The following is a 57,537-nucleotide window of genomic DNA, read 5'->3' on the forward strand; positions in this document are numbered from 1 at the left end:
CTCCACGCCCGGCCCCACGGCCGGGCGCCGTCTCCGTCGGGGCGGAGGCCTAGGTGTTGGGCTGCTCGGCCGAGATGTCGGCGAGCACGGAGCTCGGGTCACGGTCGACCGCGAGGTCTCCGATCGAGACGATCCCGGCCAGCGCGCCGGCCGTCAGCACCGGCACCCGACGCACGGCCTCGGTGCGCATGACCTCGAGCACCGCGGAGACGGGGGCGTCGGAGGTGACGGTCACCGGGTTGGGGCTGCACGCCTGGCGCACGGGATCCTCAGGGCTGCCGCCCGCACCGATGACGCGCACGACGATGTCCCGGTCGGTGACGATGCCGACCACCTCGCTGTCGTCGACGACGATGACGTCGCCGATGTCTCCTGCGCGCATGAGCTCAGCGGCCTCACGGACGCTCCGGTTCGCCTCGATGGTCGTGGGGTTCGGGGTCATGTACTTCGCGACGGTGTCAGTCACGGTGTCCTCCAGCGTGTCGTGGTGGTCTGCCCGGTCCTCCCACCTTGCGCCGGGCAGGCCGTGCGCGCATCCCCGGAGGTCTCCCCGCGTGCGCGTCACGCCGGGGGCGGCGACCCTTGGTCCGTAGCCCGTCGCCGCACACCACGGAGGACGCATGACCAGGCCGTCACCAGCCGCCGCCGCCGTCACCGGGCTCGACGGGCTTCCCGTCCTCCACAGCCTGGGGGACGTCGTCCGGCTCCAGCGCGCCGTCGGGCCGGTCTACCTGCGCTACAGCCTCGGCCCGTGCGCCGACGCGAGCGAGGAGAGCCGCGACGAGCAGAGCGGCGCACTGCTGCCCGGCCTGAGCGCGAGGCCCGCGCACCCCGAGCCGTGGTGGGACCGGCCCGCGGAGGAGTGGGTGGCACGCCAGCTGTGCCAGTACGCCGAGGCCGCCGCGCGTGGGGACGACCGCCACGGGTGGATCCTCACCGGCACGGAGTCCGGCCGCGGAGCCGACTGCGAGCCGCTGCTCGCGGAGACGACGGGCCTGGCCGTCCTCCACCCGGCCTGCCTCGCGGAGGCGAGGGCGCTCTGCGCCCGGTCCTTCGCGTCGGACCGGGTGTAGGCAGCGGCGCGTCGGCGGTGCCGGCGGCCCCTCCGGGGGCGCGCGTCGCCTCCACGCGGTAGGACTGAACCATGAGCGAGAACGACGCGACCCTGCGCCCGAACGTCCCCGTCGACGACGCCCCCGCCGAGAGCCTCGTCGAGCCCGAGGGCGTCAACGCCGTCGAGCCGGAGGCCCGCACCGCGGACGTCCGCTCCGGTGGCAACCCGGAGGACGCCCCCGAGCGGGACGACGACCGCTGGGCCGAGGTCGACCAGCTCGTCGGCGCCGGGCCCGAGACGTCGGAGGAGGTCGCACACGGCGACTCCGGCCAGGACGCCGGCTACATCCCCGGGGACTGAGGACCCACCCCGCGGCGGCGGGAGCCCCCGAGCGGCGCTCGGCGGGCGGGGCGGGGCGCGCCGGGCGGGGCACGCCCGGTCTTCCATCCGCCGCTCGTTCCTCGCGGCTCCCGCCAGACCCGCCACGACCCGGCGCTGCGCGCCCCGCCCGGCTGGTCCCGGCACCGTCGGCCAGGCGACCAGGGAAGGGCGCCCGGGCATGACTGCCGCGGGGACCGATGGCCTACGGCGTCTCGTGCGTCTCGGCGGCGACGTGACCGGCGCCTGCACCGGTGCGTCCGGGGCTCGGGGCGAGGGCCTGGATGACGACGGCCGCGCCGACGAGCGCCGCGCCGAGCGGCATGAAGGCCTCCCGGGTGACGTTGAGAAGGACGGAGAGCACCCACAGGCCGGGCTCGGCGTTGGCACCGGCCACGTTCGCCGCCCAGTAGTAGACGTCCGGGCCGAAGGCCAGGAGCAGCCCCCCGACGACGAGCATCGAGACGCCGATCGTCGCCCACTTCTTCGCTGCTGGATGCACGTCCCCCACCTCTCTGTGCCTCTCCCACCGTAGACGAGCGGGGAGCGCTGAGGGGCTGGACGGGATGACCGCTCGAACGGACCTCGCGGGAGGCGACGAGGGGTGGACGCGCCGGCCGGTCGTCCGGCGCCCGGTCGCCGGGTGTTCGCTGAGCCGCCTGTCGGGATTGAACCGACGACCGTCCGCTTACAAGGCGGGTGCTCTACCACTGAGCTAAGGCGGCGGGGCCGCGGGGCCGGGGCCCCGCGGCTCGGGTGCGGGGCCGGAGCCCCGCACCCGAGTCTGCCAGAGGATCAGGCGGCGTCCGCGACCGCCTGCTCGAGGGCGCCAGGCTCCTGCCAGTTGCCCTGCCACGGCTCGCCGTCGATGTGGATGGTCGGCGTCGCCTGGACGCCGTCCTCGGCGGCCTGCGTCGTCGCGCCGCGCACCCAGTCGCGGAACGTCGACCCGCCGAAGGAGTCGATGACGTCCTGCGGGACGCCGACGCTCTCGGCGGCCTGGGCGATCTGGTCGTCGCTCAGCGCGACACCGCCCGCCGGGCCCTGCGCGTCGAACAGCGCCGTGTTGAAGTCGACGAAGAGCTCCGGCGCCTGGTCCGCGACGACGGCGGCCGCCTGCGCGCCGCGCGTGGAGAACCCGGTGTTGTTGCCGGAGTTGTCGAGGATGGAGATCGGGTGGTACTCGATCGTGGCGTCCCCGCTGGACGCCAGCTCGACGAGGAGCTCGGCGTTGGTCTGCTCGAAGGTCGCGCAGTGGGGGCACTGGTAGTCGTAGTAGACGTCCACCACGGGGGCGTCCTCGTTCACCGTGCCGGCGGCGCCGTCGGCGCCGACGGGGATCGCGCCGGCCTCGGTCGCCGTGGACGGGCGCTCGGCGCCGTCGAGGGACGGCCCCCCGCTCTGCGAGAGGATCGAGACGAGGGCGACGGCGACGATCGCGACGAAGGCGATGACGCCCCCGATGATGAAGAGGCGGTTGCGCTTCTCGCGGCGCTGCTGCGCCTCCCGCAGCTTGCGGGCCTGCTCGCGGGCGGCGTCGCGCCGCTCCTGCTTGTTCTGCTGCTTGATGTTGCTCGGCGTTGACATGAGTGCTCCTGGGGTGGTCCTGGGTGGGACGAGCGCCGCGCCCCGCACCGGTGCGGGGTCCATGGGGCGCTCAGGGGTCGTGTGGTCCGGGCACCGGCATCGCCCGCGCGGGGCGGGCGGTGCGGTCCTCAGGCCGGGGCGAGCATGGGCGGACCGCGCAGCCGCTGGGTCCGCACCGGCGCGAGGCCGCGCACCACCCGGCGGACGACGGCGTTCGTGTGCAACCGCGGCACGACGAGGCGCGGCGCCGCTCCGGGCACCCGCCCCCACGGGGCGAGACCGGCCAGGCGGCTCAGCACCCGGCGCACCGCGGTGCCCGCTCCGAGCGCCCCGAGGAGGACGACGACGTGGGCAAGGAGCGCGGGGGCGGTGAGGACGAGCGCGACGGCGAGGACCTGCTCCTGCTCGCCGCCGAGCGCGAGGGTGCCCGTGGGGCACTCCGACGCGGGCCGGAGCAGCGCGAGGTGCACCCCGAGCTGGGCGACGCCGCCGGCGACCGGGACGCACCGGCTCACGTGGACGAGCCCACCGAGGAAGGCCGCGAGCGCGGGCAGGACGAGGCTGACGGCCAGGACGTGTCCCGGCCGCACCGTCGGTCGCTGCGCACGCACGCACCTAGCGTACGGCGCGACCGGCACGTGCCCGGCCGTTCGGCGCCGCGCCCGCCTCAGACCCAGGGCAGCGGCGGGGTAGGCCACGGGGCCCATGACGGCTCACCGCTGCCCTGCCCGAGGAGCAGGCCCGCGACGACGAGCGCGCAGACGAGCGCCGCGCCGGCGAGCGCGAGGCGCGGGCCGCGACCGATCACCCCGAGCACCGCGCGCGCCCCCTCGCGCGCGCCCCCCGCCGTCGGCATGCACCACGCGGTCAGGGTGGCCAGCGCGGCGCTGAACCACAGGAGCTGCGGCTGGGCGACGTGGTCGGGGTCGAGCACCGCCGTCGTCGTCCACCACGCGAGCGCCCCGACGATCCCGCCGAGGAGCACCCCGGGGAGCGCGGCGAGCACCGAGCGCAGAAGGTGCCACGGCGTGGCGACCGCGGCGCGGGCGGCGTCGCCCCGGCGGGGGCCTCGTCGCACGCGGGTCGCCCGCACGGTGCGGGTCATGAGCCCGAGGGTGCCGAGGAGGACGAGCAGCACGACCGTCACGAGCGCCCACGCACCCGGCCACGAGGCGGCGAGCGCGCTCAGCCCGGAACCGAGGAGGACGACCGTCCCCGTCCGCCGGCGGGGCGGCACCGCCCAGGCCGGCACGCTCTCCGGCCCGAGGGGACCAACGGGCCCCGGGTAGCCGACCTGCCCCGGGTAGCCGGGCTGCTCCGGGTAGCGGCCCTGCCCCGGGTAACCGGGCTGCGCCGGATAGCCGGGCTGCTCGGGGTAGCCGGGCGACGGGTAAGCGCGCTCGCCCTCGAAGGCGCCCGCCCCGGGGTGGCCGGGCTGGCCCGGGCCGGCCCCGCCATCGGGGAGCACCGCTGTGTCCCGGGCGCTGTGACTCTCCCCGATGTCCTCCGCGCCGGGCGCTCCGCCCACCGCCCCACCACCCGGCAGCACCCGCGTCGGGCGGGGACCGACCGCGTCCGGGAGGTACGTCGTCGGCGGGCCGGACGGCGGCAGCGCCGTCGTCGCGGCCTCGCCGCCGGCGGCACCGGGGAAGGTCACCGGCGCACCCCACGCACCCGCGCCGGTTGTGCCGGCCGACCCGCCCGCGCCCGCGTGCGCCCGGTCGGCACCGCCGTCGGCGGGGCCCTCGGCCGCGCCGCCGGCCGCGGCGTCGAGGAGCGTGAGGACCTGAGCGAGGGCGGGGAGGTCCCACGCGCCGTCGACGACCTGGAGGAGGTCCTCCGGCGGCAGGCGCCGGGCCGGTTCCGGGTCGAGGCTCGAGCGCAGCGCCTGGGCGAGGACGTCGGGCAGACCGGCGGTGTCGACGGCGCCCGTGCTCACCCGGCCGAGCACGACACCCATCGAGCCGCGGCCGAAGGGCGGTCGCCCCGTGGCCGCGTAGGTGAGCACGGCGGCCCACGCCCACCAGTCCCCCGCCGGCCCCGGGTCGGCGCCCTCGATGACCTCGGGGTCGAGGTAGCCGGGGGTCCCGGTGACGAGCCCGGTCTGGGTGAGCCGGACGTCGTCGGCGACCTGGGCGATGCCGAAGTCGATGATGACCGGCCCGTCCGCGGCGAGCATGACGTTGCCCGGCTTGAGGTCCCGGTGCGTCACCCCGCAGCGGTGGATCGCGGTGAGGCCGTCCGCGAGCCCGTGCGCGAGGTCCGCGAGCGCGTCGGCGTCGAACGGCCCGTGCTCCCGGACGTCCTCCTCGAGCGTGGGGCCGTCGATGAGCTCGGTGACGACGAAGGCGTCGACGTCCTCGACCTCGGCGTCGAGCACCCGCGCCACGCCGCTGCCGCGCACCCGGTGCAGGAGAGCGACCTCGCGGCGCAGGCGCTCGCGTGCGGCCGGGTCCGCGCTGATCGCGGGGTGGAGGACCTTGATCGCGACGTGGCGCCCCTCGGCGTCGACCGCCTCGTGGACGGTCCCCATCCCGCCGGCGCCGATGCGCCGCACGAGGCGGTACCCGCCGATGGCCTCCATGGGCACAACCTACCCAGCGGCCGCCCACGCCAGCGCCCTCCTGCCCCCACCCCCCGGCCCCCCGCCACCCCCTGGTGATCATGCAGACGCGCCGCTGCGCTCCTGCATGATCACAAGAGGTCCGCGCGGGGGCGGGCGGCCTCCGGCGGCACTTCTGCATGATCACGAGAGGGGGCCTGGCGGGGCGGAGGGCCGGCAGCGGGGGTGACGCGCCAGCATGATCACGAGGGTGGTCCGGCCGGGCGGGGGCGGGGGGACCCCGGTAGCCTCGAGGGAAGACCTGAGCAAGGAGCTGATACCCGCATGCCTGCCGGTGAGCATGACTTCGTCGTCGTCGCCAACCGCCTTCCCGTCGACATCACCGTCGCCGGGGACGGCTCGCTGAGCTGGACCCGCTCCCCCGGGGGGCTCGTCACCGCGCTGGCGCCGGTCATGCGCAAGAACGCCGGCGCGTGGGTGGGCTGGTCCGGCACGAGCGACGTCGACCACGAGCCGTTCGACGGCGACGGCATGCGCCTGTGGCCGGTCCGCCTGAGCGAGGACGAGGTCGGCAACTACTACGAGGGCTTCTCCAACGGTGCCCTGTGGCCGCTCTACCACGACGTCATCGTCCCGCCCGAGTTCCACCGGCACTGGTGGAACGCCTACGTCAGCGTCAACCGCCGCTTCGCCGCCGCGGCCGCCGAGGCGGTCTCCGAGGGCGGCACCGTGTGGATCCACGACTACCAGCTCCAGCTGGTCCCGGCCGTCCTGCGCCTCCTGCGCCCCGACGTCAAGATCGGCTTCTTCAACCACATCCCGTTCCCGCCGGTCGAGATCTTCTCCCAGCTGCCCTGGCGCCGTCAGGTGGTCGAGGGCCTGCTCGGCGCGGACCTCGTCGGCTTCCAGCGGGCCTCGGACGCCTCCAACTTCCTCCGCGCGGTGCGCCGGCTCACCGCCCTGCCCACCAAGGGCCGCGTCGTGACGATCGGCGAGCGCTGGGCCCGGCCGCAGCGGCAGGTCCGCGCCGGCGTCTTCCCCATCTCGATCGACGCCGCCGCGTTCGACGAGCTCGCGTCCTCCCCGGCCGTGCAGAAGCGGGCCGTCGAGATCCGCGAGGAGCTGGGGCACCCGGACGTCCTCCTCCTCGGCGTCGACCGCCTCGACTACACCAAGGGCATCCGTCACCGGCTCAAGGCGTTCGGCGAGCTCCTCGCCGACGGCCGGCTGGCCGCGCCGGAGGCCACGCTCGTCCAGGTGGCGAGCCCCTCACGCGAGCGGGTCGAGCAGTACCGCCAGCTGCGTGACGAGGTCGAGGTGACGGTCGGGCGCATCAACGGCGACTTCGGCGCCCTCGGCCGCGCCGCCGTCCACTACATGCACCACTCCTACCCGATGGAGGAGATGGCGGCGCTCTACCGGGCCGCCGACGTCATGCTCGTCACCTCCCTGCGCGACGGCATGAACCTCGTCGCGAAGGAGTACGTCGCCGCTCGGCGGGACCTCGGGGGCGCCCTCGTCCTCTCGGAGTTCACCGGCGCCGCCGACGAGCTCACCCAGGCGATCCTCATCAACCCGCACGACATCGACGGCGTCAAGGCGGCGATCATGCGCGCGATCGGCATGGAGCGCACCGAGGGCCGGCGCCGGATGCGGGTCCTGCGCCGCCGCGTCCTCGACTACGACGTGCAGCGCTGGGCCGACGACTTCCTCACCACCCTGAAGAACCTGCCCACCCGCCGGGAGGACTCATGAGCACCGACGACCCCACCGCGACCGGCCCCGACGAGCACGGCCAGAGCACCACCGTGCCCGGGCCGTCCGACGACGCCGGCGTGCCCGGCCCCGGCATCGGCGCCCCGTTGTTCGTCGGTCACCTCGACGAGGGCCTCGACGGCGCCCTGCGCGAGCTGGCGAGCCGGCCGACCATCCTCGTGGCCCTCGACTTCGACGGCGTCCTCGCCCCGCTCGTCCTCGACCCGACGCAGTCGCGGATCGTCCCGACGTCCGTCGCGGCGCTCGCGGACCTCGCCGACCTGCCCGGGGTCACCCTCGCGCTCGTCTCCGGCCGCGAGGCGCGGGTGCTCGTCTCCCTCGCCGAGGTACCGGCCGGCACGCGCGTCGTCGGCAGCCACGGCAGCGAGCACGGCCGCACCGGCCTCTCCCCCCTCGGCGAGGCCGCCCTCGAGGCCGAGCCGCTCCAGCTCACGGCCGAGGAGGCGGCGCTGCACGCCCGCGTCCTGCGGGACGCCGAGGCCCTCGTCGGACCCGTGCCGGACGCGTGGCTCGAGGCGAAGCCCGCCTCCGTCGTCGTCCACACCCGGCGGTGCGCGCCCGAGGACGGCGCGCGGCTCACACGGGCGATCCTCGACGGCCCGGGGAGCCTGCCGGGACTGCGCGTGCAGGAGGGCAAGGAGGTCGTCGAGATGGCGGTGCTCCACACGACGAAGGGCGACGCCGTCGTCGAGCTCCGCGCCGAGACGGGGGCGGACGCCGTCCTCTTCGCCGGGGACGACCGCACCGACGAGGACGCCTTCAGCATCCTTCTCCCCGGTGACGTCGGTATCAAGGTCGGTGACGGCAGCACCGCCGCCGGGTACCGCGTGGCCGACCCGGACGAGTTCTCCGCCGTCCTCCTGCGCCTCGTCCAGCTCCGCACCGAGGGCAGCGCGCGCGGCGAGGTCCCGGACCTGCCGTAGCGGTCGGGGCGCGTGGTGTGTCCTGCGTCACGAAACCGCGGACCGCCCGGGCGGTACGGTACAGCCCCTGCTGTGCAAGGATGACGGCAGCCAGACCACGGGGACGAGAATCCACCGGGGCCGGGCCGTGTCAGAGCAGACACCACCTGACACCTTTCACAACGGATCGTCCGGCACGTACCTGCCGGTGAAGGGACACATCATGGCTTCAGTGACGTTCGACGGCGCTACGCGCGTCTACCCGGGGACGGAGCGCCCAGCAGTCGACGCTCTCAACCTCGAGGTCGCCGACGGCGAGTTCCTCGTCCTCGTCGGCCCCTCCGGCTGCGGAAAGTCCACCTCCCTGCGCATGCTCGCCGGGCTCGAGGACGTCAACGCCGGCCGCATCCTCATCGGTGACCGTGACGTCACCGACGTCCAGCCCAAGGACCGGGACATCGCGATGGTGTTCCAGAACTACGCGCTGTACCCGCACATGTCGGTGGCGGACAACATGGGCTTCGCGCTCAAGATCGCCGGCACGAACAAGGCCGAGATCCGCCAGCGCGTCGAGGAGGCGGCGAAGATCCTCGACCTGTCCGAGTACCTCGACCGCAAGCCGAAGGCCCTCTCCGGCGGCCAGCGCCAGCGCGTGGCCATGGGCCGCGCCATCGTCCGTCAGCCCCAGGTATTCCTCATGGACGAGCCGCTCTCCAACCTCGACGCCAAGCTGCGCGTGCAGACCCGTACGCAGATCGCCTCGCTGCAGCGCCGCCTCGGCGTCACGACGGTCTACGTCACGCACGACCAGACCGAGGCGCTGACGATGGGTGACCGCATCGCCGTGCTCAAGGACGGCCTCCTCCAGCAGGTCGGCACCCCGCGCGACATGTACGACACCCCCGCGAACGTGTTCGTCGCCGGCTTCATCGGCTCCCCCGCGATGAACCTCGGCACGTTCCACGTCAACGGCGACCGCGCCGTCCTCGGCGAGGCCAACGTCCCGCTCTCCCGCGCGACGCTCGCCGCCCTGTCGAACCAGGACAACGGCGAGATCGTCATCGGGTTCCGCCCGGAGTCGCTCGACCGCGTCAGCGCCGGCGAGCCCGGCGCCATCCCGGTCGTCGTCGAGCTCGTCGAGGAGCTCGGCTCCGACGCGTTCGTCTACGGCCGCCTCGCGGGTGACCGCGAGCTGGCGGAGCACATCTCCTCCGGTGCCGGCGACGCGCAGATCATCGTCCGGATCGACCCGCGCGAGGTCCCCGCCAAGGGCGAGACGGTCTACGCGCGGATCCGCCCGAACGAGCAGCACAACTTCTCGGCCGCCACCGGCGAGCGTCTGCCCAGCTGACCGGCCCTCTACGCTGGCGGGGACGGGCCCAGTGGCCCGTCCCCGCCTGCGCGTGACAACCCCAGGGGACCACACCTGCTGTCCCCGTCCCTGCAGATCACCGCGGCGAGCCTCGACCCCGCGCTGCTCGACCTGCCCTGGGAGATCCCGCTCGAGGAGTGGCCCGCCTCCGTCCTCGCGGCGCTGCCCCGAGGCATCTCCCGCCACGTCGTGCGCTTCGTCAAGCTGTCGGGGCGCGTCATCGCCGTCAAGGAGATCGGCGAGAGCGTCGCCTATCACGAGTACGAGCAGCTCCGGTCGCTGAGCCGCATGGGCACGCCGTCCGTCCAGCCGCTCGCCGTCATCACCGGACGCTCGACGCCCGAGGGCGAGGAGCTCAACTCCGTCCTCGTCACCCAGCACCTCCAGTTCTCGTTGCCCTACCGCGCCCTCTTCAGCCAGTACCTGCGCCCGGACACCGCGACGCGCCTCATCGACGCGCTCGCCGTCCTCCTCGTGCGCCTGCACCTGCTGGGCTTCTACTGGGGCGACGTCTCGCTCTCGAACACCCTCTTCCGCCGCGACGCCGGCGCCTTCGCCGCCTACCTCGTCGACGCCGAGACGGGTGAGATCCACCCCGCCCTCTCCGACGGCCAGCGCGGCTACGACCTCGAGATCGCCCGGACGAACATCATCGGCGAGCTCATGGACCTCCAGGCCGGCGAGATGCTCGACGACGACGTCGACACGATCCAGATCGGCAACCGCATCGTCGAGCGCTACGACTCGCTGTGGACCGAGCTCACCCACGCCGAGTCCTTCGACACCGGCGAGCGGTGGCGCGTGGCCGCCCGCATCAACCGGCTCAACGAGCTCGGGTACGACGTCGGCGAGCTCTCGATCACCACCGACGTGGACGGCACGTCCGTGCAGATCCAGCCCAAGGTCGTCGACGCCGGGCACCACCACCGCCGCATGATGCGGCTCACCGGCCTCGACGTGCAGGAGAACCAGGCCCGGCGGATGCTCAACGACCTCGACGCCTACCGCGCCGCGCACGACCGCCAGGGCGAGGAGGAGGAGTTCGTCGCCCACGACTGGTTGAACGAGGTCTTCGAGCCGACCGTGCGCGCCATCCCGCGCGAGCTGCGCGGCAAGCTCGAGCCCGGGGAGATCTTCCACGAGGTGCTCGAGCACCGCTGGTACACCGCGGAGCGCCTGCGCCGCGACGTCCCCATGGCCGAGGCCGTGGACAGCTACGTCGAGAGCGTCCTGCGCCACCGGCCCGACGAGCAGGCCGTCCTCGGCATCACGATCGGGGACACCGTCGACATCCCCCGCTACCCGCAGGACTGAGGCCGCCGCCCCCGCTGGCCCCGCGCTGGCCCCGCGCGGGGCAGCCCCGGGTCTGTGCGCCTCGACACGCGCCCTGCGGGTGGTAGACCAGGGGCACAGCGCATGTCGAGGGGCACAGACCGGAGGGAGAGCGAGCAGCGCCCGCGGGCCTGGGAGGCCGGTGGGGCGCACACGGACGCGCCCCCGGCGGCGCACCTGCCACCCCTCCCGCCCAGCGGCGGGACCACCGGTCAGCTACGGCGGTGGCGGGCCACCTCGTACAGGCTGATCCCGGTCGCGACGGCGGCGTTGAGGGACTCCACCTGCGAGCCGATCGGGATCCGGGCGATGAGGTCGCACGTCTCCCGCACGAGTCGGGACAGGCCCTTGCCCTCGGACCCGACGACGAGCACGAGCGGCTCGCTCGCGAGCTCGAGCTCGGCGACGTCGCCCGCCCCCGCCCCGTCGAGGCCGACGACGAAGCACCCGGCCTTCTGGAGGTCCTGGAGGGCGCGCACGAGGTTCGTCGCCCGGGCGACGGGCACACGGGCCGCGGCGCCGGCAGAGACCTTCCACACCGTGCCGTTGACGCCGGCCGAGCGGCGCTCCGGCAGGAGGACGCCGTCGACGCCGAAGGCCCCGGCGGAGCGGAGGACCGCGCCGAGGTTGTGCGGGTCCGTCACGCCGTCGAGCGCGACGATGAGCGGCGGGTGCCCGGCGCGCTCGGCGCGCGCGAGCAGGTCCGCCGGCTCCGCGTACGTGTACGGAGGGACCTGGATCGCCAGGCCCTGGTGGACGGAGCCGTCGGTGAGGCGGTCGAGCTCGGGCTTGGTGACCTCGAGCAGCGGCAGGTGCTTCGCCGTGACGTAGCGCATGACCTCACGCACGCGGTCATCCATGTCGATGCGGGTAGCGACGTAGACGTGCTCGATCGGTACGCCCGCGCGCACCGCCTCGGCGACGGCGTTGCGCCCGGAGACGATCTCCGCCGACGCCTTCTCCGACGAGCCACCGCGCGGGCCGGCCACGCGGGACCCCTGGCGCTTCTGCGCGGGCTGCGCCTGGCGCTCGGCGGCCGCCTTGCGGGCGGCCGCGGGGTGATGGGGGCGGTCCGTCGCCTTGGGCGTGGGGCCGCGGCCCTCAAGGCCCTGGCGGCGCTGCCCGCCGGACCCGACGCGTGCCCCCTTCTTCGACCCGGGCTTGCGCACGGCTCCGCGGCGCGATGAGTTTCCTGCCATCAGCTCGTTCCCTTCAGCTGCCAGCGTGCGCCGTCGGGGGAGTCCTCGACGACGACGCCGGCGTTGGTCAGCTGGTCGCGCAACGCATCGGCGCGTGCCCAGTTCTTGGTGCGGCGGGCCTCGTCACGCTCGGCGAGCACCGCGCGGACGAGCGAGTCGAGGGCCTCGTTGGCCGCTCCCGCGGCACCGTCCCCGCTGCGCCACTGCGGCGCGAGCGGGTCGAGCCCGAGGACGTCGAGCATGGCGCGCACGAGGACCTGCGCGGTGCGGGCACCGTCGTCGTCGCCCTCGGCGAGGGCGGTGTTGCCCACCCGGAGCTGCTCGTGCACAGCCGCGAGCGCGGCCGAGACGTTGACGTCGTCATCCATCGCGGTGACGAACGCGGCGGGGAGCTCGCACGTGGCGAGCTCGGCCGCGCCGACCTCACCCACGCGCTCGGCGGAGCGAGCGACGAAGCCGCTCATCCGGTCCCAGTTCGCGGCCGCCTCGGCCACGGTCGCGTCGGAGAACTCGACCGTGGAGCGGTAGTGCACCGCGCCGAGCGCGAGCCGCAGGACCACCGCGGGCGTCCGCTCGAGGACGGCCGTGACCGTGAGGGAGTTGCCGAGCGACTTGCTCATCTTCTCCCCGCCCACGGTCACCCAGGCGTTGTGCATCCAGAGCCCGGCGAAGCCGTACCCGGCGGCGCGGGACTGGGCCTGCTCGTTCTCGTGGTGCGGGAAGCGCAGCTCGATGCCGCCGCCGTGGATGTCGAAGGCCTCGCCGAGGTAGCGGTGCGCCATCGCCGAGCACTCGAGGTGCCACCCGGGGCGGCCGGGGCCGAACGGCGTCGGCCAGGCCGCGCTGACGGGCTCCCCGGGCCGGGGGCGCTTCCACAGGGCGAAGTCGCGCGGGTCGCGCTTGTCGGTGGCCTCCTCCTCGCCGGTGGTGAGGTTGTCGAGGCGCTGGCGGGTCAGCTCGCCGTAGGCCGGGAAGGACCGGACGTCGAAGTAGACGTTGCCCGTCTCACCGACGTAGGCGTGGCCGCGCTCGATGAGGCGCTCCATGAGGGTGATCATCTCGGTGACGTGACCGGTGGCGCGGGGCTCGTACGCGGGGGCCCCGACGCCGAGCGCGTCGTAGGCGGCGCGGAACTCGCGCTCGAAGCGGTAGGCCCACGCCCACCAGGGCGACGAGGCCTCGGCGGACTTGACGAGGATCTTGTCGTCGATGTCCGTGACGTTGCGGACGAGGGTCACCTCGTGGCCCGTGCGACGCAGCCACCGGGCGAGGACGTCGAAGGCGATCGCCGAGCGGAGGTGACCCACGTGCGGCGCGCCCTGGACGGTCGCCCCGCACACGTAGATGCCCACCTTGCCAGGCTCCACGGGCGTGAAGTCGCGCACCGAGCGGGTGGCGGAGTCGTACAGTCGCAGGCTCACCTGCCCAGGCTACCGGCGCGTACCGGTTCACCGACCGCCCGCGCGGGCGCTAAGTTGCCCGAGTGAGCAACGACGCCCCGCAGAGTGCACCCCAGGATGCCGCGCACGCCACCGCGCCGGCACCGGCCCGCCGCGGCCGGTTCGGGTGGCCGGTCTACGCGTGGGGCCTGTGGGACTGGGGCTCGGCGGCCTTCAACGCCGTCATCACCACCTTCGTCTTCACCGTCTACATCACCTCGGACGCCTTCGGCCCCGGGGCCGACTCCAAGCTCGGCTGGGCGCTGGCAGCGGCGGGCGTGCTCGTCGCGCTCTTCGCGCCCGTCCTGGGGCAGCGGGCTGACCGCTCCGGCCGGCGCACGTTCTGGCTCGCGTTCAACACCGGCGCGGTCGTCGTCATCTCGGCCTCGCTCGCGTTCGTGGCGCCCTCCCCCGACTACCTGTGGCTAGGGCTCGTGCTCCTCGCGGCGGGCAACATCTTCTTCGAGTTCGCCTCGGTCAACTACAACGCGATGCTCAACGAGATCTCGACGCCGACGACGATCGGCCGCGTCTCCGGGCTCGGCTGGGGCCTGGGGTACATCGGCGGGATCGTCCTGCTCCTCATCGTCTACTTCGGCCTCATCAACCCCGACGTCGGACTCTTCGGGATCACGGGCGAGGACGGCATGGACGTGCGCGTGACGATGCTCGTCTGCGCGCTGTGGACGCTCATCTTCTCCATCCCCGTGCTGCGCACGATCCGCGACGACAAGGCTGCGCGCGTCAAGCGCGAGCGCGTCGGGCTCATCGCGTCCTACCGGCTGCTGTTCCGCTCGGTGCGCGACCTGTGGCGCAGCGAGCCCCACACCGTCTACTTCCTCGGCGCGAGCGCGATCTTCCGCGACGGGCTCGCGGGGGTGTTCACGTTCGGCGGCGTCATCGCCGCCGGGACGTTCGGGTTCAGCGCCGGGGACGTCATCATCTTCGGCGTCGCGGCCAACGTCGTCGCCGGCGTCGCGACCATCGCCTTCGGTGCGCTCGACGACCGCCTCGGTCCCAAGCGCGTCATCGTCCTCGCGCTCGTCTCCATGATCGTCGCGGGGACGGGTGTCTTCTTCCTCCACGACGCCGGGACGACGGCGTTCTGGACGCTCGGGCTCGTCCTGTGCATCTTCGTCGGGCCCGCCCAGTCGGCGTCCCGGACGTTCCTCGCCCGGCTCATCCCGGCCGGCAAGGAGGGCGAGGTGTTCGGCCTCTACGCGACGACGGGCCGGGCGGTCAGCTTCCTCGCCCCGGCGGCCTTCGCCACGTCGATCACCATCGGCGCCTCGGTCACCGGTGTCGCCGACTCCGACGACGCCCAGTACTGGGGGATCCTCGGGATCGTCGTCGTCCTCCTCGTCGGGCTGGCGCTGCTGCTCCCGGTCCGCACGCGCACCCGCAGCGACAGCGCTCTCACGAGCTCCCCGATCGTCTGAGCCTCACCGCCGGCGCAAGCGCGGCCCCGTCGCCCGCACCCCGGCCCGGCCTCCCGGCACACGTTCCCCAGGGCGCCGTCGGGGCCGGCGCTCAGGCGCCGTCGTCCGTCGCGGGCGGCTCCGCTCCCGGCCCGGCGGTGCCGGCGCCGGGGGACGCAGCGAGGAGCGGGTAGGCGTCGAAGTACGCGCGCACGCGGTCGGCGCCTGCGGGCGCCTTCGTCGCGCCGCTCGTGCGCTTCCGGCTCATCTCGGCGTAGCGGTCGAGGACCTCCTCGACCGCCGCGTTCATCGCCTCGAGCTCGTCGTGCGTGAGGAGGAGCGTCCTCTTGTCGTGCCGCGAGACGGCAGCCCACTGCGAAGGCCACGTGCCGGTGACCCAGGCGTGGAGCGACTCGGCGCGGTCCTGGACCATCGCCGAGAGGAGGGTCTTCGCAGCCATCTCGGTGGCCGGGTCCTCACGCATCGTCGCGGCGTCGACCGTGAACGAGCTTGCCTTCCACCAGCGCTCGCGTCCCGTGCCGCGACTGGGCTCGTCCTCGACGAGGCCGTGCTTGGCGAGCTGGCGCAGGTGGTAGCTCGTCTGCCCCGTGCTCTCCCCCAGGAAGCGTGCGAGCTCGGTGGCGGTCGCGGCCTCGTGGTCGCCGAGGTAGCGCAGCATCCGCACCCGCAGCGGGTGGGCGTACGCCTTGAGCGCCGAGGCGTCGAGCACCCGCCCGACCGCCGGCGCAGGACCGGTGTGGGCGTCGTCTCCCTCAGACCCCTTGCCAAGAGACATTTGCAGTCCTATCTTTGCAGAGCAACCTTTGCAGAGTTCCCTCTCTCGATCGTAGAGGACTGGTCATGTACCCGCTCGACGCCTTCTCCGCCCGCAACGTCGGGCTGTCTCTCACCGACTTCGTCTACCTGCAGCGCGCTCCCCGCCTCCGACTGGTGCGCCGCCGCCGACGCTGACCACCCGCCATGAGCACCTCGGGATCCCCGCACAGGCCCACGGCAACCGCGGCGGGCGTCGTGGCACCGCCCGCGGTACGACGGGTGGGCACCCCGCCCCCGGCCGCAGCGGACCCCAACGTGGGCGCCGACGCCGAGCCCCTCGGTCGACGGTTCTCGATCCTCCTCGCGTTCAGCGGCCTGTCGAACCTCGCCGACGGGATCCTCCTCGTGGCGGTCCCGCTGCTCGCTCTCACGCTCACGCAGTCCCCCGCCGAGATCTCGCTCGTGGCCGTGGCGGCACAGCTCCCGTGGCTGCTCTTCGCCCTCCACGTCGGGGTGCTCGTCGACCGGCTCGACCGGCGGCGGATGCTCGTGTGGGCGACCGCCGTCCGGGTCCTCGCCCTCGCGGCGGGCACGGCGGCGGCGCTGACCGGCGCCCTCACGCTGCCGCTCCTCCTCGCCCTCCTCCTGCTCTTCGGCACCGCGGAGGTGGTCGCGGACTCCAGCGCCACCGTGCTCGTGCCCTCCGTCGTGCCCCGCACCCGCCTCGGGGCCGCGAACAGCCGCCTCCTCGGCGTCCAGCAGGCCGCCAACGCGTTCGTCGGCGGCCCGCTCGGCGGTCTCCTCGTCACCGCCGGGGCCGGGTGGATCTTCGGGGTGCCGGCAGCGCTGTGCGTCGCGGGGCTCCTCCTCGTCCTCGGCGGTCTCCGCGGCCCGTACCGCGCCGCCGGGCACGTGCGCGCGCCTGTGCGGACCGAGCTCGGCGAGGGCGTGCGGTTCCTGCGCGGGCACCGCGTCGTACGCCCCCTCCTCGTCTCCGGGACGGTCCTCAACTTCGCGAGCGCGGCGTACATGGCCGTCTTCGTCCTCTGGGTCGTGGGACCCGGCTCCGCCGTCGGCCTCGACGCGGCGATGTACGGCCTGCTCCTCATGGCGTTCGCGGCCGGCGCGATCACCGGCGCGGTGCTCGCCGAGCGCCTCCTCGTCCGCGTGAGCGAGGCACGCCTCATCACGGGCTCGTGGCTCGTCAGCTCCCTCCTGCTCGCCGTCCCGGTGCTCGTGCCCGAGGTGTGGGCGGTCGCTGGGTCGCTCGCGCTCATCGGCGTGACGAACATGGTGGGCAACGTCGTCAACGCCTCGATGCGCCAGCGGCTCGTCCCGAACCGGCTCCTCGGCCGGGTCGGCGGAGTCTCCCGGATGGTCAGCTACGGGTCCATGCCGCTCGGGGCGGCGCTCGGCGGCGTCGTCGGGGAGCTCTTCGGGCTGCGCGCGGTGTTCCTCGGGGCCGTCGCGCTCAGCGTTGCCTTCGTCGTCAAGGCGATGGTCGCCGTGCCCCAGTGGCGCATCGACGCGGCCGACGCCGACCTCGACGGCGCCGCCCCCGCCGCGGGCGTGCCCGCCGTGCCCGCGCACTAGCCTGGCCGGATGCTGCCGCGCACAGGGATCGGGACGGACGTCCACGCCTTCGCCCCCGAGGGGTCGGGGCGCGCCATGCACCTTGCCTGCCTCGAGTGGCCGGGCGTCACGGGTCTCGCGGGTCACTCCGACGCCGACGTCGCCGCGCACGCGGCGTGCGACGCCCTCCTCTCGGCAGCCGGCCTCGGCGACCTCGGCTCGCACTTCGGGACCGCCGAGCCGCGATGGGCGGGGGCCTCCGGGGCCACCCTCCTCACCGAGACGGCCCGCCGCGTCCGCGCCGCCGGCTTCCAGATCGGCAACGTCGCCGTCCAGGTCGTCGGGCTGCGACCGAAGATCGGCCCGCGCCGGGAGGAGGCCCAGGCCGCCATGACCGCGGCGGTCGGGGCTCCGGTCGCGCTCAGCGCCACGACCACGGACGGCCTCGGCCTCACCGGCCGCGGCGAGGGCGTCGCCGCGCTCGCGACCGCGCTCGTCCAGCCGCGCGCCTGACCCGAGCCGCCCGATCGCGCACGCACACGGGCAATCGGCCCCTGCCCCGCCCGCGCATCAGTACGTTGGGAGTGACTCCCCCAACGAGAGGCCTCACCATGAGCGACCAGAACTGGCCCGCAGGCCCGGGGCCCGGCGGGCCGCCCCAGCACAACGGCCACCCGAACCCGCCGCCTCCTCCCGGCTACGGCCAGCAGCCGCCGCCCCCTCCCCAGGGCTACGGCCAGCAGCCGGGCTACGGCCAGCAGCCGTACGGCCAGCAGCCTCCCCACGCCCAGCCGGCACCCTTCGCCGGTGCGCAGGCCGGTCGCCCCGCCGACCTCATGCCGCGCTTCCTCGCACGCCTCATCGACTTCATCATCGTCGCGCTCGTCATCTGGCTCCTCGTCACCGTCGTTCTCCTCGGCCTCATCATGGGGACCGAGGGTGGCTTCGGTGTCGTCGTGACGGACAACTGGGGCGCCACTGCGGTCAGTGCCGTGCTGTCCGCGGTGCTCTACCTCGCCTACTTCTCGCTCATGGAGTCGAAGCAGGGCAAGACCATCGGCAAGATGGTCATGAACCTCGAGGTGCGCGGCGCCGCCGGCGGGCGGCCCACGATGCAGGAGGCGCTCCAGCGCAACGCGTGGACGGCGCTGGGCATCCTCAACGTCATCCCGTTCGTGGGCGGCTTCATCGGTGGCCTAGCCCAGCTAGCGGCAGGGATCTTCATCGCTGTGACCATCAACAACGACCCGGCGCGCCGCCAGGGCTGGCACGACCGGTTCGCCGGAGGCACGACGGTCGTCCGCACGTCCTGACCGACGACCGCGCAGACCGGCGAGGGCCTCCACGGGCGGTGGGGCCCTCCCCGGTCCGTGACGTCACTGCTCGCCCGTCGCGCACGGCGTCCGGCCCGGCGCCGCGCCTCGTCGCAGGAACCGCGCCCGGGCGCTCGGGCGCCCGGGTCAGCGCAGAAGGAGCTCGGCGAGCGCGAGGTCGAGCGGCGTCGTGATCTTCATGGCGACGACCTCGCCGGGGACGACCCACACCGGCTCCCCCATCGCCTCCACGAGCCCCGCGTCGTCGGAGGCGGCGAGCCCCTCGTCCGCCGCGCGTGCGAGGCCCGCCGCGTGGGCGGCCTCGAGCTGGGCGCGGTCGAACCCCTGGGGCGTCTGGACCGCCCGCAGGACGGCGCGGTCGAGGGTGCGGCGGACCGGCGCACCGCCACCGTCCGCGGAACCGACGTCGACCTCCTTGATCGTGTCGCTCACGGGCACGGCGGGCACGACGGCCCGGTGACCCGCGCGCACGGCGTCCACGACCCGCCGCACGAGCTCCGGGGTGGCGAGCGCCCGGGCCGCGTCGTGGACGAGGACGACGTCGACGTCGTCCGGGAGGGCGGTCAGCCCCGCGGCGACCGAGGCCTGGCGCGTCGAGCCGCCGACGACGACGGTGACCGGCACGTCCGTCCCCGGAACGGTCCCGGAGTGGATCACCCCGGGCGTCTCGGTACCGCGAACAGCACCGGCCGCCGCCGGGAAGAGGGCGGCGACGTCGCAGGCGTGGTCGACCGGTGCGGTGACGACGACGTGCGCCACGCAGCCGGAGGCCGCCAGCGCACGGGCGGCACGGAGGACGAGCGGCTCACCGTCGAGCTCGACCAGCGCCTTCGGCCGGGCATGGCCGAGCCGCGTGCCCGAGCCAGCCGCCGTGAGCACGGCGCCGCTGACCACGCGGACCGCCCGGTGGCCCTGGGGAGCGGTCAGGAGGCGAGGACGTTGTCGAGGATGGCCTCGGCCTTGTCCTCCTCCGTGTGCTCGGCGAGCGCCAGCTCGGAGACGAGGATCTGCCGGGCCTTGGCGAGCATGCGCTTCTCACCGGCGGACAGGCCGCGGTCGGCGTCGCGGCGGGAGAGGTCACGGACGACCTCGGCGACCTTGATGACGTCGCCGGAGGCGATCTTCTCGACGTTCGCCTTGTACCGGCGCGACCAGTTGGTCGGCTCCTCCGTGTACGGCGCACGGAGCACGTCGAAGACCTTCTCCAGGCCCTCACGGCCGACGACGTCGCGCACACCGACGAGGTCGACGTTGTCCGCCGGGACCTCGATCGTCAGGTCGCCCTGTGCCACACGGAGGCGGAGGTAGAGCTTCTCCTCACCTCTGATGACCTTCTTCGAGACGGCCTCGATAAGGGCTGCTCCGTGGTGCGGGTAGACGACAGTCTCACCGACATTGAAGGTCATGGTGGGGGTACTCCTTGGTCGGGAAGAGCCCAGTCTACCACGCCAAAATGGCGTCATTCTGCGGTTGTGAAGGTCATTGTCCCGCGCTGGGTGCCGCTGCGTCCACCCCCGCGCGGTGCCGGGGGAGGTATGTGCCCGGTCCCCGGCGACATCGGCGCTGCGCGCCGCGGGCCGGTACCCTGCACTCGACGCCCACCGGCTTCGACGAAGGAGACCCGCCTTGACCCGCACCGCCCGCCGCCCGCTCGCCGCGGCCGTCCTCGGCGCCGCGGCGCTCGTCACCACCGGGTGCGCGCTGGGCACCCCGGTCCAGACGCTGGAGCCGTACTCGGCCAGCGACGGCATCCGGGTGGAGGTCACCGAGCTCGTCCGCGGCGAGAACCTCATGATCCTCACGGAGGAGCAGGGCGCCGAGGGGGTCCTGCTCGGTGCCCTCGTCAACGACACCACGGAGGACGTCGAGTTCTCGCTCATCGTCGCCGACGAGCGGGTGAGCGTCCGCGTACCCGCCCGCGAGCGCGTCGCTCTCGGCGTCGACGACGACGTCGAGCTCGCCGCCGTGCCCGACGCCCCCGGCTCGGTGACGCAGGCGACGATCTCGACCGCCACGCACGGCGCCGTCACGGCGCCCGTCCCCGTGCTCGACGGCACCCTGTCCGGGTACGCGGAGTTCGTGCCCTGACGGGCCCGCGCCGGCCTCAGCCGGCGTCGGTGGCCGCGGAGATCTGACCGACCGCCGCCATGACCCGCTCGCGCAGGTCCTGCGAGATCGGCGCCGAGCCGGCGACGTCCGGGCGGGCCGCCAGGGCCTGCCCTTCCTCGCTCGCGATGTAGGTGAGGAGGGCGGCGATCCCCTCGGCCTGCTCCTCGTCGTAGCGGCTGCAGGCGATCGTGTAGGAGACGAGGACGACCGGGTACGCCCCGGCCTCGTCCGTGTCGTGCGCGAGGTCGATCGTCAGCCGCAGGTCCGTGGCACCCTCCGCGGGCGGGGAGACGTCGACGACGGTCGCCGCTGCCTCCGGGGAGAACGGGACGAACTCGTCACCGACGCCGACGGCGACGGTCCCGAGGGCTTCGGTGACCTGGGAGGCGTCGACGTAGGCGATGGTGCCGGCGGCCCCCTCGAGCGTCGAGACGACACCGGCGTTCTGGGCGCCCGACTGGGTGCCCGAGCGCGGCCACGTCCCGCTCGGCTCGTGCGGCCACGCGTCTCCCCCGGCGGCCGCGAGGTACTCCGTGAAGTTCTCCGTCGTGCCCGAGTCGTCGGAGCGGTTGACGGGGACGACGGCGAGGTCGGGCAGCGCCACCCCGGGGTTCGTCGCGGCGATCGCCGGGTCGTCCCAGCGCTCGACCTCCCCGTTGAAGATCGCGGCGATGACCTCGGGGGTGAGATTGACGTGCGGCACGTCGAGGTCGGGAAGGTTGTACGCGACGGCGATCGGGGAGATGTACAGGGGCAGCTCGATGACGTCACCGCCGGAGCAACGCTCGGTCGCCGCGTCGAGCTCGGCGTCGTCCAGGGCGGCGTCGGACCCGGCGAACTGCACGGCACCGTTGATGAACATCTCGCGCCCCGCTCCCGATCCCGTCGGGTCGTAGGAGACGAGGACGTCCGGGTTCTGCTCGTAGAAGCCGGCCATCCACGCCTGCATCGCGATCTCCTGCGAGGAGGCGCCCGCGCCGGCGACGCTCGCCGTGCCCGACGCGCACGAGGCGAGACCGAGGACCGCCGTCCCCGCCGCCATCACCGCACCCAGCCGCCGGGTGCCGGCGCGCTTCTCGCTCATGGGTTCCCCTCGTCGTCCAGCCTGGTCCAGACGCCAGGCTAGCGTCGAGGGGCACCCGGCCCCACCGCGGCTACGCGGGGGTGACGAGCCGGTAGCCGAGCCCGCGCACCGTGAGCAGGAGCGTCGGGCTCGACGGCTCGGCCTCGATCTTCGCGCGCAGGCGTTTGACGTGGACGTCGAGGGTCTTCGTGTCCCCGACGTAGTCCGCGCCCCAGACCCGTTCGATGAGCTGGCCGCGGGTGAGGACGTGGTCGGGGTTGCGCAGGAACACCTCGAGCAGCTCGAACTCCCGCAGCGGCATCGGTACGGGCCTCCCGCCGACCTCCACCTCATGCCGGTTGACGTCCATGCGGATGTCGCCGACGACGAGCTGGCCGGTCTCCCCGCCCGCCTCCTCGCTGCTCCCGCGCCGCAGGACGGCACGGACCCGCGCCACGAGCTCGCGGTAGGAGTAGGGCTTCGTCACGTAGTCGTCCGCGCCGAGCTCGAGCCCGACGACCTTGTCGATCTCACTGTCCTTCGCGGTGAGCATGATGACCGGCACGTTCCCCCGCGTGCGCAGGGCGCGGCACACCTCGGTGCCGGACATCCCGGGGAGCATGACGTCGAGGAGGACGAGGTCCGGGCCGGACCGGTCGTAGGCGACGAGCGCCGCGAGCCCGTCGTCGACGGCGACGACGTCGAACCCGTCGCGCTCGAGCTGGAACGTCAGCGGCTCGCGGTAGGACTCCTCGTCCTCGACCAGCAGGATGGTGGTCATCGTCGATCTCCTTCGTCCTCAGGAACGGCTTGGGCCGGCTCGGCCCCGGCGGACGGCGGCGCCAGGTCGGCGGCGTCCTCCTCCGCGGCTCGCGGGATGGTGAGCGTGAAGGTCGAGCCCTTGCCGGGCAGCGACCACACGGACACCTCGCCGCCGTGGTCCGCCGCGATGTGCTTGACGATGCTCAGGCCGAGGCCCGAGCCCCCGGTCTTGCGGGCACGGGCCGGGTCCGCCCGGAAGAACCGCTCGAAGATCCGGCTCTGGTTCTCCTTCGAGATCCCCTCGCCCTGGTCGACGACGGCGATGCGCACGCTCTCGTCGCGACCGACGACCCCCACCGAGACCCGGGTGGCAGGACGGGAGTGCCGGATGGCGTTGTCGAGGAGGTTGCGCACGGCCGTGGTGAGCAGGTCCGGGTCGCCGTAGACGCGCAGCCCCTTCTGGCCGCCCACCGTCAGGACGATCTCGTTCGCCTCGGCCTCGACCCGCACGCGGTCCGCGGCCTCGATGACGACGTCGTCGATGTCGACGAGCACCGAGTCGACGAGGGCGTCCGGCTCCTGGAGGCGCGAGAGGTCGATGATCTCCTGGACGAGCGTCGTGAGACGGCGCGCCTCGCGCTTCATGCGGGAGGCGAAGTGCTTGACCGTGGCCGGCTCGTCAGCGGCGTCGTGGACCGTCTCCGCGAGGAGCGCGATCGCTCCGACGGGGGTCTTGAGCTCGTGGGAGACGTTCGCGACGAAGTCCCGCCGCATCTGGTCGAGCCGCCGCGCCGCTGTGTGGTCGTCCGCCGCGACGAGCACCCGGTCCTCGCCGAGCGGGGTGACGCGGACCTGGAGGATGAGGACACCCGAGCCGGGCAGTGGCCCCCGTGGGACGGTGAGCTCACGGTCCTCGACGTCGCCCGAGCGGCGCACCCGCGCGACCATGTCGAGGACGGGGCCGGGCGCGAGGTAGCCGCCACGGACGAGCCCGAGCCCGAACGCCGAGGGGCTGGCCCGGAGCGCGGCGTCGTCCTCGTCGAGGAGGACGACGCTCGAGCGCAGGGCGCGCAGCACCGCGTCGGCGTCCGCGCTGACGGGACCGTCCGGCGCCTGCGGCGTGGCCCGCGCGTCCGCCCGGCGGCGGAGCAGCACCATCGCGCCGGCACCGAGGAGGAGCCCGACCAGCGCCGCGAGCACGAGCGGCCATGAACCGTTCACACTTGCGAGGGTAAGGGTCCGCGCGGCGGGTATGTACCGACGACCACGGCGATCCCCGGACGTTCGCCCGCACGTCACCGCTCGTTCATCAACCTGTGGAACGTTACGGTGGAGGTGGAACAGGCCACGCGGACGAGCAGCAAGGAGCGCACCGGTGCGGCAGATCTTCAAGCAGGAGCTGGAGCAGATCGGCGAGGACCTCCAGCAGATGAGTCGACTCGTCCACCACGCGATCAGCAGCGCCTCCACGGCGCTGCGCACGGCGGACCTCGAGCTGGCGGAGCAGGTCATCCAGGCCGACGAGCAGATCGACGAGGTCGAGCGGACCCTGGACGAGCAGTGTGTCTCCCTCCTGGCGCGCCAGCAGCCGGTGGCGACCGACCTGCGCGTCGTCGTGACCGCGCTCCGGCTCTCGGCGACGCTCGAGCGGATGGGCGACCTCGCCCGCCACATCGCCTACATCGCGCGGGGCCGCTACCCCGAGACCGCGCCGAGCGCGGACATGGCCGAGATCTTCGACCAGATGGGTGAGGCGGCCACGAAGGTGGCACTGCAGGTCACCGAGCTGCTCGGCACCCGCGACCTCGCCCAGGCCGCCGGGGTCGAGCGCGACGACGACGCCCTCGACAACCTCCACCGCGAGACGTTCCGGATCATGCTCGACCCGGCGACAGAGATGACGAAGCAGGAGCTCATCGACGGCGTGCTCCTCGGCCGCTACTTCGAGCGGTTCGGCGACCACGGCGTCTCGGTCGCGCGGCGCATCTCCTTCCTCGTCACCGGGGACCTCAGCAACTCAGTCGCCTACGACAGCTGAACCCGCGCAGCGGGAGGCGGCACGCCCGCTCCTGCAGCCGTAGACGCAGCGACGGCCCCGCGGATCTCTCCGCGGGGCCGTCGGTCGTGTACAGACGGTTACTTGCCCTGGTTCGCCACGGCGTTGATGGCGGCCTCCGCGGCCTCGGGGTCGAGGTAGCGGCCACCGGGGGTCGTGGGGCGCAGATCCTCGTCGAGCTCGTAGAGCAGCGGGATGCCCGTGGGGACGTTGAGCCCGGAGATCGTGTCGTCGTCGATGTTGTCCAGGTGCTTGATGATCGCGCGCAGCGAGTTTCCGTGCGCCGCGACGAGGACGGTCTTGCCGGCCTTGAGGTCCGGGACGATCTCGGCGTCCCAGTAGGGAAGCGCGCGGTCGAGGACGTCCTTGAGGCACTCGCTCGCCGGGATCGGCTCCCCCGCATAGCGGGGATCGGCGTCCTGCGAGAACTCGGACCCCGGCTCGATGGGGGGCGGCGGGACGTCGTAGGAGCGGCGCCAGAGCATGAACTGCTCCTCGCCGTACTCGTCGCGGATCTCCTTCTTGTTCTTGCCCTGCAGCGCGCCGTAGTGGCGCTCGTTGAGGCGCCAGTGGCGCTTGACGGGCAGCCAGTGCAGGTCCGCGGCGTCGAGCGCGAGGTTCGCCGTCGAGATGGCCCGGCGCAGCAGCGACGTGTGCAGGACGTCCGGGCTGATCCCCGCGTCCATGAGCAGCTGACCGGCGCGCTTGGCCTCCTCGGTGCCCTTCTCCGAGAGTGGGACGTCCACCCATCCGGTGAAGAGGTTCTTCGCGTTCCATTCGCTCTCGCCGTGGCGGAGCAGTACGAGGGTGTAGGTCATGGCACCTATCTTGCCGCATCCCCCCGAGAGGGCACGGGGACGTTCGGAGCACGAGCCGATCGTCGGCGCGGCAGCCAAGCCGGCACCTCTGCGTCCCGCCCGGCCCGCCCCTCACGCACCGACGGCCGGGGCCCCGTCATGGGACCCCGGCCGCCCGGGCGTGCTCAGAGCTGTTACTGCGTCAGTTCGCCTTCGCGTACGCCTCACGGACCTCGGCCGAGATACGGCCCCGCTCGGAGACGGTGTAGCCGTTCGCACGGGCCCACTCGCGGATCTTGCCCGCGTCAGAGTCCGTGGCGCCGCCGCCGGTGGAGCGACGACGAGCCGGGGCCTTGCGCCCGCCCGAGCGCCGGGCGTGGCCGATCCACTCGGCGAAGGACTCGCGCAGCGCCGTGGCGTGCTCGCGGGTCAGGTCGATCTCGTAGGAGGCTCCGTCGAGGCTGAAGGAGATGGTCTCGTCCGCCTTCGTACCGTCGATGTCATCGACAAGTGTGACCTGGACCTTTTGCGCCATGCTCTTCCTCTTTCCTGTGGTGTGCCTCACCGGCGGGACCTTCATGCAACCTTCCAATCCCGTCAGATTAGCGATCGAGCATGAGCCTAAATGCTCGGGCGCTAATTGTCACGCGGCACGCGCGAACGCGCCTCTTCTGCTTCCGCGCGACGGACGGCCTCACGTTCCCTCCGATCGGCGTGCACGATGGCGCGCATAGCGAAGAAGAAGAGAATGCCGACCCCGAGGGACGGGACGAGCGCAACGAGGTTGTCCACCCCGCTATCGTACGCGCCGCCTGACCCGCACCCCGGCCGAAGGGGAACCACTTCAGCCCGCCAGCCGCACCCGGCAACGCTTCCCGTCCCCGCCCGCCTGCCCCGCACCCGAGGGTTCTCGTCCGCGGCGCAGCCCCGTCCCGGCGGGGTGCGGCGACGCGCGCACGGGCACGTTCATAGTCATTTGTCGATTTACGTGCCGTGCAACCGGGATTTCGTGCGCCGCGCGCAAAACGCGCCTGGGCGCCGACGCGATACACCATGAACCTGGGTGCCGCATCAAGAGCCGGTCGATCGGGCCTCGGCGCGCACCGGCGGTCGTGGTCGCGCGCGGACGGGAAGAGAACCGCGGGCGGCAATTACTGCACCGGCCACGGCCGCCCCGAGCCCACCCGCCGCAAGGTCGGAGAGGGTATCGGCATAACCGACGTTGATGGAGCTGTCGAGATAGGTGTGACCTGCCCACTCACCCATCTCCCAGAGCACGCTGAGGGCCAGTCCGGCCGTTGTGGCGAGCACGACCACGCCGGTGCGCCAGCCCGGCGAGCCGGGGGGCGGCGGCATGCCGAGGGTGCGCGCGCTCACCGCGACGGCGAGGGCCGCGATCGCGCCGGTGCACAGGAGGTGGACGGCCAGGTCCCACCAGCCGATGGCCTCGTAGAGCCCGAGGACGCTGCTCCAGCCGGCCACGAGGACACTCGCGCCGACGGCGAGGTCGAGGCCCGGCGTCAGGGAGATGACGCGGGCGAGCACGAGGCCGAGGAGGACGAGCGCGAAGACGGCCACGGCGATCCCGTCGAAGCTGATGAGCGCGACGACGACGCTGCCGACCCCGACGAGCCGCGCGCCGTCGGCGGCGAGGGCGAACGGCCGGGTCACGCCAGCCGCCATCGTCTGGCCCACCGCTCCCACGGGGGCGCGGTGCGCCAGTTGAGCGCGAGGGTGCGCCCGGCTCGCCGGAAGCGGCGGGGCATGGCCCGGAGGTCGAGCGATCGGGCGGACACCCCGACGCTCAACGTCCGGTCGAAGCGGGCACGGTCCTGCGGCGCGAGCTGGAAGGCGAGGTCGATGTCGTCGTGGAGCTCGGGGTCGTCGCGGTGCACGGCGTCGCGGACCCGCCACCAGCAGGAGGCGCGCAACGCCATGTTCGACCCCCACAGCGGGGTGTGCCCGAGCGCGAGATGGGTCGCGGCGTAGAAAGAACCCAGGTAGAGCGCGGTGAGCACGCGCGACCGCAGCGGCGGCAGGTCGTAGAAGGTGCCGGTCCCCGTGAGCGCCACCAGGCCGGGCTCGGCGGTGAAGGTGCGGTGGATACGCCACAGCCAGTCCGACGGCGGGACGGAGTCCGCGTCGCAGCGCACGATGACGTCCCCGCGGGCGGCGTCGTAGCCGGTGGCGGCGGCCGCGGGGATCCCCACGCGCGGCTCGGGGACGACGCGCGCCCCGTACCGGAGGGCGACGGCGGCGCTGCCGTCGGTCGACGCGTTGTCGACGACGACGACCTCGAGCGGGGCATGGCCCTGGGCGCCGAGGGCGCGCAGGCACCGCTCCAGCGCCACCGCGTCGTCCCGGACGGGGATGACGACCGACAGTGTGAGCACAGCCCTCCCCCGTGACGTCCCGCCCGCCGCGCCGGTAGCGCCCGGGCGTCCGATCTCTACACTCAGCACGGTGAGTATCTCCGAAGTCGCCACGGCCCGCGCACGGGCGCACCGGTGCCCGGGCCCGGGCCGCCCGAGGACGCGGTGATGACCCGGCTCGGCATCTACGACGCGCTCGCGCAACGCTGCGCGGACGCCGTCGTGCGGGCGTACTCGACGAGCTTCGGCCTCGCGACGCGGACCCTCCCCACCGTCCAGCGCACCCACATCCGCAACGTCTACGGCCTCGTCCGCCTCGCCGACGAGGTGGTCGACGGGGCCGCCGCCGAGGCCGGGGGCGACCGCCGGCGCGCCCTCGACCTGCTCGAGGAGGACGTCGTCAGCGCGGTGGCAACGGGCTACAGCACGAACGTCCTCGTCCACGCGTTCGCCCTCACCGCCCGGCAGGTCGGCATCGGCGCCGATCTCTTCACCCCCTTCTTCGCCTCGATGCGCATGGACCTCGACCGCGCGGACCACGACGCCGAGAGCTTCGCGACCTACGTCTACGGTTCCGCCGAGGTGGTCGGCCTCATGAGCCTGCGGGTGTTCCTCTCCGGCGAACCGGCCTTCCGGCGCGAGGAGCGGTACGCCCAGCTCGCGCCGTCCGCCCAGGCACTGGGGGCCGCGTTCCAGAAGATCAACTTCCTTCGTGACCTCGCCGACGACGGCGAGCGCCTGGGCCGCAGCTACTTCCCCGGGGTGGACCTGCGGGCCTTCACCGAGGCGGACAAGGAGCGCATCCTCGCGGACATCGACGCCGACCTCGTCCTCGCCGCCACGGGGATGGAGGCCCTGCCGCCCACGAGCGCGCGCGCCGTGCGCGTGGCTCACGGGCTCTTCGCCGAGCTCGCCCGCCGGCTGCGCGACACGCCCGCGACCGAGCTCACCCGGGCCCGGGTCCGGGTGCCTGGCCCCGTCAAGGCGCGGATCGCTGCCGCCGCTCTCACGCCGCGCCCCCGCGCGCGCGCCGAGCGGTCCGGCGGGGCCGGCCGGTGAGCCGGGCCTCGGGAACCGGCCAGGGCGGCCCCGGGAACGGGCGCAGCGCCGTCGTCGTCGGCGGCGGAATCGCCGGCCTCGCGAGCGCGGCCCTGCTCGGCCGAGAGGGATACGCCGTCACCCTCCTCGAGGCGCGCGCGGAGCTCGGCGGGCGCGCGGGCCTGTGGCGCAGCGACGGCTTCGCCTTCGACACCGGCCCGTCCTGGTACCTCATGCCGGAGGTGTTCGACCACTTCTTCCGGCTGCTCGGCTCGAGCGCGGCCGAACAGCTCGACCTCGTCGCCCTCGACCCGGCGTACCGGGTGTTCTTCGAGGAGCACGACCCGCTCGACGTCCGCTCCGACCGCGCCGACGCCGTCGGGCTCTTCGAGCGGATCGAGCCCGGCGCGGGGGCGCGCCTCGAGGCCTACCTCGACTCGGCGGCGGACACGTACGAGATGGCCAAGCGGTACTTCCTCTACACGAGCTTCGCCTCCTACCTGCCCCTGCTCACGCGGGACGTGCTCCAGCGCGGCCCCGAGCTCGCGCGGCTGCTCCTCGTCTCCCTCGAGCGGCGCGTGGGGCGCGACTTCCGCGACACCCGGCTGCGCCAGGTCCTCGGCTACCCCGCGGTCTTCCTCGGGTCCTCCCCGCGCCTCACGCCGAGCATGTACCACCTCATGAGCCACCTCGACCTCACCGACGCCGTGCTCTACCCACGCGGCGGCTTCGCCCGGCTCATCGAGGCTCTCGCCGACCTCGCGCGCGCCGAGGGTGTCGACGTGCGCACCGGGGCGCGGGTGACGGCTGTCCGGACCACGCCCGCGGGCGGCGCCGGCAACGGTGCGCGCGGCGCCGACGACGGTCCCGGCGCCCGTGCCGGGGCCGGGCCGGCGGCGCGCGCGGCGCACCGGCTCGCGGGCCGGCTACGGCGCGCCGGGACGCGCGCCCGGGCGACGGGCGTGGAGTACCGCGACGCCGCGGGGCAGGTGCACCGGGTGGAGGCAGACGTCGTCGTCTCCACCGCCGACCTCTTCCACACCGAGCAGGAGCTCCTGCCGCCGCGGCTGCGCTCGCGCTCGCCCCGGTGGTGGAGCAGGCGCACGCCCGGGCCGAGCGCCGTCCTCGTCTACCTCGGGGTCACCGGCGCGCTGCCTGAGCTCGAGCACCACTCGCTGTTCTTCACCCAGGACTGGCAGCGCTCGTTCGACCACGTCTTCCCGAGCGCGGGCACGCCGTCCGGGCCCTTCCCGGACCCGACGTCGCTCTACGTGTGCCGGCCCAGCGCCACGGACCCGGACGTCGCCCCACCGGGGCACGAGAACGTCTTCATCCTCGTCCCCGTGCCGGCGGACCCGGGGCTCGGCGGCGGCGGCGAGGACGGCGCCGGCGACCCCTGGGTCGAGGCGGTCGCCGACGCGGCCGTCGCGCAGGTCGCGGCCTGGGCGGGTGTCCCGGACCTCGCCGAGCGCGTCGTCGTGCGCAAGACGGTCGGGCCGGCGGACTTCGCGGGCGACCTCGGCACGTGGCGCGGCAACGCCCTGGGCCTGGCCCACACGCTGCAGCAGAGCGCCATGCTCCGCGCCGGCAACACCTCCCGCCGGGTGGCGGGGCTGTACTTCGCCGGGAGCACCGTCATCCCCGGCATCGGCCTGCCGATGTGCCTCATCAGCGCGGAGATCCTCCTCAAGCGCCTGCGGGGGGACACCTCCACCGGCCCCCTCGCGGAGCCGCTCAGGGCCCGTGGCGGTAGCGAGCGAGAGGGAGAGCCGTGAGCGTCGTCTACCTCCTCGTCCTCCTCGCCTCGACCGGGTGCATGGTGCTCCTCGACCGGCGCTTCCGGCTCTTCTTCTTCGCCTCGGCGCGGCGAGCCGCGCTCGTCCTCGTCGCCGGCGTGGCGTTCTTCCTCGCGTGGGACGTCGCGGGCATCAGCCTCGGCCTGTTCTTCCGGGGCGAGACCCCGTACATGACCGGCCTCCTCCTCGCGCCGGAGCTGCCCGTCGAGGAGCTCGTCTTCCTCACGTTCCTCAGCTACCTCACGATGAACCTCTACGCGGGGCTGCCGCTGCTGGTCGAGGCACGCCGCGCCCACGCGGGCCGGGGAGCCACGCCATGACGTACGCGGCCGTCAACGCCGTCTTCCTCGCCGTCGCCGTCGCCGCGGTCGTCCTGTGCCTGTGGCGCCGCCCGGGCCGCCTCCGGCTCGCCGCGGTGGCGGGGACCGTCGTCGTCCTCGTCGTGCTCACCGCCGTCTTCGACAACGTCATGATCGCTGCCGGCCTCTTCGACTACTCCGCGGAGGGCCGGTCGGGCCTGAGCGTCGGGCGCGCGCCCGTCGAGGACTTCGCCTACCCCCTCGCCGGGGCCCTCGCGCTGCCGGCTCTGTGGCACCTCCTCGCGCCGCGCGGGGCTCGGGGGGACGACGTCGGCGCTCGCAGGGCCGACGGTGCCGACGGTGCGCGGGCGGATCGTTCCCCCGGTGGGGCCGGCGGACGCGGCAGCGCCCGTCGACCGGCCGGAGGTGCCCGATGACCGGCGTGCGTGACGCGGTCGGCCGCCTCACCGCCGCCTCTCGGCCGCTCAGCTGGATCAATACCGCGTTCCCCTTCGGCGCGGCCTACCTCATGAGCACGCGGGAGGTGGACGTCCGGCTCGTCATCGGGGCGCTCTTCTTCCTCATCCCCTACAACCTGCTCATGTACGGGATCAACGACGTCTTCGACTACGAGTCGGACAAGAACAACCCGCGCAAGGGCGGGGTCGAGGGCGCGCTGCTCGACGAGCGCTGGCACCGGCTCGTCCTCCTCGCCTCGGTCACGTTGCCCATCCCGTTCGTCGCCTACCTCGTCGCGGCCGGCTCACCGCTGTCGTGGCTCGTGCTCGCGTTCTCGCTGTTCGCCGTCGTCGCGTACTCCGCCCCGCGGCTGCGGTTCAAGGAGCGGCCCGTCCTCGACTCCCTCACGTCGAGCACCCACTTCGTCTCCCCTGCCCTCTACGGCCTCGTCCTCGCCGAGCAGGGCATCGGGCGCGACGTGTGGCTCGTGCTCGCGGCGTTCTTCCTCTGGGGGGCGGCGAGCCAGGCGTTCGGCGCCGTCCAGGACATCAACGCGGACCGCGAGGGTGGCATCGCCTCGATCGCGACCGTCCTCGGAGCCCGCGCGACCGTCCGGCTCGCCATGGCGGCGTACGCGGGCGCCGGGCTGCTGCTCCTCCTCACCCCCTGGCGCGTCGCCGCGGTGCTCGTGCTGCCCTACCTCGCCATCCTCTGGCCGCACCGCAGCGTGACCGACACCGCCTCCGCCGTCACGAACCGCGGCTGGCGCCAGTTCCTCGGCGCGAACTACGCCGTCGGGTTCCTCGTCACGATGATGCTCATCTGGGCCTGGCGGGCCTGACCCGACTCTGGCTCGGGCGGACCTGACTCGACCGGCTCGGGCACACCCGAGGCGCGCGACGCCCGCCACGCTGCCACGTGTCCCGCGTGCCGTCATGACGGACCCTGCTCCGCGCCATCGGAACCTCACGGAACGTTCATGTCGCGATATGGATCATTGGTTGACCCGTGCAACAAACCTCCCTAGGCTCGCGCTCACGGGTGGTATGGCCCGTCGACGACGGCGCAGATGTCGACGACGACGCGGATCGTTGCCCACCCGGACGAAAGCGGCGGCGGGCAATCCTCCGACCGTTCAGCAGATTCAAGGGAGAATCATGGTTCGACGTTCGAGACCCGTCAGCCGATGGCTGACCCGAGGCGCGGGAGTGCTGCTCGCCAGCACCCTCCTCGCCCCGGTAGCGGTGAGCACCGCGCACGCGGACACCGTGGACCCACCCCCGGAGCCCGTTCAGACCGAGGAGTTCGACGCCCTCGTCTTCAGCAAGACGGCCGCCTTCCGGCACAGCTCGATCCCCGCGGGCATCGCGGCGATCGAGCAGCTGGGGGAGGACCACGGCTTCACCGTGACGGCGACCGAGGACGCCGGCGCCTTCACCGCCGAGAACCTCGCCCAGTACGAGGTCGTCGTCTGGCTCTCCACGACGGGTGACGTGCTCAACGCGGCGCAGCAGAGCGCCTTCGAGGAGTACATCCAGGCCGGCGGTGGCTACGCGGGCATCCACGCCGCGAGCGACACGGAGTACGACTGGCAGTGGTACGGCGACCTCGTCGGTGCCTACTTCTCGGGCCACCCGCCCGGCACGCCGGCCGCGACCGTCGTCGTCGAGGACCCCGCACACCCCTCCACCGACCACCTCCCCGCACGCTGGGACCGGACCGACGAGTGGTACTCGTTCCAGGACAACCCGCGCGGTGACGTCCACGTCCTCGCCTCCCTCGACGAGTCCACGTACACCGCCGGCGGGAACGCCATGGGCGACGACCACCCCATCGCCTGGTGCCACGACTACGACGGCGGCCGCTCCTGGTACACCGGTGGCGGGCACACCGACGCCTCGTTCGCCGAGCCGGCGTTCCTCGAGCACATCCTCGAGGGCCTGCAGACCGCGGCCGGCGTCGTCCCTGCCGACTGCAACGCCTCCCTCGAGGCGAGCTTCGACAAGGTCGCCCTCGACCTCAACACCCAGAACCCGATGGACCTGGCCCCGACGCCCGACGGCCGGACCATCTTCGTCGAGCGTGACGGCCGGGTGCAGATCGTGCAGCCCAACGGTGGCACCACCACCGCCGCCACGATCCCGGTGACCCAGGTCCAGGAGTTCGGCCTGCTGGGCATCGAGCTCGACCCGGACTTCGCCGACAACGGCTGGGTGTACCTCTACTTCTCCCCGCAGGGGTCGACCTCCGATCGTGTCTCGAGGTTCACCCTCGAGGGCGACACCCTCGACCTCGCCACCGAGCAGATCCTGCTCGAGGTCGAGGTCCAGCGTGACGAGTGCTGCCACGCCGGTGGGGCTCTCCAGTTCGACGGTGAGGGCAACCTCTACGTCGCGACCGGTGACAACACCAACCCGTTCGCCTCGGACGGCTTCAGCCCGATCGACGAGCGTGCGGACCGTTCGGCCTGGGACGCGCAGCGGACGTCGGGCAACACCAACGACCTGCGCGGCAAGATCCTGCGGATCACCCCGCAGGACGACGGCACCGCCACGATCCCCGAGGGCAACCTCTTCGCGCCCGGGACCGACCTGACCCGCCCCGAGATCTTCGCGATGGGCTTCCGTAACCCGTTCAAGATCGGCCTCGACCCGCGCACCGACACGCTGCTGGTCGCCGACTACGGCCCGGACTCCGGCTCCACGAACCCGAACCGTGGGCCGGCCGGCATGGTCGAGTGGAACATCGTCGACGAGCCCGGCAACTACGGTTGGCCCCACTGCGTCGGAGAGAACGAGCCGTATCGCTCGTACGACTTCGCGACGGGCACGTCGGGCCCCGCGTTCGACTGCGCGAACGGTGCGACGAACGACTCGCCCCACAACACCGGGATGACCCAGCTGCCGCCGGCCGTGCCCGCGACCATCTGGTACCAGAACAACGGCCAGCGGAACAACGCCCCGGAGATCGGCAGCGGCGGCGGAGCACCGATGGCCGGCGGGGTCTACGTCTACGACGAGGACCTCGTCTCGGACCGCAAGTGGCCCGCCTACTACGACGGCAAGGCCGCCTTCGCCGAGTGGAACACCGGCAAGCTCTTCACCTTCCAGATGAACGACGACACCACCGAGGTCGTCGACATCAACCGGATCCTGCCGACGACGTCCTTCGCCCGGCCGCACGCCCTCGAGTGGGGCGCCGACGGCGCGCTGTACATGATCGAGTGGGGCTCCGGCTTCGGCGGCAACAACGCCGACTCCGGCGTCTACCGGATCGACTACACGTCCGGCTCCCGTGCACCCGTTGCCAGCGCCGCAGCCGACGTCACGTCCGGCCCGGTGCCGCTGGAGGTGAGCTTCAGCTCCGAGGGGTCGCGCGACCCCGACGGCGGCGAGGCCACCATCAGCTGGGACTTCGGCGACGGCACGACCTCCACGGAGGCCAACCCGACGCACACCTACACGACCGCGGGCAACTACACGGCCACGCTCACCGTCACCAACGAAGCCGGGACGGCGACGTCGGCCACGATCCCGATCGCGGCGGGCAACACGGCCCCGACGATCACGGTCAACGGCCCGCCCAACGGCGGCTTCTTCAGCTTCGGTGACGTCATCGCCTACAGCGTGACGGTGACCGACCCCGAGGACGGGGAGATCGACTGCGAGAACGTCATCGTGCAGCCGGCTCTCGGGCACGACGAGCACGCCCACCCGTACGCCCAGTACCGCGGGTGCGAGGGCACCATCCCCGTCAACGGCGACACCGGTCACATCGGTGCCGACATCTTCGGGATCATCACGGTGACCTACACCGACGAGGGCGCGCCCGGCGTGGACCCGCTCACGAGCCAGGAGATCGTCCTCCTCCAGCCCAAGCAGAAGGAGGCGGAGTTCTTCGCCGAGACGGGCCGTCTGCCCGGTTCGACGAGCACCGGTGACGCCGGCGTGCAGGTCGAGGAGACCACGGACTCCGGCGGTGGCCAGAACATCGGCTTCGCCGAGGTCGACGACTGGTTCTCCTTCGACCCGGTCAACCTCATGGGCATCGACGGCATCCGTCTGCGGGCGGCCTCCGAGCCCGGCGGCGTCGTCGACATCCGGACGGGCGCCCCCGACGGTGAGTCGATCGGCAGCGTCACCATCCCGGCGGGCGGCTGGCAGGCGTGGGGCAACTACGACCTCGAGCTGCCCGACGACGTCACGACGGAGAGCGGCCCGCTCTACTTCGTCATCACGAGCGGCCAGGCCAACATCAACTGGGTCGAGTTCATGGGCCGGGGCGTGACGGACAACGCCAGCCCGGTGCTCACGCTCTCGACCTCGGAGACGACGGGCCCGGCACCGCTGACGGTGGACTTCACCGCCGCGGCGACCGACTCGGACGACGACACCCCGCTCACGTACGCGTGGGACTTCGGGGACGGCGCCACGGCCGACACGGCCGCGGCATCGCACACCTACACGACGGCGGGCGCCTACACGGCAACCGTCACCGTGACCGACGCTCGCGGAGCGAGCGCCACGGCGTCCGTCGCCGTCACGGTCCGGGCCACGGCCGGGCAGTGCTTCGCCGGCCGGTCCGACGACTTCACCGGCGACGCGCTGGACACCGACCGGTGGACGACCGTCGTGCGCGGGAACCAGGACCTCCGGGTCGAGGACGGGCACCTCGTCATCCCGACCGCCGCCAGTGACATCTACGGCACGGACAACGCCGGGGCGCCGAACATCGTCCTGCAGGACCTGCCCTCCGGCCCGTTCACGGCCACCACCAAGGTGACCATGCCCGGTTCTGAGGCCTACCAGCAGGCCGGCCTCATCATCTACGGCGACGACGACAACTACGCCAAGATGGTCTTCTCCGGGCGCGACACCGCCGGGCCGAACCCGGCCTCTCGGGTGTTCCAGCTGATCCGCGAGGAGAACGCCGCCCCCAACGAGGTCGGCGACTCCCTCACCGCTGCGGTGGGCGCGGACTACCCCAGCACGGTGTGGGTGCGCTTCACCAGCGACGGGGAGAACCTCGTCTCGTCGTACAGCGCTGACGGTGTCGAGTTCACCGACATGCCCGAGACGAAGTCGCTCGACGGCATCGAGAACCCGAAGATCGGCCTCCTCTCGCTGCAGGGCGGCGGTCGCACCCAGGCCCCGGTCGACGCCTCGTTCGACTACTTCACGATCACGCCGGACGACAGCGTGCCCGCGTCGACCCCGAGCGACGAGTTCGTCGGCACGAGCCTCGACGACTGCCGCTGGGACGTCGTTCGTCCCGACCCCGAGCACCTTCGGGTCGTCGACGGCCACCTCGAGCTCGATGCCACCACCGGTGACATCTACGGGACCGACAACGGCACGCCGAGCAACTTCGTGCTCCAGCAGCTCGACGGCGACTGGATGGTGGAGACCGTCGTCGACGCCTCCGCGCTGAACCAGCAGTACGAGCAGGGCGGGTTGATCGTCTATGTCGATGACGACAACTACATCAAGTTCGACGTGGCCGCGCGGAACGCCGCGGGGAGCGCAGTGACGCTCGGGCTGGAGGTGCTCAGCGAGGTTGGCGGCGCCATCCAGAGCCCGCAGCCTGCGGCGAACGTGGAGCAGGGCGTGTGGCACCTGCGCCTGCAGAAGGTCGGTGACACGTTCACGGGTTCCTACTCCGCCGACGGCACCGAGTGGACGACGTTCGAGCCGGTGAGCAACGCTCCCGCCGCCGCCAGCGGCCGGGTCGGGCTCTTCGCCCTCGGCACCTCCTCGACGGAGAACCAGACCGTCACGTTCGACTACTTCCGCGTCGATGGTGAGCCCGGTGAAGAGCCCGGTGAGCCCGGTGAGCCTGGCGAGCCCGGTGAGCCTGGCGAGCCCGGTGAGCCCGGTGAGCCTGGCGAGCCCGGTGAGCCTGGCGAGCCCGGTGAGCCCGGTGAGCCCGGCGAGCCCGGCGAGCCCGGCGAGCCCGGTGAGCCCGGTGAGCCTGGCGAGCCCGGTGAGCCCGGTGAGCCCGGTGAGCCCGGCGAGCCCGGCACCCCGGGTGAGCCCGGCGAGCCCGGCGAGCCCGGCGAGCCCGGCACCCCGGGTGAGCCCGGCGAGCCCGGCACCCCGGGTGAGCCCGGCCAGCCCGGTGAGCCTGGCGAGCCCGGTACCCCCGGTCAGCCTGGCGACAACGGCCAGGACGGCACCGACGGTCGTCCCGGCGGCAGCGGCTCCGGTTCGGGCGGCAGCGGTTCCGGCTCCGGTTCCGGTTCCGGCGGCACCGGCGGCGGCTCTGAGCTGCCGCGTACCGGCGCCGACATCGGCCTCCTCGCGATCGCGGGGATGCTCCTCCTCGCAGGGGCCGGCGTGGTCGCCGTCCGCACCCGTCGTATGACGGTCGGCGGCTAGTCCACCTGACGGAGGCCCCTGGTCAGCTTCGGCTGACCAGGGGCCTTCGCGTTGTCCCGGACCGACCTGGGCACGCGACTGTCCTCGGGCTGGGCGTGGCCATGCCGCGCGCTCCGGAGCTGGAGCTCGCCGAACCGTTGAGCGCTGTCAGGCGCAGGAGCCGGCGAACCGACCGTGGGCTGCCCCTGCACTGCCCGGCGCTGGACGCCGGGGTGCGGTCCGCTCGCCCGCGCGGCGGGACGCACCGATGACGAGAGCCCCGCTCCTGCGTCTGCAGGAGCGGGGCTCTCGTGTGCGGAGCCGCCTAAGAGAATCGAACTCTTGACCTTCTCATTACGAGTGAGACGCTCTACCGACTGAGCTAAGGCGGCGCGTCCTGGGCTGACCAGGACAGCGCGGACAACTGTACCGGGACGAGGCCCGAGGACCAAAGCGGCTCAGCAGGTGAGCCCGTCCGGGGGCAGGGTGCCCTCGAGGAGGTAGGCGTCGACGGCCTCGGTGATGCAGTCGTTCGAGCGTCCGTAGGCGGTGTGCCCCTGCCCCTCGTAGGTGACGAGGACGGCGTCGGCGAGCTGGTCCGCCATGCTGACGGACCACTCGTACGGCGTCGCCGGGTCGCCCGTCGTGCCGATGACGACGACGGGCGCGGCCCCCTCCGCCGCGATCGGCGCGCGCTCCGCGTCGGAGGGGTGCGGCCAGGTCTGGCACGCGATGTCCCCGAAGGCGAGCATGCTCCCGAAGGTCGGGGAGAGCTCGGCGAGCGTCTCGGCCTCCGCCCGCATCTGCTCGATGTCGGTGGCGACGGGGTAGTCGAGGCAGTTGATGGCCGGGAACGCCTCCTGGGCGTTGGAGCTGTAGCTGCCGTCGAGCTCGCGCTCGGCGCCGAGGTCGGCGAGGAGGAGGAGCTGGGAGCCGTCCTGGTCCTTCATGGCGGCCTGGAGCGCCGAGCTGAGCAGCGGCCAGTAGGCGTCCTCGTAGAGCGGCAGGATGATGCCTGAGGCCATGAGGCTCACGGTGAGCTCGCGGTCCGTGCCGGTGGGCAGGGGCGTGGACTCGGCCATGGCGAGGAGGTCCTGGACCTGCCCGACGGCGTCGTCGACATCACCGGACAGGGGGCAGTCGTCACCGGCGAGGCAGTCCTCGACGAAGGCGCGCAGCGCGTTCTCGAAGCCGACCGCCTGCCCCATGACGAGCCCGGTCGAGTCGAGCGCGGGGTCGACGGCGCCGTCGAGGACGAGCCGGCCGACGTTCTCCGGGAAGAGGTCGGCGTACGTGGCGCCGAGGAGCGTGCCGTAGGAGTAGCCGAGGTAGGCCAGCTGCGGGTCACCGAGGACGTGCCGCAGCACGTCGAGGTCGCGGGCGGCGCTGACGGTGTCGACGTGGGCGAGGAGCTCGCCGGTGTTCTCGGCGCAGCTCGCGGCGAGCTCCTCGGTGGCGGCGGTGTACTCGGCGAGGCCGGCGTCCGTGTCGAGGTCGTACTCGGCGGAGCGGATCTCGTCGAGCTCGACGTCGCTCACGCAGTCGATGGCGTCGGACTCCCCGACACCGCGGGGGTCGAACCCGACGACGTCGTACCCGGCGAGGAGGTCCTCGCTGAAGAGCATGCCGACCGCCTCGACGAAGCTCGTCCCCGACCCGCCGGGACCACCGGGGTTGACGAGCAGCGAGCCGAGGCGGGTATCGGCGTCCTCGGTGACGTGACGCTTGAGCGCGAGCTCGATCTGCTCGCCGTCGGGCTCGTCGTAGTCGAGGGGCACGGTTACACGGGTGCAGTCGAACCGCGAGCCGCACTCCTCCCAAGCGACCTCCTGGGCGTAGACGTCCTCGAGGCCCGGGGGCGGCGCGGGCAGGTCCGCGGCCGGGGCGGACGACGCCGCGCGGGTGGTCTCGGCGGACCTCTCCTCGGGCTCGGCGTCCGAGCAGCCGGACAGGAGGAGGGCGGCGACCACGAACGCGGTCAGGGCGGCTGGGCGCGCGGTACGTGACACGCCCTCACAGTACAAGCGCGGCCCCACCACCTCCCCCGACCATCCGCCAGCATCCCCCCGCTCCGCCACCCCGCGGCGCCCGGTACCCGCCCTCACCCACCTCCTCGTGATCATGCAGAAGTGCCGCCGGGCGCCAGCACTTCTGCATGATCACCTCAGGGCGGGGTTCGCCGGGCGGGAGGGTCAGGCCTGGGGGCGCAGGGCGACCATCATCGCCTCGACCGCGAGGAGCGGGGCGACGTTCCCCTCGAGCCGGGTGCGCGCCGTGGCGACGGCGTCCATCCGGCGCACGGTCTGCTCGGGGTCGGAGGACGCAGCGAGCTCGCGCACCTGCGCGCGGAGCTCGGTGTTGACGAGCTCGACGTCGGCGCCGAGCTGGACGACGAGGACGTCGCGGTAGAGGGACAGCAGGTCCACCATGGCGCCGTCCAGGACGTCGCGCTGGGCGCGCGTGGCGCGCCGCTTCTGGTCCTCCTCGAGCTGGCGCACCTGGGACCGGAGCGCGGGCGGCAGCGTGCGCTGGCCCTCTCCGCCGAGCGTGCGCAGGAGCTCGGCGCGCTCCGCCGCGTCCCGCTCCTCCGTCGCGGCCTTGCCCTGCGCCTGCGCGCGCTCGACGAGGTCGGCCGCGGCGAGGACGGCGTCCCCCACCCCGCGGATGCTCACCGGGATGGCGAGCAGCGCCCGCCGTCGGGCACGGGCGTCGTCGTCGCGGGCGAGGCGGCGCGCGATGCCCACGTGGCTCTGCGCCGCCCGCGCCGCGGTGAGCGCGACGTCGGGGTGGATCCCGTCGCGGCGGACGAGGAGGTCGGCGACGTCCTGGGCGCCGGGCACGCGCAGGGAGATCGTCCGGCAGCGCGAGCGGATCGTCGTGATGACGTCCTGCGGGCTCGGTGCGCACAGGAGCCAGACCGTGCGCGGCGGCGGCTCCTCGATCGCCTTGAGCAGGACGTTGGACGTCCGCTCGACCATGCGGTCCGCGTCCTCGACGAGGACGACGCGCCACCGTCCCTGCGACGGCGAGCGCTGCGCCGTCGCGACGAGGGGGCGCACCTCGTCGATGCTGATGATGACCCGCTCGGTGCGCACGACCGTGACGTCGGCGTGGGTGCCCGCGAGCGCCGTCGTGCACCCGTGGCAGCGCCCGCAGCCGGGCTCGTCAGGGTCGGTGCACTCGAGCGCGGCGGCGAACGCGCGCGCCGCCACGGACCGCCCGGAGCCGGGCGGCCCCGTCAGCAGCCACGCGTGGGTCATCGACCCGGCCGCCTCGTCGTCCCCGGTGACGGCGGGCTCGGGAGCGCCGCCGGCGAGGTCGCGGGCGACGACCTGCCGGGCGGCCCGGACCGCCGACCGCAGCGTCGCGACGACCTCGGGCTGCCCGACGACGTCGTCCCACACGCTCACGCCGCGCCCCCGGCGAGCAGCGGGGCGAGCCGGGCCCGGATGGCGGCGTGGACGTCATCGGGCGCCTGCGCGGCGTCGACGAGGAGGTAGCGCGCGGGCTCCGCGCCAGCGGCGGCGAGGAAGTGGGCGCGCACCCGCTCGTGGAAGGCCGCGGCCTCGCGCTCGAGCCGGTCCGGGGCGCCGGCGCGACGCGCGGCCGCGGCGGCGGGATCGAGGTCGAGCACGACCGTGACGTGCGGCATGAGCCCGCGGGTGGCCCACAGCGACAGGTCACGCACCTCCTGCTCCCCGAGGCCGCGGGCCCCGCCCTGGTAGGCGACCGAGGAGTCGATGTAGCGGTCGGTGACGACGACGGCGCCGCGCGCGAGCGCCGGGCGCACGAGGGAGTGGACGTGGTGCGCGCGGTCGGTGGCGAAGAGGAGCGCCTCCGTGCGGGCGTCGAGGTCCTCGCCGTGGAGGAGCGCCTCGCGCAGCACCCGGCCGAGCGCCGTGCCGCCCGGCTCGCGGGTGAGGACGACCTCGCGCCCCCGGGTGCCCAGCCAGTCCCCGAGCAGACGCGCCTGCGTGGTCTTGCCCGCGCCGTCGCCGCCCTCGAGGGCGACGAAGAGCCCCGCGCCGGCGGGGCTGGCGAGCGAGGCGGCAGCGGCGGGGAGTGTCACCGGCCCAGCGTAACGACGCCCGCCGACGCCGGACGCCGCCGCTCCCCAAGGCCGCCGCTACTCCCCCGGGTAGACGACACCGAGCTGGCGGCGCACCTCGTCCATCGTGCGCATGACGTCGAGCGTGCCCTGCCACGGCATGACGGCGGACTCCTGCTCACCGGCGGCGATGCAGCGAGCCGCCTCGGCGGCCTGGAACTGGAACCCGCCGTCGGGCACCTCGCTGACCTCGGTCCGCTCGTCGCCGACGACGACGGTGTAGGGGGCGGGCTGGTAGAACTCCCGCCCGATCTCGATGCGGCCCTCGTCGCCGCTGATGCTCGCGGTGGTCGCCGTCGTCGCCCACAGGCTCGCCGTGCACACGGCGAGGGTGCGCGCCCCGTAGCGCAGGACGACCGTCTCCTGGCCGTCCACCCCCGTGTCCGTCAGCTGCCCGACGGCGACGACCTCGTCGGGCACCCCGAGGATGTCGTGCGCGAAGGAGATCGGGTAGACGGCGAGGTCGAGGAGCGCGCCGCCCGCGAGGTCGGGGTTGAGGAGCCGGTGCGCGGGCTCGAAGTCGAGCCGCTGCCCGTGGTCCGCGTACAGCCCGGTGATCTGCCCGAGGCGGCCTGAGCGGACGATCTCGCGGATCGACGCCATGTGGGGCAGGAAGCGCGTCCACATGGCCTCCATGACGAAGACGCCCCGCTCGCGCGCCGCGGCGAAGACCTCCTCAGCCTCGGCGGCGCTGCGCGTGAACGACTTCTCGACGAGGACGTGCTTGCCCGCCCCGATCGCGAGGAGCGCGTTGTCGCGGTGCTCGCTGTGCGGGGTCGCGACGTAGACGACGTCGACGGCGGGGTCCGCGACGAGCTCGGCGTAGCTGCCGTGCGCGGAGGCGATCTCGTGCTCGGCGGCGAACGTCGCCGCGCGATCGGCCGTCCGGGAGCCGACGGCGACGATCTCCTGGCGCGTGCGGGGCCGGACCTCGCGGACGAAGTGCCCGGCGATGCCGCCGCTGCCGAGGATCCCCCAGCGCAGCGGCGGGGCCTGGGCGGGGTCCGGGACGGTCACGGCAGGTAGGGCGGTGGGCGCGGAGGTCATGGCGCCAGGCTAGTGGCGACGTGCGCCCACGGCGCCGTCGGGGCCGGCGCCCGCCGCTGGCCAGCGTGCGGCGCGATCAGCGGCGAGGGGCGTCGTCGTCCTCGTCGTCCGCGACCCCCGTGCGGGTCCAGCTGTACGGGCTCCGCTCCGCGTAGGACCACATGACGACGACCATCGCGGTGGCGGCGATGCCGACGACGCCGAGCGCGAACCCGAGCGGGATGACGTCGGTGAAGCCGAGGACGAGGGCGACGACGATGACGACGGCGCTCCCGACGGGGACGTAGAGGAACGCCTTCGAGCTGGTCGGGCCGGGCGGCTGGCCACTGTCGACGTAGTCCTTCATGACTCCACCCTGCCACGGGTGGCACCACCGTGTCCCGGCCTTCGTCCGGCCGAGGCCGCCCGACCTAGCGGCCCGAGCCGGGCAGGTCGCTCGTGGGGTCGTAGCCGTAGCGCACGTTCGCGCTGCCGGCGTCGATCGTCGACGCCGGCGCCCCGGCGGAGAGCGCCTCGGCGCGGGCAGAGCGCTCCCGCCGTCGGCGCTGGCCACGCTGGATGACGAAGACCTCGACGAGCGTGACGAGCGCGATCCCCCCGATGACGACCCCGAACGGGATGACGTCCGCCAGCCACAGCCCCACCAGCCCGATGATGAGGACCGAGCTCACCGCTGCGACGGCGAGGAGCTGCTTGGTCTGGGGCGGCATCGAGGCCTTCGGGTTCGTCTCCATGGATCCGATGGTGCCACGGGCGCCCGCCTGGTCATCCACCCGGCGGGTAGCGGCGGCCTACCCCTTGGGCGTGGCCTTCTTCGCGGGGGCCTTCTTCGCCGGCGCGCGCTTCGTCGTCGTCTTGCGGACGGTCGGCTTCTTCTTGGCCGGCCCCTTGGCCCTCTTCTCGGCGAGGAGCTCGAAGCCGCGCTCGGGCGTGATCTCCTCGATGTCGTCGTCCTTGCGCAGGGTCGCGTTCGTCTCGCCGTCGGTGACGTAGGCCCCGAAGCGCCCGTCCTTGATGACGACCGGCTTCTTGCTCACCGGGTCCTCACCGAGCTCTCGCAGCGGGGGCTTCGCAGTCGCGCCGCGCCCGCGCTTGGGCTGGGAGTAGAGCTCGAGCGCCTCGGCCAGCGTGATGTCGAAGATCTGGTCCTCACCGCCCGGCAGGGTGCGCGAGTCGGTGCCGCGCTTGAGGTAGGCGCCGTAGCGGCCGTTCTGGGCCGTGATGACCTCCCCGGACTCCGGGTCGGTCCCGACCTCGCGCGGCAGGGAGAGCAGGCGCAGGGCGTCCTCGAGCGTGACCGTCTCGAGCTGCATGGTGGAGAACAGCGACGCCGTGCGCGGCTTGGGCTTCGCGGCGGCCTTCTTCGCGGCGGGCTTCTTCTTCGCGGCGGGTGCGGCCGGCCCGTCGGCGGGCGCGGGGGCCGGGGCCGGCGCGGGATCCTCGTCCTCGGGCAGGACCTCGGTGACGTACGGGCCGTAGCGTCCCGTCTTCGCGATGATCATGTTGCCGGAGACCGGGTCGGGACCGAGCTCGCGGCCGTCCTCGGCGCCGGCGGCGAAGAGCTCGCGGGCCTTGTCCGGCGTCAGCTCGTCGGGGGCGACGTCGTCAGGGACGCTCGCGCGCTCGTCCGCCCCGCCGTCAGCGCCGGCCCGCTCGAGGTAGGGGCCGTAGCGGCCCACCCGCACGGTGATGCCCTCGCCGATGTCGATGCTGTTGACGGCGCGGGCATCGATGTCGCCCAGGCCCTCGACGAGCGTGCGCAGCCCGTCACGCTCGGCGTCACCGCGGTAGAATCGCGTCAGCCAGGCCACGCGCTGCTCCGTGCCCGTGGCGATCCGGTCGAGGTCCTCCTCCATCGAGGCCGTGAAGTCGTAGTCGACGAGGCGCGGGAGGTTCTCCTCGAGGAGGCGGACCACCGAGAACGCGAGCCACGTCGGCACGAGCGCCTGCCCACGACGGTCGACGTACCCGCGGTCGGTGATGACCGAGATCGTCGCCGCGTACGTCGAGGGCCGGCCGATGCCCCGCTCCTCCATCGCCTTGACGAGGCTGGCCTCGGTGTAGCGCGGGGGTGGCGTCGTTTCGTGCCCCTCGGCGGTCACCTCGTCGGTGTCGAGGGCGTCACCCTCGCGGACCTCGGGCAGCCGGGTCTCGCGCTGGTCGCCGCCGGACTCGCCGTAGCGGTCGGCGTCGCGGCCCTCCTCGTAGGCGGCGAGGAACCCGCGGAAGGTGATGACGGTGCCGGACGCGGTCAGCTCGGCGCGGCGCGCGCCGTCGGCGAGCTCGGCCGTGGCCGCGACCCGGAGGGTGGCGGTCGAGCCGCGGGCGTCGGCCATCTGCGAGGCGACGGTCCGCTTCCAGATGAGCTCGTACAGGCGGAACTGGGCGCCGGTCAGCTCCCCGGCCACCTGTGCCGGGGTGCGGAAGGAGTCACCGGCGGGGCGGATGGCCTCGTGCGCCTCCTGGGCGCCCTTGGCCTTGTCCGCATACATCCGCGGCTTCTCGGGGACGTACTCGGCGCCGTAGAGCTCCCCCGCCTGGCGGCGGGCGGCGGAGATCGCCTGCCCGGACAGCGCCGGGGAGTCGGTCCGCATGTACGTGATGTAGCCGTTCTCGTACAACCCCTGGGCTGTACGCATGGCCTCGCGCGCGCTCATGCGCAGCTTGCGGCTGGCCTCCTGCTGCAGGGTCGAGGTGGTGAACGGCGCGGCGGGCCGACGCGTGTACGGCTTGGTCTCCATCGAGACGACGCGGGCCGGGGACGTCTCGAGCGCCGTCGCGAGCGCGCGCGCCGTGGTCTCATCGAGGTGGACGGCCTCCGCACGGACGGCGGCGGGCTTGAGCGCGCCGTCGTCGCCGAAGTCCCGGCCGGTGGCGACCTTCTTCCCGTCGAGCGTGACGAGACGCGCGACGAAGGGCTTGCGCCCCTCGGCCGCCTCCTCGCTGCCGCCGGTGAAGGTGCCCTTGACGTCCCAGTACGACGCAGCACGGAACGCCATGCGCTCACGCTCCCGCTCGACGACCATCCGGGTCGCCACGGACTGCACGCGCCCGGCGGAGATGCCGGGCTTGATCTTGCGCCACAGGAGGGGGGAGACCTCGTACCCGACGAGGCGGTCGAGGATCCGCCGCGTCTCCTGCGCGTCGACGAGGCGCGTGTCGAGCTCACGGGTGTTCTCCAGCGCCCGGGCGATCGCCTCCTTCGTGATCTCGTGGAAGACCATCCGCTTGACGGGGACCTTCGGCTTGAGGACGTCGAGGAGGTGCCACGCGATGGCCTCGCCCTCGCGGTCCTCATCGGTGGCGAGGTAGAGCTCGTCCGCGTCCTTGAGCAGCCGCTTGAGCTCGGTGACCTTCTTCTTCTTGTCCGCGTCGACGACGTAGTAGGGGGCGAAGTCCCCCTCGACGTCGACGGCGAACTTGCCGAAGGGACCCTTCTTCATGTCCGCGGGGAGCTCGGACGGCTGGGGCAGGTCGCGGATGTGCCCGACGCTCGCCTCGACCTCGAACTCGGGTCCGAGATAGCCGCCGATGGTCCGCGCCTTCGCGGGTGACTCGACGATGACGAGCTTGCGGGCGGTGCTGGTCACGCGGGACCTTCCTTCGTGGGTACCGGGCGGGTGACCTCGGCAGAGTTTCTCGCGCTGACCGTACATCGTCCTCGCGCCGGAGCCGGAGCGGTGTGTGGAGGAGCTGCGTGGCGCGCGCCTCGTCGGCCTCGGTCACCTCCACCGTATGTCAGGTCTCCGGGACGATGCCGTCCGGGACGGCCCGCCCGGCCTGGCTGCTGGAGGACGCCGTCCCCTGCGAGACGACCGGGCGCAGCGCGTCGAGGCAGCGCCGGATGCTCGACGCGACGGCGCTCGCCGGGAGGAACGCGTCGTCCGGGTAGTGCCCGCGCACCCGCTGCATCTCGGCGACCAGACCCTCGAGCGCGTCGGCCGCCGCGGCGTAGTCGTCGTCACCGTCGTCTCCCGCACCCGAGGTCTGGGCGTGGCGCACGGTCTCGAGCGCGGTCGCGAGCGCCGCCAGCGCGCGGGCCGCCGCCGGCCGCAGCTCGGGCCCGAGCGCGACGCGTTCGTTCTCCGCGCGCTCCTCGGAGATGAGGATCTCGGTGAGGTTCTCGACGAGGAACGCGGCCTGGTCGAGCGAGCGCGCCTGCTGCACGCTGTGGGCGAGAGGCTCGGCGTAGTGGCGGGCGCGCCGGTTCCCGCGGCCGGCCTCCTCCGCCTCCCGCACGGCTGTGCGCATCGTGGCGATGAGGGGCTCGAGGGTGCGCCGGTGCGCCGCCCACTCGTCCGCGTCGGGCGGGGTGTCGCGGTCGAGGCCGTCCGCGAGGTCGCGCAGCTGCGCCACGAGCATCGCCCGCACGCGCATGACGGCCTCCTGCGCCGGGGCCAGCGGGAGCGCGGGGAACACCCACGTGACGCCCAGACCGATGGCGGCACCCACCGCCGTGAGGCCGGCGAAAGCCCCGACGTAGCCAGCCGGGTCGGTCTGGCCGAACACAAGCGTGAAGAGCGCACCGGTGACGACCCAGCTGCCCATCGAGCCGAGGACGCGCCACCCCGCGACGAGGACCCCGAGGGCCACGACCAGCGCCACGCCCAGGACGTTCGGCTCGCCCACGCTGTCGATGACGAGGGCGATCACCGCGCCGAGGGCGATGCTGGCGACCGCCTGCACGCTCTCGCGCACCGACCCCGCGAGCGTGAAGGACGTCGCGACGACGGCGCCCATCGGCGCGTAGTAGGGGTAGTCACCCAGCGGGTCCGGCATGGCGAGCCCGACGTACCAGGCGATCGCCGCGGCGACGGCGGCGCGCACCGCCATGGCGAGGCGCGGGTGCCGCGCCCACGTGCGCCCGAGCCAGCCGGGACGGCGCCGGCGCCAGCGCTCGAGAAGGTCACCCATGCCCCCATCGTGCCCCCGGGGGCGTTCCCCCGCGGGCCGGGAGCGTCTCCCCGCGGGCCGGGAGCACCTCCTCGACGGGGTAGCGCCGTCGAGTCCGGTCGATGACGAGGGCCACGGTGCCCATGACGGCCGCCGCTGCCGCCCCGAGCCCATATCCCGCCGAGGACGCGAGGAGCCCACGCCGGGAGCCGGGGTCAGGCGGGGCGGGGCAGGCCGAGCCGGGTCTCGACGCCCGGTGAGAAGTGCACCATCGGCGGCTCGCCCGGGAGCGGCAGCCCGGCGGCGACGAGGAGGCCGCCGGCATCGACGCGTGCCGTCGCCTCGTGCAGCGGCCACGGCGGGTGCTCGGCCGGGACGCGCCACACCCGCCCGGCGCGCCGGCTGAACGCCCACCACCGGGCGGTGAGCTCGACGACGAGGTCGTCGGGGTCCGCGATGCGCGGGCCCGCCTCGACGAGGGCCCGGACGCCGGCGCCGCGCGGCCCCGGGCCCGCTCGGCGCGAGCTGGCGTAGGCCACCCTGCCGCGCTCGCGATCGGTCTGCAGGGCCATGGCCGCCCACATGTACGGCAGACCGAGGACCCGGAGCGCACCGATGACGGGCAGGCGGGGGCAGTCGAGGGAGAAGAACCAGATCCCGGCCGTCCCGTCCCGGTCGCGGACGTACGTCCGGACGTTGACCTCCGGGAAGGTCGACAGGTGCGGGAGGGGCGGCACGCGGGGAAGACGGACGTCGCGCATCCGGAACGGCGTCACGCCCACCCACGCCCGGCCGTCGAGGTCATGGACTCTCAGGCCGGGCGGGAGGAGCGCCTGGACGGTCGTGACGGGAAAGCTCCAGTGGAGGAAGGTGATGTCCTCCCACCCCTGGACGTTCGCGGCCAGGCCCACCCTGTGCGGCGGGTCCTGGGCCGGCACCACGCGCTCCTCCCTCCGCCGGCGCGTCAGAAGACCGGCTGGCCGCCCGTGACGCCGAGGACGGTGCCGGACACGTAGCTCGCCTCGTCGCTGCCGAGGTACACGAACGCCGTCGCCACCTCGATCGGCTGCCCGGCGCGGCCGAGCGGTGTCTGCGCGCCGAAGTCCTCGACCTTCTCCGGCGGCATGGTCGCCGGGATGAGCGGGGTCCAGATCGGGCCCGGTGCGACAGCGTTGACGCGGATGCCCCGCGGGCCGAGCTCGGCGGCGAGGTTGACGACGAGGTTGTTGAGGGCGGCCTTCGTCGCGGCGTAGTCGAGGAGCGGCTCGGACGGCTGGAACGCCTGGATCGACGTCGTCACGATGATGCTCGCCCCATCGGTGAGGTGCGGCGAGAGCGCCTTGACGAGCCAGAACGTCGCGAAGACGTTCGTGGCGAAGGTCCGCTCGATCTGCTCCGGCGGGAAGTCCTCGATGCCGCCGGGGTGGGCCATCTGGAAGGCCGCGTTGCTCACGAGGATGTCGACCTGCCCGAGGGCCTCGATCGCCTGCCGCGCGAGCTCGGCGTTGGCCGGCTCGGTGCGCTGGTCCGTTGGCAGGAGCACGCAGGTGAGGCCGGCGCGCTCGACCTGACGCTTCGTCTCCTCCGCGTCGGCCTGCTCCTGCGGGAGGTAGGAGATCGCGACGTCGGCACCCTCCTTGGCGTAGGCGATCGCCGTCGCGCGGCCGATGCCGGAGTCACCACCGGTGATGAGCGCCTTCTTGCCGACGAGGCGCTCGCGGCCGGTGTAGCTCTCCTCACCGTGATCGGGGGTCGGGTCGAGGGCGGGCGTGGCGCCAGGCCACTCCTGGGTCTGGGCTGGGATGTCTGGGGTGTCTGTGCTCATGCTCAATGGTGCAAAGCACGGGGCTCGCGCGCACGTCGGGACGAGGGTTCCATGCCGGTCCGCGCCACACTCGTGACGGGTGTGACGGACGGGACGACGGCAACGCCCCATGCGTCACTCCTGTCACGGGTGTGGCGCGCGCGACGACCCCGGCGGCTCAGGCGGGTGCGAGGAACCCGTCGAGGACGAGTTCGCGCACGGCGGGCAGGACCTCGGCGGCGACGTCGTCGGCCGGGACCTCGAGGAGGGCGGCCAGCCCGGCGACGATCTGGCCGAGGGTGAGCTCGCCGTCGCAGGCGCCGACCGCCCCGGCGACGAGCGTCCCGGGCTGGACGAACCGGCCCAGGCCCCCGCCCTGCCGCAGGATGAGGATGCGCGGGTCGACTGCGCCCGGGCGCAGGTGACGCTCCTCGGTCACGTCCGGCGCGGTGACGAGGCGCTGCGCGGCGAGCGCGGCGTCGTCGTGCGCGGCGAGCCAGTCATGGGCGGCGAGGACCGCGCTCACGTGCCCGCCGAGCGGCTGGCGGGCCGGGCCGGTGACGTCCTCGACCCGGTGCCACGGCGGCCGGGCCGCACCGTCGGCCGGCCGGCGCAGGGTGAGGTAGCCGAACCCGACGCCCTCGACGCCGCGCGCCTCGAAGTCCCCGAGCCACGCGGCGTAGGCCGCCTCGTACGTACCGCGGTCGAGCCCGGCGCGTAGTCCTCCGTCCCGCAGCCACGTCTCGGCGTACTCCGCCGGGTCCTGCACCTCGCGCTGGACGACCCACCCGTCGAGCCCGGCGGCGGCGAGCCACGCCCCGACCCGCTCGCGCCAGTCCTCGCCCGCGTGGTGCTCCCAGTTCCCGAGGAGCTGGGCGACGCCGCCGGGGGCGAGGTGCGCCCCGACGCCCGTGACGAGGTCCCGCACGAGGTCGTCACCGCCGCGGCGTCCGTCCCGGTACTCCATGACGGGCAGGCCCGCGGCGTACGCGGCGGGCGGGGTGATGACGAACGGCGGGTTGGACACGACGAGGTCGAAGCGCTCGCCGGCGACGGGCTCGAGCATCGACCCGGCACGCAGGTCGAGGCGGGTGTCCGCGAGCGCGGCGTTGAAGGCGGTGAAGCGCAGGGCGCGCGCGGAGATGTCGGTGGCGGTGACCGACGCGCAGTGGCGGCTGGCGTGGAGGGCCTGGACGCCGCAACCGGTGCCGAGGTCGAGGGCACGCCCCCGGGCCTCGCGCATCGTGATCTGGGCGAGGGTGAGCGACGCCCCGCCGATCCCGAGGACGTGGTCCGCGCGCAGCGCGTCACCGCTCGCGGCCTCACCGAGGTCGGACGCCACCCACCACCGAGCCGTGCCGCCGGCGTCGACCGCCGCGTACGGCCGGAGGTCGACGGCGGCGACCGTCTCGTCGTCAGGCGCCTCGCCGGCCACGCGGACGATCCCGAGCCGCTGCGCCCCCTCGGCCCCGAGCGCCGGCAGGGCGGTGTCGAGCTCCCGGCGCGGGACGGTGTCACCGAGCATGAAGACGCGGGCGAGGACGGCGGCGGGCTCGCTGCCGGCGGCACGGGCCGCCCGCAGCGCCGGGACCCGCTGCTCGCGGTGGAGCGCGGCGGCCGCGAGCGGGCCGACGAGCGCGTCGAGCCCCTCGACGGTGAGGTCGCCGGAGACGAGGTCGGCGCGGAGGGCGGCGACGAGACCGGGATCGGTGCCGGGGGCGTCCATCACGTGCCCCCGAGCTCGCCGAGCACGCCGGGCAGCTCGTCGAGGAGCTCGCGGGCGAGGAAGCCGACCCGGCCCACGCGCGCGGCGAGGCGGTCCCCGGCCGCGCCGTGGACGTGCACGGCCCAGGACGCGGCCTGCACCGGCTCGACACCGCGGGCGAGGAGGCCCACGACGACGCCGGCGAGGACGTCACCGCTCCCGGAGGTGCCCAGGCCCCGGTCGCCGCTCGTCTTCTCCCAGACCTGCCCGCCGCCGACGACGAGGCTTCCGCACGCGACGACGGCGCCGTACCGCTCGGCGATGGTGCCGGCGGCCTCGGCCAGGCCGCCCTCCTCGATCTCGTCGACGCCGAGGAGCCGGGCCGCCTCCGAGGTGTTCGGGGTGAGGACGAGCCGCCCGCGCAGCTGCGCGAGGAGATCCTCCTCGAGCTCGGGCAGGACGCCGACGGCGAAGGCGTCGAGGGCCACGGGCGTGCCGGGCGCGAGCCGCTCGACGACGCCGCGCAGGAGCCGCTCGGTGCCCTCCGGCTCGTCGAGGCCCGGGCCGACGAGGACCGCCGCCGCCCGTCCGAGCCGTGACCCGAGCGCCTCGAGCCCGGCACCGGTGAGGGACCCGGAGTCCTCCTCGTCGAGCCCGACGACCCCCGACTCGGGGATCGCCACGGCGACGGGCGCGGCGACGGACCGCGCCACCCCAAAGGACAGCTTCCCGGCCCCCACGCGCAGGGCGGCGAGGCCCGCGAGCATCGCCGCCCCCGGCGTGCCGCGCGCGCCACCGACGACGACGACCTGCCCGCGCTCGTACTTCGAGGCGCCCGGCTCGGGCAGCGGCCAGGCGCGCAGCGCGGCCGGCGTGATGAGGCGCGGGGCGCCGTCGGCGGGGCACCCGGTCGGGTCAGCGGTCATCGGTCGTCGCCGGCTGGTCGGTCACAGGGGCTCCCTCGTCGCGGAGGTGGTCGGTGAGGTTGTAGTCCGCGAGGGTCCACACCTGGTCGTCCTCGTCCCGCACGAGGCGGGTCACCGAGGCGTTGCGGACCCCCGACGTCCGGCCCACCTCGAGGACGCTCTCCTCGTCCATCCCCTCGCAGACGTAGCGGAAGACGAGGACGACGGCGTCGTGGCACGCGATGAGCACGCGCTCGTGGTGGCGCTGGCGCTCGAGGTCGGCGAGGACGGTCCGCACCCGCAGGGCGATGTCCGCCCACGACTCACCGCCCGGCGGCCGGTAGTAGAACTTGCCGAGCCAGTCACGGCGCTCGGCCTCCTCGGGGTAGCGCCGGCGGATCCCCGCGCCCGTGAGCGTGTCGGTGATCCCGAGGTCGCGGTCCCGGAGCCGCTCGTCCACCCGCAGGGGCAGCTCGAGGCCGGCCACCTCGAGGGCGGCGCGGGCGGTGCCGAGCGCCCGGCGGTACGGGGAGGACCACACGGCGTCGGGGCGCTCGCCGGGCGCGAGGCCCTCGAGCCAACGGCCGAGCGCCCGCGCCTGCTCGATGCCGGTCGGGGAGAGCTCGACGTCGGCGTCCCGGGCCGGCACCTCGATCGTCTCCGCGCCCGTGCGGTAGGCGCGGGCCGCGGCGACGTTCCCCGTGCTCTCCCCGTGGCGGACAAGAAGCAGCTCGGTTGCACCCATGGCGGCCAACGTAACGGAGGGTGCGGCACCGTGCGCGCCGCCCCGCGCGCACCCCGCCCACCGTCCGACACCCCCCGGCCACCGCGCCGCCGCCGCGCGTTCACCGTGGGCGCCCGACCCGCGAGACCGCGCACGCCGGCCCCCTTCCCGTCGCCGTACCGGTGGCCGTAGCCTCGACGCGTCCCGCTCTCCGCCCGGACCACGGGCCTGCCTCGAAGGACCACACCACCTGATGATCTCCGCTGACCGAGGACGAGCTCCTCGCCGCGTCATCCCAGCCGCAACCGCCTCGCTCCTGCTCGTCGGCCTCGCCGCCCCCGCCGGGGCCGCCGTGGAGGACGAGAGCCTTGAGCTCACCCTCCTCGCCACGACCGACTCCCACGGCCACGTCTTCAACTGGGACTACTTCGCAAACGCCCCGTACGAGGAGGACGACGTCCTCGGTCTCACCCGGGTCGCGACGGTCGTCGACGACGTGCGCGCGGCCAAGGGTGAGGAGTCCGTCGTCGTCCTCGACAACGGTGACGCCATCCAGGGCACGCCCCTCACGTACTACTACGGCATGGGCGAGGGGGCGGACGAGGTGCTCTCGGGCGCCATCACCCACCCCATGGCGGAGGCGTTCAACCTCATCGGCTACGACGCCCAGGTGGTCGGTAACCACGAGTACAACTACGGGCTCGACATGCTCGGCGCCTACACCGCCGACCTGGACGCACCGCTCCTCGGCGCGAACGTCATCGAGGTCGCCACGGGCGAGCCCTACCACCAGCCCTACGAGCTCATCGAGCGCACGATCGACGGCGAGGAGGTGACGATCGGCGTCCTCGGCCTCGTCACCCCGGGCGTTCGCTACTGGGACAAGCAGCACGTCGAGGGCATCCTCGAGTTCCAGGACATGGTCACCGCCGCGCAGGAGTGGGTGCCGGTGGTCGAGGAGCAGGCCGACGTCGTCGTCGTCATCGCCCACACCGGCGAGGGCAACGTGCCCAACGACGCCTACGACCCGGAGCTGCTGCCCGAGGACGTCATCAACAACATCGCCTACCTCGCGCCGGGCATCGACGTCCTCGTCGCCGGCCACTCCCACCAGGACGTGCCCCAGCAGGTGTACACGAACATCGAGGGCGACCCGGTCCTCATGACGCAGCCCGCCTACTGGGCCCGCGGGGTCACCGAGACCACCCTCAACCTCGTCCCGGACGACGACGGGTGGCAGGTCGACTGGTCGGAGGGCAACGCCCCCGCCGCCGTCCCCCACTACGGCCACGAGACGGACGAGGACCCGGAGCTGGCCGCTGCGCTCCTCGACGCGCACGAGACGACGATCGACTACGTCAACACCCCGGTGGCCGAGTCGGTGACCGACCTCCCGGCCGCGACGTCGCGGTACGAGGACACCCCGATCATCGACTTCATCAACCACGTCCAGGCCGAGACGGTCCGGGCGGCGCTCGCCGGCGGCGAGCACGCCGACCGGTACGTCATCTCCCAGGCGTCGCCGTTCTCCCGCACCGCCGTCTTCCCCCGCGGCGAGGTGACGATCCGCGACATCGCGGGGCTGTACATCTACGAGAACACCCTGCGCGCGGTCGAGCTGACGGGCGCCCAGCTGCGCGACTACCTCGAGTACTCGGCGCGGTACTTCAACGAGGTCGAGGAGGGGGCGACGTTCGACCCGGAGACCGGCACCAACGCCGTCTACCCCGACCGGCCCGACGGCGTCCCGGACTACAACTACGACGTCGTCTCCGGCCTCGAGTACTACATCGACATCTCGCAGCCGGTGGGTGAGCGGATCGCCGCCCTGTCCTACCCGGACGGCACGCCTGTCGGTGACGACGACCTCTTCGTCATGGCGGTGAACAACTACCGCCAGAGCGGCGGCGGGGCGTTCCCGCACGTCGCCGAGGCACCGCTCGTCTACGACGAGCTCCTCGAGATCCGCCAGCTCCTCATCGACTGGGCCACCGAGCGGGAGGTCATCGACCCGGCCGACTTCTACGAGGAGAACTGGTGGCTCGTCACGGCGCCGGACCAGGTCCCGACGCCCACGCCCACGCCCACCGAGGAGCCGACGACCGCCGTCCCGACGGAGGCGCCGACCGAGCCCACCACCGCACCGTCCACCGACGGTCCGAGCCCGGCCCCGACCGCCGGTGGTGGCGGACAGCTCCCCGCCACGGGTGCCGCGACAGGCCCCGCGCTCGGTGCCCTTGCAGCCCTGCTCATCGGCGGCGCGGCCCTCGCGCTCACGGCGCGCAGGCGGCACCAGCTCGGCTGAGGCTGACGCGCACGCACCACGGGCCCCGCTCCTCCCGGAGTGGGGCCCGTGGTGGTTGGAGCGTGGCAGCCAGCCTCAGCCGACGCGGGCGTCCTCGCGGTCTGCGCGCAGCTCGTTCTCGGCGTCGATCTTGGCCGCCCGCAGCCGCGAGGCGATGACCGCCCCGAACGCCACGGCGGCCGCCGCGAGCGCGATGCCGATCCGGAGCACGTGGTTCGCGTCCGCCGGGACGCTCATCTGGACGACGGCCGGCGCGATGAGCACCGCCACGAGGTTCATCACCTTGATGAGCGGGTTGATCGCCGGGCCGGCCGTGTCCTTGAACGGGTCACCGACCGTGTCGCCGATGACGACCGCGGCGTGCGCCTCCGAGCCCTTGCCCCCGTAGTGCCCGTCCTCGACGATCTTCTTCGCGTTGTCCCACGTGCCGCCGGAGTTCGAGAGGAAGACGGCCATGAGGACACCGGCGCCGATCGACCCGGCGAGGAACCCGGCGAGCGGCCCGACGCCCAGGCCGAACCCGACCGCGATGGGCGCGAACGCCGCGAGCAGGCCGGGTGTCGCGAGCTCGCGCAGGGAGTCGCGCGTGCAGATGTCGACGACCTTGCCGTACTGCGGGCGGACCTCGCCGGTCATGATCCCGGGGTACTCGCGGAACTGGCGGCGGACCTCGAAGACGATGGCGCCGGCCGCCCGGGTGACGGCGTCGATGGCGAGGCCGGAGAAGAGGAAGACCGTGGCGCCGCCGAGGATGACCCCGACGAGCGTGACCGGGGAGATTATCTCGTAGCTGAGCATGGCCGCGACGACGCCGCTCACCACCTCGTCGCCCGTCTCGGCGATCGTGGCGAGGGACTGGCCCACGGCGTCGGCGTACGAGCCGAACAGGGCGGTCGCCGCGAGCACCGCCGTCGCGATGGCGATGCCCTTCGTGATGGCCTTCGTCGTGTTCCCGACGGCGTCGAGGTCGGTGAGGATCTGCGCACCCTCCTCGTTGACCTCGCCGGACATCTCGGCGATGCCCTGCGCGTTGTCCGAGACGGGCCCGAAGGTGTCCATGGCGACGATGACGCCGACCGTCGTCAGGAGCCCGCACCCGGCGAGGGCGACGAGGAAGAGGGACAGCCACACCGAGCCGCCCGCGAGGAGGAAGACGCCGCAGATGGCCGCGGCGATGATGCCGGCCGTGTAGACGGCGGACTCGAACCCGACGCCGATCCCCGACAGGACGACCGTGGCCGCGCCCGTCCGGGAGGTCGCCGCGACGTGGAGCGTCGGCTTCGACGTCGTCCCGGTGAAGTACCCGGTCACCCAGAGGATGACGCCGGCGAGGAGGACGCCGATGGCCACGGCGGCTGCGGTCACGACGCGCGGGTCGCCGCTGTGCTGGGCGAGCTCGTCGCTCACACCCTCGATCGCGGCGAAGGAGGAGGGCAGGTAGACGAACGCCGCGACCGCCCCGAGCACCGCACCCATGAGCGCGGAGATGTAGAAGCCGCGGTAGATGGCCGTCAGGCCGTTCTCGTTGCCTCGCACCCGGGTGATGAAGACGCCGACGACGGCGACGATCGCGCCGATGGCCGTGACGATGAGCGGGAAGATGATGCCCTGCTCCCCCATCGCGGCCTTGCCGAGGAGGAGGGACGCCACGAGCATGACGGCGTAGGACTCGAAGAGGTCCGCGGCCATGCCGGCGCAGTCGCCGACGTTGTCCCCGACGTTGTCCGCGATGGTCGCGGCGTTGCGGGGGTCGTCCTCGGGGATGCCCTTCTCGACCTTGCCGACGAGGTCGGCGCCGACGTCGGCCGCCTTCGTGAAGATCCCACCGCCCACGCGCATGAACATCGCGAGCAGGGCGGCCCCGAATCCGAAGCCCTCGAGGACGGCGGGGGCGTCGCCGCGGTAGATGAGGACGATGCCGGCGGCCCCGAGGAGACCGAGCCCGACGACGGACATGCCGACGACGCCGCCCGTGCGGAAGGCGATGCGCGCACCCTCCGTCCGCCCGTCAGGCCGCTGGGCGGCGGCCGCCACCCGCAGGTTCGCCCGCACGGCGAGCCACATGCCGAGGTAGCCGATCGCCGCCGAGAAGCCGGCGCCGAAGACGAACGCGATGGCGCGGCCGGTCTTGACGTCGGCCTCGCCCGGCAGGAGGAAGAGCAGCGCGCAGACGACGGCGGCGAACACCGCGAGGGTCCGGAACTGCCGGTTGAGGTAGGCCGAGGCCCCTTCCTGG

51 protein-coding genes and 2 tRNA genes (1 of these 53 cut by a window edge) are annotated in these 57,537 nt (G+C 73.6%); 19 read left to right on the forward strand and 34 right to left on the reverse strand.

The features are described 5' to 3' along the window. Positions 1-49: 49 nt before the first annotated feature. On the reverse strand, positions 50-466 hold the full coding sequence (locus V2J63_RS06425; RefSeq protein WP_331230189.1) for a CBS domain-containing protein: 417 nt from the start codon (positions 464-466) through the stop codon (positions 50-52). A 154-nt stretch (positions 467-620) separates the two neighbouring features. Here V2J63_RS06425 and V2J63_RS06430 point away from each other — a divergent pair, with 154 nt between their 5' ends. Next, positions 621-1,073, forward strand: coding sequence for a DUF6098 family protein (locus tag V2J63_RS06430; RefSeq protein ID WP_331230190.1), 453 nt, complete (start codon positions 621-623; stop codon positions 1,071-1,073). A 71-nt stretch (positions 1,074-1,144) separates the two neighbouring features. Next, a complete protein-coding gene (locus tag V2J63_RS06435) occupies positions 1,145-1,414 on the forward strand; it encodes a hypothetical protein (protein WP_331230191.1) in 270 nt (89 codons plus the stop codon). Between the two features lie 223 nt (positions 1,415-1,637). Here V2J63_RS06435 and V2J63_RS06440 read toward each other — a convergent pair whose 3' ends face one another. The 5 genes from V2J63_RS06440 to V2J63_RS06460 form a co-directional block, all read right to left on the reverse strand. Beyond that, on the reverse strand, positions 1,638-1,934 hold the full coding sequence (locus V2J63_RS06440; RefSeq protein ID WP_331230192.1) for a hypothetical protein: 297 nt from the start codon (positions 1,932-1,934) through the stop codon (positions 1,638-1,640). A gap of 151 nt (positions 1,935-2,085) precedes the next feature. After that, positions 2,086-2,157 (reverse strand) — tRNA-Thr (locus V2J63_RS06445). 70 nt (positions 2,158-2,227) lie between these two features. Next, positions 2,228-3,019, reverse strand: a complete 792-nt coding sequence (locus V2J63_RS06450; protein WP_331230193.1) for a DsbA family protein — start codon at positions 3,017-3,019, stop codon at positions 2,228-2,230. A gap of 128 nt (positions 3,020-3,147) precedes the next feature. Beyond that, the gene (locus V2J63_RS06455; RefSeq protein ID WP_331230194.1) at positions 3,148-3,630 is read right to left on the reverse strand and encodes a hypothetical protein; all 483 of its coding nucleotides are present in this window, start codon (positions 3,628-3,630) and stop codon (positions 3,148-3,150) included. Between the two features lie 56 nt (positions 3,631-3,686). Next, the gene (locus tag V2J63_RS06460; protein WP_331230195.1) at positions 3,687-5,603 is read right to left on the reverse strand and encodes a serine/threonine-protein kinase; all 1,917 of its coding nucleotides are present in this window, start codon (positions 5,601-5,603) and stop codon (positions 3,687-3,689) included. 303 nt (positions 5,604-5,906) lie between these two features. Between V2J63_RS06460 and V2J63_RS06465 the strand changes: the two genes are divergently transcribed. The 4 genes from V2J63_RS06465 to V2J63_RS06480 all read left to right on the forward strand — a co-directional run bounded on the left by V2J63_RS06465 (position 5,907) and on the right by V2J63_RS06480 (position 10,946). Beyond that, positions 5,907-7,337: an alpha,alpha-trehalose-phosphate synthase (UDP-forming) gene (locus V2J63_RS06465; RefSeq protein WP_331230196.1), complete on the forward strand. Its 1,431-nt coding sequence runs from the start codon at positions 5,907-5,909 to the stop codon at positions 7,335-7,337. Then, on the forward strand, positions 7,334-8,281 hold the full coding sequence (otsB, locus tag V2J63_RS06470) for a trehalose-phosphatase (protein ID WP_331230197.1): 948 nt from the start codon (positions 7,334-7,336) through the stop codon (positions 8,279-8,281). The genes V2J63_RS06465 and otsB overlap by 4 nt, the downstream gene beginning before the upstream one ends. Positions 8,282-8,483: 202 nt before the next feature. Continuing rightward, on the forward strand, positions 8,484-9,611 hold the full coding sequence (locus V2J63_RS06475) for an ABC transporter ATP-binding protein (protein WP_331230198.1): 1,128 nt from the start codon (positions 8,484-8,486) through the stop codon (positions 9,609-9,611). 78 nt (positions 9,612-9,689) lie between these two features. Beyond that, complete coding sequence (locus V2J63_RS06480; RefSeq protein WP_331230481.1) at positions 9,690-10,946, forward strand: DUF4032 domain-containing protein; 1,257 nt, start codon at positions 9,690-9,692, stop codon at positions 10,944-10,946. A gap of 230 nt (positions 10,947-11,176) precedes the next feature. Here the strand turns inward: V2J63_RS06480 and rlmB are convergent, their stop codons facing one another. Both rlmB and cysS read right to left on the reverse strand, forming a co-directional pair. Beyond that, positions 11,177-12,163 (reverse strand): 23S rRNA (guanosine(2251)-2'-O)-methyltransferase RlmB, encoded by a 987-nt coding sequence (gene rlmB / locus V2J63_RS06485; RefSeq protein ID WP_331230199.1) that lies wholly within the window; start codon positions 12,161-12,163, stop codon positions 11,177-11,179. Further along, positions 12,163-13,584 carry a cysteine--tRNA ligase gene (gene cysS, locus V2J63_RS06490; protein ID WP_331230200.1) on the reverse strand — a complete coding sequence of 474 codons (1,422 nt, stop codon included), beginning with the start codon at positions 13,582-13,584 and terminating at the stop codon, positions 12,163-12,165. The genes rlmB and cysS overlap by 1 nt, the downstream gene beginning before the upstream one ends. 62 nt (positions 13,585-13,646) lie before the next feature. On the opposite strand from cysS, the gene V2J63_RS06495 reads away from it, so the two are divergent. Further along, a complete protein-coding gene (locus tag V2J63_RS06495; protein ID WP_331230201.1) occupies positions 13,647-15,041 on the forward strand; it encodes an MFS transporter in 1,395 nt (464 codons plus the stop codon). Between the two features lie 91 nt (positions 15,042-15,132). Here V2J63_RS06495 and V2J63_RS06500 read toward each other — a convergent pair whose 3' ends face one another. Further along, positions 15,133-15,816 carry a winged helix-turn-helix domain-containing protein gene (locus V2J63_RS06500; RefSeq protein WP_331230202.1) on the reverse strand — a complete coding sequence of 228 codons (684 nt, stop codon included), beginning with the start codon at positions 15,814-15,816 and terminating at the stop codon, positions 15,133-15,135. Positions 15,817-16,001: 185 nt separating this feature from the next. Between V2J63_RS06500 and V2J63_RS06505 the strand changes: the two genes are divergently transcribed. From V2J63_RS06505 to V2J63_RS06515, 3 genes are all read left to right on the forward strand, one after another. Next, complete coding sequence (locus V2J63_RS06505) at positions 16,002-17,390, forward strand: MFS transporter (protein ID WP_331230203.1); 1,389 nt, start codon at positions 16,002-16,004, stop codon at positions 17,388-17,390. A gap of 9 nt (positions 17,391-17,399) precedes the next feature. Next, on the forward strand, positions 17,400-17,882 hold the full coding sequence (ispF, locus tag V2J63_RS06510) for a 2-C-methyl-D-erythritol 2,4-cyclodiphosphate synthase (RefSeq protein WP_331230204.1): 483 nt from the start codon (positions 17,400-17,402) through the stop codon (positions 17,880-17,882). 98 nt (positions 17,883-17,980) lie between these two features. Then, a complete protein-coding gene (locus tag V2J63_RS06515) occupies positions 17,981-18,682 on the forward strand; it encodes an RDD family protein (protein ID WP_331230205.1) in 702 nt (233 codons plus the stop codon). Positions 18,683-18,829: 147 nt separating this feature from the next. Here the strand turns inward: V2J63_RS06515 and ispD are convergent, their stop codons facing one another. Together ispD and V2J63_RS06525 are read right to left on the reverse strand one after the other, a co-directional pair. Then, the gene (gene ispD, locus V2J63_RS06520) at positions 18,830-19,597 is read right to left on the reverse strand and encodes a 2-C-methyl-D-erythritol 4-phosphate cytidylyltransferase (protein ID WP_331230206.1); all 768 of its coding nucleotides are present in this window, start codon (positions 19,595-19,597) and stop codon (positions 18,830-18,832) included. Between the two features lie 29 nt (positions 19,598-19,626). Continuing rightward, positions 19,627-20,109 carry a CarD family transcriptional regulator gene (locus V2J63_RS06525; protein WP_331230207.1) on the reverse strand — a complete coding sequence of 161 codons (483 nt, stop codon included), beginning with the start codon at positions 20,107-20,109 and terminating at the stop codon, positions 19,627-19,629. Positions 20,110-20,329: 220 nt separating this feature from the next. Between V2J63_RS06525 and V2J63_RS06530 the strand changes: the two genes are divergently transcribed. Continuing rightward, positions 20,330-20,791 carry a hypothetical protein gene (locus V2J63_RS06530; RefSeq protein ID WP_331230208.1) on the forward strand — a complete coding sequence of 154 codons (462 nt, stop codon included), beginning with the start codon at positions 20,330-20,332 and terminating at the stop codon, positions 20,789-20,791. Between the two features lie 16 nt (positions 20,792-20,807). On the opposite strand, the gene pstS is transcribed toward V2J63_RS06530, so the two are convergent. From pstS to V2J63_RS06545, 3 genes are all read right to left on the reverse strand, one after another. Beyond that, positions 20,808-21,896 (reverse strand): phosphate ABC transporter substrate-binding protein PstS, encoded by a 1,089-nt coding sequence (pstS, locus tag V2J63_RS06535; protein WP_331230209.1) that lies wholly within the window; start codon positions 21,894-21,896, stop codon positions 20,808-20,810. Between the two features lie 70 nt (positions 21,897-21,966). Beyond that, entirely contained in the window at positions 21,967-22,656 is a 690-nt protein-coding gene (locus V2J63_RS06540) for a response regulator transcription factor (protein WP_331230210.1), read from the reverse strand. Beyond that, complete coding sequence (locus V2J63_RS06545) at positions 22,653-23,858, reverse strand: sensor histidine kinase (protein ID WP_331230211.1); 1,206 nt, start codon at positions 23,856-23,858, stop codon at positions 22,653-22,655. Before V2J63_RS06545 ends, V2J63_RS06540 begins: the two co-directional genes overlap by 4 nt. A 154-nt stretch (positions 23,859-24,012) precedes the next feature. On the opposite strand from V2J63_RS06545, the gene phoU reads away from it, so the two are divergent. Continuing rightward, complete coding sequence (phoU, locus tag V2J63_RS06550; RefSeq protein ID WP_331230212.1) at positions 24,013-24,675, forward strand: phosphate signaling complex protein PhoU; 663 nt, start codon at positions 24,013-24,015, stop codon at positions 24,673-24,675. Between the two features lie 98 nt (positions 24,676-24,773). Here phoU and V2J63_RS06555 read toward each other — a convergent pair whose 3' ends face one another. From V2J63_RS06555 to V2J63_RS06575, 5 genes are all read right to left on the reverse strand, one after another. After that, positions 24,774-25,511, reverse strand: a complete 738-nt coding sequence (locus V2J63_RS06555) for a phosphoglyceromutase (RefSeq protein ID WP_331230213.1) — start codon at positions 25,509-25,511, stop codon at positions 24,774-24,776. 181 nt (positions 25,512-25,692) lie between these two features. Further along, positions 25,693-26,025, reverse strand: coding sequence for a histone-like nucleoid-structuring protein Lsr2 (locus V2J63_RS06560; RefSeq protein ID WP_331230214.1), 333 nt, complete (start codon positions 26,023-26,025; stop codon positions 25,693-25,695). A 101-nt stretch (positions 26,026-26,126) separates the two neighbouring features. Beyond that, on the reverse strand, positions 26,127-26,282 hold the full coding sequence (locus tag V2J63_RS06565) for a hypothetical protein (protein WP_331230215.1): 156 nt from the start codon (positions 26,280-26,282) through the stop codon (positions 26,127-26,129). Between the two features lie 279 nt (positions 26,283-26,561). Next, positions 26,562-27,161, reverse strand: coding sequence for a DUF2238 domain-containing protein (locus V2J63_RS06570; protein WP_331230216.1), 600 nt, complete (start codon positions 27,159-27,161; stop codon positions 26,562-26,564). Continuing rightward, positions 27,158-27,883, reverse strand: a complete 726-nt coding sequence (locus V2J63_RS06575; protein WP_331230217.1) for a glycosyltransferase family A protein — start codon at positions 27,881-27,883, stop codon at positions 27,158-27,160. The genes V2J63_RS06570 and V2J63_RS06575 overlap by 4 nt, the downstream gene beginning before the upstream one ends. Before the next feature lie 147 nt (positions 27,884-28,030). Between V2J63_RS06575 and V2J63_RS06580 the strand changes: the two genes are divergently transcribed. The 6 genes from V2J63_RS06580 (at position 28,031) to V2J63_RS06605 (ending at position 37,831) form a co-directional block, all read left to right on the forward strand. Further along, positions 28,031-28,921, forward strand: coding sequence for a phytoene/squalene synthase family protein (locus V2J63_RS06580; protein WP_331230218.1), 891 nt, complete (start codon positions 28,031-28,033; stop codon positions 28,919-28,921). After that, positions 28,918-30,675, forward strand: a complete 1,758-nt coding sequence (crtI, locus tag V2J63_RS06585; protein ID WP_331230219.1) for a phytoene desaturase family protein — start codon at positions 28,918-28,920, stop codon at positions 30,673-30,675. Before V2J63_RS06580 ends, crtI begins: the two co-directional genes overlap by 4 nt. Next, positions 30,672-31,016 (forward strand): lycopene cyclase domain-containing protein, encoded by a 345-nt coding sequence (locus V2J63_RS06590; RefSeq protein ID WP_331230220.1) that lies wholly within the window; start codon positions 30,672-30,674, stop codon positions 31,014-31,016. The genes crtI and V2J63_RS06590 overlap by 4 nt, the downstream gene beginning before the upstream one ends. After that, the gene (locus V2J63_RS06595; RefSeq protein WP_331230221.1) at positions 31,013-31,432 is read left to right on the forward strand and encodes a lycopene cyclase domain-containing protein; all 420 of its coding nucleotides are present in this window, start codon (positions 31,013-31,015) and stop codon (positions 31,430-31,432) included. Before V2J63_RS06590 ends, V2J63_RS06595 begins: the two co-directional genes overlap by 4 nt. Then, on the forward strand, positions 31,429-32,295 hold the full coding sequence (locus tag V2J63_RS06600; RefSeq protein WP_331230222.1) for a prenyltransferase: 867 nt from the start codon (positions 31,429-31,431) through the stop codon (positions 32,293-32,295). The genes V2J63_RS06595 and V2J63_RS06600 overlap by 4 nt, the downstream gene beginning before the upstream one ends. A gap of 316 nt (positions 32,296-32,611) precedes the next feature. After that, complete coding sequence (locus V2J63_RS06605; RefSeq protein ID WP_491062222.1) at positions 32,612-37,831, forward strand: ThuA domain-containing protein; 5,220 nt, start codon at positions 32,612-32,614, stop codon at positions 37,829-37,831. Positions 37,832-38,129: 298 nt separating this feature from the next. On the opposite strand, the gene V2J63_RS06610 is transcribed toward V2J63_RS06605, so the two are convergent. The 14 genes from V2J63_RS06610 to V2J63_RS06675 form a co-directional block, all read right to left on the reverse strand. Then, a tRNA-Thr gene (locus V2J63_RS06610) sits at positions 38,130-38,202 on the reverse strand. A gap of 66 nt (positions 38,203-38,268) precedes the next feature. Continuing rightward, the gene (locus tag V2J63_RS06615) at positions 38,269-39,819 is read right to left on the reverse strand and encodes an alpha/beta hydrolase (RefSeq protein ID WP_331230224.1); all 1,551 of its coding nucleotides are present in this window, start codon (positions 39,817-39,819) and stop codon (positions 38,269-38,271) included. 183 nt (positions 39,820-40,002) lie between these two features. Continuing rightward, on the reverse strand, positions 40,003-41,220 hold the full coding sequence (locus V2J63_RS06620) for a DNA polymerase III subunit delta' (protein ID WP_331230225.1): 1,218 nt from the start codon (positions 41,218-41,220) through the stop codon (positions 40,003-40,005). Beyond that, entirely contained in the window at positions 41,217-41,879 is a 663-nt protein-coding gene (gene tmk / locus V2J63_RS06625) for a dTMP kinase (RefSeq protein ID WP_331230226.1), read from the reverse strand. Before tmk ends, V2J63_RS06620 begins: the two co-directional genes overlap by 4 nt. A gap of 57 nt (positions 41,880-41,936) precedes the next feature. After that, a complete protein-coding gene (locus V2J63_RS06630) occupies positions 41,937-42,965 on the reverse strand; it encodes a Gfo/Idh/MocA family protein (protein ID WP_331230227.1) in 1,029 nt (342 codons plus the stop codon). Positions 42,966-43,041: 76 nt separating this feature from the next. Continuing rightward, positions 43,042-43,311 (reverse strand): hypothetical protein, encoded by a 270-nt coding sequence (locus tag V2J63_RS06635; protein WP_331230228.1) that lies wholly within the window; start codon positions 43,309-43,311, stop codon positions 43,042-43,044. Between the two features lie 64 nt (positions 43,312-43,375). Further along, positions 43,376-43,699 (reverse strand): hypothetical protein, encoded by a 324-nt coding sequence (locus V2J63_RS06640; protein ID WP_331230229.1) that lies wholly within the window; start codon positions 43,697-43,699, stop codon positions 43,376-43,378. 57 nt (positions 43,700-43,756) lie between these two features. Next, the gene (gene topA / locus V2J63_RS06645; RefSeq protein ID WP_331230230.1) at positions 43,757-46,555 is read right to left on the reverse strand and encodes a type I DNA topoisomerase; all 2,799 of its coding nucleotides are present in this window, start codon (positions 46,553-46,555) and stop codon (positions 43,757-43,759) included. Between the two features lie 148 nt (positions 46,556-46,703). Further along, positions 46,704-47,879 carry an FUSC family protein gene (locus V2J63_RS06650; RefSeq protein ID WP_331230231.1) on the reverse strand — a complete coding sequence of 392 codons (1,176 nt, stop codon included), beginning with the start codon at positions 47,877-47,879 and terminating at the stop codon, positions 46,704-46,706. 194 nt (positions 47,880-48,073) lie between these two features. Next, positions 48,074-48,796 (reverse strand): YqjF family protein, encoded by a 723-nt coding sequence (locus V2J63_RS06655; protein ID WP_331230232.1) that lies wholly within the window; start codon positions 48,794-48,796, stop codon positions 48,074-48,076. A 26-nt stretch (positions 48,797-48,822) separates the two neighbouring features. Beyond that, positions 48,823-49,683 (reverse strand): SDR family oxidoreductase, encoded by an 861-nt coding sequence (locus V2J63_RS06660; protein ID WP_331230233.1) that lies wholly within the window; start codon positions 49,681-49,683, stop codon positions 48,823-48,825. A 157-nt stretch (positions 49,684-49,840) separates the two neighbouring features. After that, positions 49,841-51,388, reverse strand: coding sequence for a DUF7059 domain-containing protein (locus V2J63_RS06665; RefSeq protein WP_331230234.1), 1,548 nt, complete (start codon positions 51,386-51,388; stop codon positions 49,841-49,843). Continuing rightward, the gene (locus V2J63_RS06670) at positions 51,388-52,293 is read right to left on the reverse strand and encodes an NAD(P)H-hydrate dehydratase (protein WP_331230235.1); all 906 of its coding nucleotides are present in this window, start codon (positions 52,291-52,293) and stop codon (positions 51,388-51,390) included. The genes V2J63_RS06665 and V2J63_RS06670 overlap by 1 nt, the downstream gene beginning before the upstream one ends. After that, complete coding sequence (locus V2J63_RS06675) at positions 52,283-53,017, reverse strand: histidine phosphatase family protein (RefSeq protein WP_331230236.1); 735 nt, start codon at positions 53,015-53,017, stop codon at positions 52,283-52,285. The genes V2J63_RS06670 and V2J63_RS06675 overlap by 11 nt, the downstream gene beginning before the upstream one ends. Before the next feature lie 232 nt (positions 53,018-53,249). On the opposite strand from V2J63_RS06675, the gene V2J63_RS06680 reads away from it, so the two are divergent. Continuing rightward, complete coding sequence (locus tag V2J63_RS06680; RefSeq protein WP_331230237.1) at positions 53,250-55,301, forward strand: bifunctional metallophosphatase/5'-nucleotidase; 2,052 nt, start codon at positions 53,250-53,252, stop codon at positions 55,299-55,301. 75 nt (positions 55,302-55,376) lie between these two features. Here the strand turns inward: V2J63_RS06680 and V2J63_RS06685 are convergent, their stop codons facing one another. After that, positions 55,377-57,537, reverse strand: partial view of a sodium-translocating pyrophosphatase gene (locus V2J63_RS06685; RefSeq protein WP_331230238.1) — the 3' portion only. It continues 149 nt past the right edge of the window; the window shows 2,161 of its 2,310 coding nt (coding positions 150-2,310); its start codon lies off the right edge, out of view — the gene reads right to left on this strand; its stop codon occupies positions 55,377-55,379.

This window comes from Georgenia wangjunii, from assembly GCF_036421975.1.
GTDB lineage: Bacteria > Actinomycetota > Actinomycetes > Actinomycetales > Actinomycetaceae > Georgenia_A > Georgenia_A wangjunii.

Coding starts and splice junctions, on each gene's coding strand:
- V2J63_RS06675 (WP_331230236.1), bottom strand. CDS start 53,017: ATGGGTGCAACCGAGCTGCTTCTTGTCCGCCACGGGGAGAGCACGGGG.
- V2J63_RS06500 (WP_331230202.1), bottom strand. CDS start 15,816: ATGTCTCTTGGCAAGGGGTCTGAGGGAGACGACGCCCACACCGGTCCT.
- V2J63_RS06660 (WP_331230233.1), bottom strand. CDS start 49,683: ATGAGCACAGACACCCCAGACATCCCAGCCCAGACCCAGGAGTGGCCT.
- V2J63_RS06460 (WP_331230195.1), bottom strand. CDS start 5,603: ATGGAGGCCATCGGCGGGTACCGCCTCGTGCGGCGCATCGGCGCCGGC.
- V2J63_RS06580 (WP_331230218.1), top strand. CDS start 28,031: ATGACCCGGCTCGGCATCTACGACGCGCTCGCGCAACGCTGCGCGGAC.
- V2J63_RS06635 (WP_331230228.1), bottom strand. CDS start 43,311: ATGAAGGACTACGTCGACAGTGGCCAGCCGCCCGGCCCGACCAGCTCG.
- V2J63_RS06595 (WP_331230221.1), top strand. CDS start 31,013: ATGACGTACGCGGCCGTCAACGCCGTCTTCCTCGCCGTCGCCGTCGCC.
- V2J63_RS06505 (WP_331230203.1), top strand. CDS start 16,002: ATGAGCACCTCGGGATCCCCGCACAGGCCCACGGCAACCGCGGCGGGC.
- V2J63_RS06605 (WP_491062222.1), top strand. CDS start 32,612: ATGGTTCGACGTTCGAGACCCGTCAGCCGATGGCTGACCCGAGGCGCG.
- V2J63_RS06600 (WP_331230222.1), top strand. CDS start 31,429: ATGACCGGCGTGCGTGACGCGGTCGGCCGCCTCACCGCCGCCTCTCGG.
- V2J63_RS06525 (WP_331230207.1), bottom strand. CDS start 20,109: ATGACCTTCAATGTCGGTGAGACTGTCGTCTACCCGCACCACGGAGCA.
- V2J63_RS06450 (WP_331230193.1), bottom strand. CDS start 3,019: ATGTCAACGCCGAGCAACATCAAGCAGCAGAACAAGCAGGAGCGGCGC.
- V2J63_RS06430 (WP_331230190.1), top strand. CDS start 621: ATGACCAGGCCGTCACCAGCCGCCGCCGCCGTCACCGGGCTCGACGGG.
- ispF (WP_331230204.1), top strand. CDS start 17,400: ATGCTGCCGCGCACAGGGATCGGGACGGACGTCCACGCCTTCGCCCCC.
- V2J63_RS06515 (WP_331230205.1), top strand. CDS start 17,981: ATGAGCGACCAGAACTGGCCCGCAGGCCCGGGGCCCGGCGGGCCGCCC.
- V2J63_RS06670 (WP_331230235.1), bottom strand. CDS start 52,293: ATGACCGCTGACCCGACCGGGTGCCCCGCCGACGGCGCCCCGCGCCTC.
- V2J63_RS06640 (WP_331230229.1), bottom strand. CDS start 43,699: ATGGAGACGAACCCGAAGGCCTCGATGCCGCCCCAGACCAAGCAGCTC.
- V2J63_RS06680 (WP_331230237.1), top strand. CDS start 53,250: ATGATCTCCGCTGACCGAGGACGAGCTCCTCGCCGCGTCATCCCAGCC.
- V2J63_RS06630 (WP_331230227.1), bottom strand. CDS start 42,965: ATGACCTCCGCGCCCACCGCCCTACCTGCCGTGACCGTCCCGGACCCC.
- V2J63_RS06475 (WP_331230198.1), top strand. CDS start 8,484: ATGGCTTCAGTGACGTTCGACGGCGCTACGCGCGTCTACCCGGGGACG.
- pstS (WP_331230209.1), bottom strand. CDS start 21,896: ATGAGCGAGAAGCGCGCCGGCACCCGGCGGCTGGGTGCGGTGATGGCG.
- V2J63_RS06465 (WP_331230196.1), top strand. CDS start 5,907: ATGCCTGCCGGTGAGCATGACTTCGTCGTCGTCGCCAACCGCCTTCCC.
- otsB (WP_331230197.1), top strand. CDS start 7,334: ATGAGCACCGACGACCCCACCGCGACCGGCCCCGACGAGCACGGCCAG.
- V2J63_RS06540 (WP_331230210.1), bottom strand. CDS start 22,656: ATGACCACCATCCTGCTGGTCGAGGACGAGGAGTCCTACCGCGAGCCG.
- V2J63_RS06555 (WP_331230213.1), bottom strand. CDS start 25,511: ATGACCTACACCCTCGTACTGCTCCGCCACGGCGAGAGCGAATGGAAC.
- V2J63_RS06665 (WP_331230234.1), bottom strand. CDS start 51,388: ATGGACGCCCCCGGCACCGATCCCGGTCTCGTCGCCGCCCTCCGCGCC.
- V2J63_RS06650 (WP_331230231.1), bottom strand. CDS start 47,879: ATGGGTGACCTTCTCGAGCGCTGGCGCCGGCGCCGTCCCGGCTGGCTC.
- V2J63_RS06560 (WP_331230214.1), bottom strand. CDS start 26,025: ATGGCGCAAAAGGTCCAGGTCACACTTGTCGATGACATCGACGGTACG.
- rlmB (WP_331230199.1), bottom strand. CDS start 12,163: ATGGCAGGAAACTCATCGCGCCGCGGAGCCGTGCGCAAGCCCGGGTCG.
- V2J63_RS06435 (WP_331230191.1), top strand. CDS start 1,145: ATGAGCGAGAACGACGCGACCCTGCGCCCGAACGTCCCCGTCGACGAC.